This window comes from Aeromonas sp. ASNIH1, assembly GCF_002934285.1.
GTDB classification, from domain to species: Bacteria; Pseudomonadota; Gammaproteobacteria; order Enterobacterales; family Aeromonadaceae; genus Aeromonas; species Aeromonas caviae.
Window position 1 is genome coordinate 4,167,495 of record NZ_CP026228.1, and the last position, 57,215, is coordinate 4,224,709.

Annotated in this window: 49 protein-coding genes, 6 tRNA genes and 2 pseudogenes (1 of these 57 only partly in view); 23 read left to right on the forward strand and 34 right to left on the reverse strand. The window is 62.3% G+C overall.

From position 1 onward, the window contains the following. Positions 1-505, reverse strand: partial view of a tetratricopeptide repeat protein gene (locus C2U37_RS20205; protein WP_041211450.1) — the 5' portion only. 86 nt of this gene lie to the left of the window's left edge; 505 of the gene's 591 nt are visible here — the first part of the coding sequence; it begins with the start codon at positions 503-505; its stop codon lies off the left edge, out of view. Positions 506-679: 174 nt separating this feature from the next. On the opposite strand from C2U37_RS20205, the gene C2U37_RS20210 reads away from it, so the two are divergent. Beyond that, positions 680-1,735, forward strand: a complete 1,056-nt coding sequence (locus C2U37_RS20210) for a PA0069 family radical SAM protein (RefSeq protein ID WP_041211451.1) — start codon at positions 680-682, stop codon at positions 1,733-1,735. 6 nt (positions 1,736-1,741) lie between these two features. On the opposite strand, the gene C2U37_RS24930 is transcribed toward C2U37_RS20210, so the two are convergent. Together C2U37_RS24930 and gyrA are read right to left on the reverse strand one after the other, a co-directional pair. Continuing rightward, on the reverse strand, positions 1,742-1,915 hold the full coding sequence (locus C2U37_RS24930) for a hypothetical protein (protein ID WP_164882096.1): 174 nt from the start codon (positions 1,913-1,915) through the stop codon (positions 1,742-1,744). A gap of 304 nt (positions 1,916-2,219) precedes the next feature. Continuing rightward, positions 2,220-4,967: a DNA topoisomerase (ATP-hydrolyzing) subunit A gene (gyrA, locus tag C2U37_RS20215; RefSeq protein ID WP_041211452.1), complete on the reverse strand. Its 2,748-nt coding sequence runs from the start codon at positions 4,965-4,967 to the stop codon at positions 2,220-2,222. A gap of 199 nt (positions 4,968-5,166) precedes the next feature. Here gyrA and ubiG point away from each other — a divergent pair, with 199 nt between their 5' ends. From ubiG to yfaE, 5 genes are all read left to right on the forward strand, one after another. Continuing rightward, positions 5,167-5,883, forward strand: coding sequence for a bifunctional 2-polyprenyl-6-hydroxyphenol methylase/3-demethylubiquinol 3-O-methyltransferase UbiG (ubiG, locus tag C2U37_RS20220; protein ID WP_162540553.1), 717 nt, complete (start codon positions 5,167-5,169; stop codon positions 5,881-5,883). Next, positions 5,883-6,569: an HAD family hydrolase gene (locus C2U37_RS20225; protein ID WP_029314563.1), complete on the forward strand. Its 687-nt coding sequence runs from the start codon at positions 5,883-5,885 to the stop codon at positions 6,567-6,569. The genes ubiG and C2U37_RS20225 overlap by 1 nt, the downstream gene beginning before the upstream one ends. A gap of 587 nt (positions 6,570-7,156) precedes the next feature. Further along, positions 7,157-9,424 carry a class 1a ribonucleoside-diphosphate reductase subunit alpha gene (gene nrdA, locus C2U37_RS20230; RefSeq protein ID WP_039040757.1) on the forward strand — a complete coding sequence of 756 codons (2,268 nt, stop codon included), beginning with the start codon at positions 7,157-7,159 and terminating at the stop codon, positions 9,422-9,424. Between the two features lie 79 nt (positions 9,425-9,503). Continuing rightward, on the forward strand, positions 9,504-10,637 hold the full coding sequence (gene nrdB, locus C2U37_RS20235; RefSeq protein ID WP_010674816.1) for a class Ia ribonucleoside-diphosphate reductase subunit beta: 1,134 nt from the start codon (positions 9,504-9,506) through the stop codon (positions 10,635-10,637). A gap of 48 nt (positions 10,638-10,685) precedes the next feature. Continuing rightward, a complete protein-coding gene (gene yfaE / locus C2U37_RS20240; RefSeq protein WP_042863899.1) occupies positions 10,686-11,006 on the forward strand; it encodes a class I ribonucleotide reductase maintenance protein YfaE in 321 nt (106 codons plus the stop codon). Between the two features lie 116 nt (positions 11,007-11,122). Here yfaE and mltA read toward each other — a convergent pair whose 3' ends face one another. Then, positions 11,123-12,274 carry a murein transglycosylase A gene (mltA, locus tag C2U37_RS20245; protein ID WP_104452952.1) on the reverse strand — a complete coding sequence of 384 codons (1,152 nt, stop codon included), beginning with the start codon at positions 12,272-12,274 and terminating at the stop codon, positions 11,123-11,125. Positions 12,275-12,424: 150 nt separating this feature from the next. Here mltA and C2U37_RS20250 point away from each other — a divergent pair, with 150 nt between their 5' ends. Then, positions 12,425-12,676 carry a DUF1289 domain-containing protein gene (locus tag C2U37_RS20250; RefSeq protein WP_039040754.1) on the forward strand — a complete coding sequence of 84 codons (252 nt, stop codon included), beginning with the start codon at positions 12,425-12,427 and terminating at the stop codon, positions 12,674-12,676. A gap of 82 nt (positions 12,677-12,758) precedes the next feature. Here the strand turns inward: C2U37_RS20250 and fruA are convergent, their stop codons facing one another. The 3 genes from fruA to fruB are packed head-to-tail and all read right to left on the reverse strand — an operon-like array spanning position 12,759 to position 16,569. Further along, entirely contained in the window at positions 12,759-14,483 is a 1,725-nt protein-coding gene (gene fruA, locus C2U37_RS20255) for a PTS fructose transporter subunit IIBC (protein ID WP_104452953.1), read from the reverse strand. Then, complete coding sequence (gene pfkB, locus C2U37_RS20260) at positions 14,480-15,469, reverse strand: 1-phosphofructokinase (RefSeq protein WP_049636760.1); 990 nt, start codon at positions 15,467-15,469, stop codon at positions 14,480-14,482. The genes fruA and pfkB overlap by 4 nt, the downstream gene beginning before the upstream one ends. Continuing rightward, complete coding sequence (gene fruB, locus C2U37_RS20265; protein ID WP_042017120.1) at positions 15,469-16,569, reverse strand: fused PTS fructose transporter subunit IIA/HPr protein; 1,101 nt, start codon at positions 16,567-16,569, stop codon at positions 15,469-15,471. The genes pfkB and fruB overlap by 1 nt, the downstream gene beginning before the upstream one ends. A 307-nt stretch (positions 16,570-16,876) precedes the next feature. Here fruB and cra point away from each other — a divergent pair, with 307 nt between their 5' ends. From cra to C2U37_RS20285, 4 genes are all read left to right on the forward strand, one after another. Beyond that, positions 16,877-17,863 (forward strand): catabolite repressor/activator, encoded by a 987-nt coding sequence (gene cra / locus C2U37_RS20270; protein ID WP_010674823.1) that lies wholly within the window; start codon positions 16,877-16,879, stop codon positions 17,861-17,863. A 612-nt stretch (positions 17,864-18,475) separates the two neighbouring features. Beyond that, on the forward strand, positions 18,476-19,669 hold the full coding sequence (locus C2U37_RS20275; RefSeq protein ID WP_104452954.1) for an aromatic amino acid transport family protein: 1,194 nt from the start codon (positions 18,476-18,478) through the stop codon (positions 19,667-19,669). Positions 19,670-19,912: 243 nt separating this feature from the next. After that, positions 19,913-20,317 carry an antitoxin Xre-like helix-turn-helix domain-containing protein gene (locus C2U37_RS20280; protein WP_039040750.1) on the forward strand — a complete coding sequence of 135 codons (405 nt, stop codon included), beginning with the start codon at positions 19,913-19,915 and terminating at the stop codon, positions 20,315-20,317. After that, the gene (locus C2U37_RS20285; protein ID WP_104452955.1) at positions 20,317-21,006 is read left to right on the forward strand and encodes an RES family NAD+ phosphorylase; all 690 of its coding nucleotides are present in this window, start codon (positions 20,317-20,319) and stop codon (positions 21,004-21,006) included. Before C2U37_RS20280 ends, C2U37_RS20285 begins: the two co-directional genes overlap by 1 nt. Before the next feature lie 86 nt (positions 21,007-21,092). Here the strand turns inward: C2U37_RS20285 and C2U37_RS20290 are convergent, their stop codons facing one another. Continuing rightward, positions 21,093-22,493: a DEAD/DEAH box helicase gene (locus tag C2U37_RS20290; protein WP_104452956.1), complete on the reverse strand. Its 1,401-nt coding sequence runs from the start codon at positions 22,491-22,493 to the stop codon at positions 21,093-21,095. A 305-nt stretch (positions 22,494-22,798) separates the two neighbouring features. On the opposite strand from C2U37_RS20290, the gene C2U37_RS20295 reads away from it, so the two are divergent. Continuing rightward, a complete protein-coding gene (locus tag C2U37_RS20295) occupies positions 22,799-23,608 on the forward strand; it encodes a substrate-binding periplasmic protein (protein ID WP_069784635.1) in 810 nt (269 codons plus the stop codon). An 87-nt stretch (positions 23,609-23,695) separates the two neighbouring features. Here the strand turns inward: C2U37_RS20295 and aroC are convergent, their stop codons facing one another. Then, positions 23,696-24,784, reverse strand: a complete 1,089-nt coding sequence (aroC, locus tag C2U37_RS20300; protein WP_042017130.1) for a chorismate synthase — start codon at positions 24,782-24,784, stop codon at positions 23,696-23,698. 16 nt (positions 24,785-24,800) lie between these two features. Next, entirely contained in the window at positions 24,801-25,736 is a 936-nt protein-coding gene (gene prmB, locus C2U37_RS20305) for a 50S ribosomal protein L3 N(5)-glutamine methyltransferase (RefSeq protein WP_069784646.1), read from the reverse strand. Positions 25,737-25,801: 65 nt separating this feature from the next. On the opposite strand from prmB, the gene smrB reads away from it, so the two are divergent. Further along, positions 25,802-26,326, forward strand: a complete 525-nt coding sequence (gene smrB / locus C2U37_RS20310) for an endonuclease SmrB (protein ID WP_049636766.1) — start codon at positions 25,802-25,804, stop codon at positions 26,324-26,326. Positions 26,327-26,416: 90 nt separating this feature from the next. Here the strand turns inward: smrB and C2U37_RS20315 are convergent, their stop codons facing one another. The 6 genes and pseudogenes from C2U37_RS20315 to C2U37_RS20340 form a co-directional block, all read right to left on the reverse strand. Continuing rightward, on the reverse strand, positions 26,417-26,827 hold the full coding sequence (locus C2U37_RS20315) for an SRPBCC domain-containing protein (RefSeq protein ID WP_041211466.1): 411 nt from the start codon (positions 26,825-26,827) through the stop codon (positions 26,417-26,419). A 46-nt stretch (positions 26,828-26,873) separates the two neighbouring features. Then, positions 26,874-27,101: a DUF4287 domain-containing protein gene (locus C2U37_RS20320; RefSeq protein ID WP_049636768.1), complete on the reverse strand. Its 228-nt coding sequence runs from the start codon at positions 27,099-27,101 to the stop codon at positions 26,874-26,876. A 29-nt stretch (positions 27,102-27,130) separates the two neighbouring features. Beyond that, positions 27,131-27,529, reverse strand: a complete 399-nt coding sequence (locus C2U37_RS20325) for a GFA family protein (protein WP_041211468.1) — start codon at positions 27,527-27,529, stop codon at positions 27,131-27,133. A gap of 175 nt (positions 27,530-27,704) precedes the next feature. Beyond that, the gene (locus tag C2U37_RS20330) at positions 27,705-28,109 is read right to left on the reverse strand and encodes a VOC family protein (protein WP_232048184.1); all 405 of its coding nucleotides are present in this window, start codon (positions 28,107-28,109) and stop codon (positions 27,705-27,707) included. A 122-nt stretch (positions 28,110-28,231) separates the two neighbouring features. After that, positions 28,232-29,678 (reverse strand): annotated as a pseudogene (locus tag C2U37_RS20335) (chitinase). 195 nt (positions 29,679-29,873) lie between these two features. Beyond that, the gene (locus C2U37_RS20340; RefSeq protein ID WP_104452957.1) at positions 29,874-31,067 is read right to left on the reverse strand and encodes a methyltransferase; all 1,194 of its coding nucleotides are present in this window, start codon (positions 31,065-31,067) and stop codon (positions 29,874-29,876) included. 179 nt (positions 31,068-31,246) lie between these two features. On the opposite strand from C2U37_RS20340, the gene C2U37_RS20345 reads away from it, so the two are divergent. Beyond that, positions 31,247-31,825, forward strand: a complete 579-nt coding sequence (locus C2U37_RS20345) for a PhnA domain-containing protein (protein ID WP_039040739.1) — start codon at positions 31,247-31,249, stop codon at positions 31,823-31,825. Positions 31,826-32,166: 341 nt separating this feature from the next. Here the strand turns inward: C2U37_RS20345 and C2U37_RS20355 are convergent, their stop codons facing one another. Then, positions 32,167-33,192 (reverse strand): Wadjet anti-phage system protein JetD domain-containing protein, encoded by a 1,026-nt coding sequence (locus C2U37_RS20355; protein WP_049636773.1) that lies wholly within the window; start codon positions 33,190-33,192, stop codon positions 32,167-32,169. Between the two features lie 440 nt (positions 33,193-33,632). On the opposite strand from C2U37_RS20355, the pseudogene C2U37_RS20360 reads away from it, so the two are divergent. The 3 genes and pseudogenes from C2U37_RS20360 (at position 33,633) to C2U37_RS20370 (ending at position 35,284) form a co-directional block, all read left to right on the forward strand. Continuing rightward, positions 33,633-34,249 (forward strand): annotated as a pseudogene (locus C2U37_RS20360) (LysE family translocator). Between the two features lie 123 nt (positions 34,250-34,372). Beyond that, the gene (locus C2U37_RS20365; protein ID WP_039040737.1) at positions 34,373-34,576 is read left to right on the forward strand and encodes a hypothetical protein; all 204 of its coding nucleotides are present in this window, start codon (positions 34,373-34,375) and stop codon (positions 34,574-34,576) included. 117 nt (positions 34,577-34,693) lie between these two features. Beyond that, positions 34,694-35,284, forward strand: coding sequence for a hypothetical protein (locus tag C2U37_RS20370; protein WP_104453288.1), 591 nt, complete (start codon positions 34,694-34,696; stop codon positions 35,282-35,284). Between the two features lie 72 nt (positions 35,285-35,356). Here the strand turns inward: C2U37_RS20370 and C2U37_RS20375 are convergent, their stop codons facing one another. The 9 genes from C2U37_RS20375 to cmoM all read right to left on the reverse strand — a co-directional run bounded on the left by C2U37_RS20375 (position 35,357) and on the right by cmoM (position 45,967). Then, positions 35,357-35,848, reverse strand: a complete 492-nt coding sequence (locus C2U37_RS20375) for a SixA phosphatase family protein (protein ID WP_052816250.1) — start codon at positions 35,846-35,848, stop codon at positions 35,357-35,359. Positions 35,849-36,190: 342 nt separating this feature from the next. Beyond that, entirely contained in the window at positions 36,191-36,499 is a 309-nt protein-coding gene (locus tag C2U37_RS20385; protein ID WP_042879252.1) for a putative quinol monooxygenase, read from the reverse strand. Between the two features lie 265 nt (positions 36,500-36,764). Beyond that, positions 36,765-37,250, reverse strand: a complete 486-nt coding sequence (locus C2U37_RS20390; RefSeq protein ID WP_049636016.1) for a GNAT family N-acetyltransferase — start codon at positions 37,248-37,250, stop codon at positions 36,765-36,767. A 16-nt stretch (positions 37,251-37,266) separates the two neighbouring features. Then, the gene (locus C2U37_RS20395) at positions 37,267-37,740 is read right to left on the reverse strand and encodes a cupin domain-containing protein (protein ID WP_052816254.1); all 474 of its coding nucleotides are present in this window, start codon (positions 37,738-37,740) and stop codon (positions 37,267-37,269) included. A 288-nt stretch (positions 37,741-38,028) separates the two neighbouring features. Beyond that, on the reverse strand, positions 38,029-38,415 hold the full coding sequence (locus C2U37_RS20400) for a septal ring lytic transglycosylase RlpA family protein (protein WP_052816256.1): 387 nt from the start codon (positions 38,413-38,415) through the stop codon (positions 38,029-38,031). Between the two features lie 150 nt (positions 38,416-38,565). Continuing rightward, positions 38,566-42,993: a chromosome partition protein MukB gene (gene mukB, locus C2U37_RS20405; protein ID WP_104452958.1), complete on the reverse strand. Its 4,428-nt coding sequence runs from the start codon at positions 42,991-42,993 to the stop codon at positions 38,566-38,568. A 45-nt stretch (positions 42,994-43,038) separates the two neighbouring features. Then, on the reverse strand, positions 43,039-43,776 hold the full coding sequence (gene mukE, locus C2U37_RS20410) for a chromosome partition protein MukE (protein WP_029314572.1): 738 nt from the start codon (positions 43,774-43,776) through the stop codon (positions 43,039-43,041). After that, positions 43,757-45,076: a chromosome partition protein MukF gene (gene mukF, locus C2U37_RS20415; RefSeq protein ID WP_039040724.1), complete on the reverse strand. Its 1,320-nt coding sequence runs from the start codon at positions 45,074-45,076 to the stop codon at positions 43,757-43,759. The genes mukE and mukF overlap by 20 nt, the downstream gene beginning before the upstream one ends. Positions 45,077-45,190: 114 nt before the next feature. Beyond that, positions 45,191-45,967 carry a tRNA uridine 5-oxyacetic acid(34) methyltransferase CmoM gene (gene cmoM, locus C2U37_RS20420; protein ID WP_104452959.1) on the reverse strand — a complete coding sequence of 259 codons (777 nt, stop codon included), beginning with the start codon at positions 45,965-45,967 and terminating at the stop codon, positions 45,191-45,193. A gap of 179 nt (positions 45,968-46,146) precedes the next feature. Between cmoM and C2U37_RS20425 the strand changes: the two genes are divergently transcribed. The 6 genes from C2U37_RS20425 (at position 46,147) to C2U37_RS20455 (ending at position 53,835) form a co-directional block, all read left to right on the forward strand. Further along, complete coding sequence (locus tag C2U37_RS20425; RefSeq protein ID WP_232048262.1) at positions 46,147-46,881, forward strand: ElyC/SanA/YdcF family protein; 735 nt, start codon at positions 46,147-46,149, stop codon at positions 46,879-46,881. A 135-nt stretch (positions 46,882-47,016) separates the two neighbouring features. Next, positions 47,017-47,772: a triose-phosphate isomerase gene (gene tpiA, locus C2U37_RS20430; RefSeq protein WP_104452961.1), complete on the forward strand. Its 756-nt coding sequence runs from the start codon at positions 47,017-47,019 to the stop codon at positions 47,770-47,772. A 143-nt stretch (positions 47,773-47,915) separates the two neighbouring features. Next, positions 47,916-48,887: a 6-phosphofructokinase gene (gene pfkA, locus C2U37_RS20435; RefSeq protein ID WP_010674852.1), complete on the forward strand. Its 972-nt coding sequence runs from the start codon at positions 47,916-47,918 to the stop codon at positions 48,885-48,887. 112 nt (positions 48,888-48,999) lie between these two features. Beyond that, a complete protein-coding gene (locus C2U37_RS20440) occupies positions 49,000-49,962 on the forward strand; it encodes an IS1595 family transposase (protein ID WP_041215707.1) in 963 nt (320 codons plus the stop codon). 63 nt (positions 49,963-50,025) lie between these two features. Continuing rightward, entirely contained in the window at positions 50,026-51,069 is a 1,044-nt protein-coding gene (locus C2U37_RS20445) for an IS110 family transposase (RefSeq protein WP_103859307.1), read from the forward strand. 1,509 nt (positions 51,070-52,578) lie between these two features. Continuing rightward, the gene (locus C2U37_RS20455; protein ID WP_104452963.1) at positions 52,579-53,835 is read left to right on the forward strand and encodes an amidohydrolase; all 1,257 of its coding nucleotides are present in this window, start codon (positions 52,579-52,581) and stop codon (positions 53,833-53,835) included. Between the two features lie 71 nt (positions 53,836-53,906). On the opposite strand, the gene yjjG is transcribed toward C2U37_RS20455, so the two are convergent. The 8 genes from yjjG to C2U37_RS20495 all read right to left on the reverse strand — a co-directional run bounded on the left by yjjG (position 53,907) and on the right by C2U37_RS20495 (position 57,190). After that, complete coding sequence (gene yjjG, locus C2U37_RS20460) at positions 53,907-54,587, reverse strand: pyrimidine 5'-nucleotidase (RefSeq protein WP_010674855.1); 681 nt, start codon at positions 54,585-54,587, stop codon at positions 53,907-53,909. Positions 54,588-54,620: 33 nt separating this feature from the next. Further along, positions 54,621-56,105 carry a M17 family metallopeptidase gene (locus C2U37_RS20465; protein ID WP_104452964.1) on the reverse strand — a complete coding sequence of 495 codons (1,485 nt, stop codon included), beginning with the start codon at positions 56,103-56,105 and terminating at the stop codon, positions 54,621-54,623. Between the two features lie 144 nt (positions 56,106-56,249). Then, positions 56,250-56,326: transfer RNA gene (locus tag C2U37_RS20470), tRNA-Met, on the reverse strand. A 96-nt stretch (positions 56,327-56,422) separates the two neighbouring features. Continuing rightward, a tRNA-Met gene (locus C2U37_RS20475) sits at positions 56,423-56,499 on the reverse strand. Positions 56,500-56,594: 95 nt separating this feature from the next. Continuing rightward, positions 56,595-56,671 (reverse strand) — tRNA-Met (locus C2U37_RS20480). 96 nt (positions 56,672-56,767) lie between these two features. Beyond that, positions 56,768-56,844, reverse strand: a tRNA-Met gene (locus C2U37_RS20485). 96 nt (positions 56,845-56,940) lie between these two features. Then, a tRNA-Met gene (locus C2U37_RS20490) sits at positions 56,941-57,017 on the reverse strand. 96 nt (positions 57,018-57,113) lie between these two features. Continuing rightward, positions 57,114-57,190 (reverse strand) — tRNA-Met (locus C2U37_RS20495). Positions 57,191-57,215: the final 25 nt, after the last annotated feature.

Consider the following 57,215-nt stretch of genomic DNA (forward strand, 5'->3'; position numbering starts at 1 on the left):
GTGCCATCTTGTTGCCCTTTTGCGAGGCCTGATAGAGCCACTGCTTCGCCTCGGCCAGTTCAACCCGCCCGTTGACCCCCATCAGGTGCAGGATGCCCACCTTCAGCATGGCGGGCGCATCACCGTTCCTGGCTGCCAGCTGCATCCAGCGAAACGCCTCGTGCAGATCCCGCTTCACCCCAGCCCCGCGCAGATAGACCTCTCCCAGCCGATACTGGCCGAAAGCGTCCCCCGCCTGCGCAGCCTGACGATAGAGTCGGATGGCGCGATCCATATCCTGCTCACTCCCCTGCCCCACTTCATGGCTCCAACCCATCAGCGCCTGTGCCCGTGGCTGGCCCTGCTCCGCCAGGGGCGCCCAGATCCGGGTCGCCTCATCAAAGTGCCCTGTCCGCCAGGCGCGGTTGGCCGCCGCCAGCTCCTGCTCGGTGGAGAGCGGGATCAGACGCCAGATGACCAGCGCAATGAGGGCGATGAAGAGCCAGCGGGCGGTAGTAGGTTGCATGACATTTTCCGTGATCTGGTTCGCATTTCGTCTATGTAAACGAAATGTAGCAACAGATCAAGCAGGAGATCACCTGGGTTCACCCTCTTTCATGGGGTCGCTCTTTGCGAACTTGCAGTTTGACGGGCTACACAGCAAAATAACTGTATATATAAACAGTTCATTGGTGATGTGATGGCAGGACGAGGCGCGAACCACAATGTCGAGCACCGCTTCAGCGGCCCGCAAATCGAAACCGTTGACGACGGCTGGAGTCAGAGCGACTGGGACGCGGCATTTGCCGCCAGCGCTCCCCGCACCGAGGTGACGGAGATCAGCGCCCGCAGCATCATCAGCTACAACGATTCGCCGGATCTTCCCTTCGGTCGCTCCATCAATCCCTATCAGGGGTGCGAGCATGGCTGCATCTACTGCTATGCCAGACCCAGCCACGCCTACCTTGAGCTCTCCCCCGGGCTGGATTTCGAGAGCAAGCTGTTTGCCAAAATCAATGCTGCCGAGCTGCTGCGACGGGAGTTTGCCAAGCCAGCCTATCAGCCACAAACCATCGTGCTGGGGGCCAATACCGATCCCTATCAACCCATCGAGCACCACTATCGCCTGACTCGCGAACTCCTGACGGTGATGCTGGCTCATCGCCATCCGGTAGGACTCATCACCAAGAGCGCCATGATCCTGCGCGACCTCGATCTGCTGACCGAGCTGGCCCGGGAAGGGTTATGCCAGGTGATGGTGTCGGTCACCACCCTCAATGAGACGCTGAGGCGACAGCTGGAGCCCAGGGCCAGCACGGGGGTTGGGCGGATCAAGGTGATCGAACGACTGGCCAAGGCCGGTGTGCCGGTCGGCGTGCTCGCCGCCCCCATGATCCCCAGGCTCAACGAGCCTGAACTGGAACAGATCATCAAGGCCGCCGTCGACGCCGGGGCGGGCTGTGCGGATTACATCTTGCTGCGATTGCCCCACGAGCTCACCACCCTCTTTTGCGACTGGCTCGATACGCACTATCCCGGCCAGAAAGAGGCGATCCTCAACCAGCTGCGGGCAAGCCGGGGTGGCTCACTCAACAGCGCCACCTTTGGTAGCCGCATGCGAGGTGAAGGACAGTTTGCCGACCTGCTCGCCCAGCGCTTTCGCCTGATCAGCAGGCGACTGCAACTGGGCAAGCGCCATGTAACACTCAATACAGCCGCCTTCATCCGCCCGGGCGAGCAGTTGCGTCTGTTCTGAGCGCCGTCAGCCCCGTGGTCTCGGCGGGCAGCTCCCCGCTGGATGGCGCTGTGCAATCAGCTCCGCAGGCAGGCGGGATGGCTCGTGCGCCACCTCCTCCTCATCCACCCTAAGGCGCGCCTTCTCCTGCCCTCCCCACATCCGGCTCCACCAGATCTCCCACATTACCCAGCTCGTCATAACAGTGCTCCTGGCAAGCGATGCCTGCCTCTGTGGTGGCCTCATTCAACGCAGGCAGCATGGCTGGCCGTCATGACAGGGCCATGACAGCCGAGTGAAGGAATCGTGTTGATGCGATGGGGCCAACCCTGCATATCAGGAAGATGACGCCGTGGCAGGCAGGGCTGCATGCACGGCAGACGGAGTCTGGCAGCAGAAAAGAGGGCGCCAGGGCAAGCACAAGGACGGGGAGAGCCTGCGGTGAGGCGGACAAAAAAAGAGCGACCATCAAGGTCGCTCTTTTGCACCGGACAAAGGGGGACGATTACTCGTCGCCCGCCTCCCCGGTATCGACGGCGCCAGCGTCCGCTGCGGTGTCGGTGCCTTCAGACACCTCCCCTTCAACAGCCAGGGCCTCGGTTTCCTCTTCGTCGCTCTCGGCAACGCGCTGCAGGCCGACCACGGTCTCGTCTTCACCGGTACGGATCAGACGCACACCACCGGTGTTGCGGCCGATGACGCTCACCTCGGACACCCGGGTACGAACCAGGGTACCGCCGTTGGTGATCAGCATGATCTGGTCGGTATCTTCGACCTGGATCGCATCGATCACCTTGCCGTTGCGCTCATCCACCTTGATGGAGATGACGCCCTGGGTACCACGGCTCTTGGTCGGGTACTCGTCCAGCGCAGTACGCTTGCCGTAACCGTTCTCGGTGGCGGTGAGGATGGCACCATCACCACGGGGCACGATGAGGGAGACCACCTTGTCACCGGCGCCCAGCTTGATGCCGCGCACGCCAGCAGCGGTACGACCCATGGGACGTACGCCCTTGAAGGTGCCCTTGCTTTCGGTGCCTTCGCCGTTGTCACTGCCATCATCATCGTTGCCGGCGTCGTCGTCGGTGTCGACTTCGTCAGTGGCATCGGCATCGGCACGACCGCTGCCTTCCGCGAAGCGAACCACCTTGCCCGCATCGGAGAAGAGCATGATCTCGTTGCTGCCATCGGTGATGTCCACCCCGATCAGCTCATCACCCTCTTTGAGGTTGATGGCACGGATACCGGAGGAGAGCGGACGGCTGAAGTCAGACAGGCTGGTCTTCTTCACGGTGCCGTTGGCGGTGGCGAAGAAGACATACTTGTCGGCATCATATTCTTTCACCGGCAGGATGGCGGTGATGCGCTCACCCTCATCCAGCGGCAGCAGGTTGATGATCGGACGACCGCGGGCGCCACGGGACGCTTCCGGCAGCTGATACACCTTGAGCCAGTAGACCTTGCCACGGGTGGAGAAGCACAGAATGGTGTCGTGGGTGTTGGCCACCAGCAGACGCTCCACAAAGTCCTCTTCCTTGATCCGGGTGGCCGACTTTCCACGACCACCGCGGCGCTGGGCCTCGTAGTCGGAGAGCGGCTGATACTTCACATAGCCCTGGTGAGACAAGGTAACGACCACGTCTTCCGGGGTGATCAGATCTTCGATGTTGATCTCGGCACTGGACATGCTGATCTCGGTGCGACGCTCGTCGCCGTACTGCTCGCGCACGGCCAGCAGCTCGTCACGGATCACTTCCATCAGGCGTTCCGGGCTTGCCAGGATGTGCAGCAGCTCGGCGATGAGATCCAGCAGAGATTGGTACTCTTCCAGGATCTTCTCGTGCTCGAGGCCGGTCAGCTTGTGCAGACGCAGGTCAAGGATGGCCTGGGCCTGGATCTCTGTCAGGAAGTACTGCCCTTCACGGATGCCGAACTCGGGCTCCAGCCACTCGGGGCGAGCCGCGTCGTCGCCCGCTTTTTCCAGCATGGCGGCCACGTTGCCGAGCTCCCAGCCCTTGGCTACCAGGGCGGCTTTCGCATCCGCCGGGGTCGCACTGTGGCGAATGAGCTCGATGATGGGGTCGATGTTGGCCAATGCCACCGCCAACCCTTCCAGGATGTGCGCCCGATCCCGCGCCTTGCGCAGCTCGAACACGGTCCGGCGAGTCACCACTTCACGGCGGTGCAGCAGGAAGGCATCCAGGATCTCTTTGAGGTTCATCACCTTGGGCTGGTTGTTGTCCAGCGCCACCATGTTGATGCCGAACGTGGTCTGCATCTGGGTGTGCTTGTAGAGATTGTTCAGCACAATCTCGCCGGACTCGCCGCGCTTGATCTCGATGACGATGCGCATGCCGTCCTTGTCGGACTCATCGCGCAGGGCGCTGATGCCCTCGATTTTCTTCTCTTTGACCAGCTCGGCGATCTTTTCGATCAGGCGAGCCTTGTTCACCTGATAGGGGATCTCGTGGACGATGATGGTCTCGCGACTGGTCTTCTCGTCCACCTCCACTTCAGCCTTGGCCCGCACATAGACGGAGCCGCGACCGGTACGGTACGCCTGCACGATGCCGGAACGGCCGTTGATGATGCCGCCGGTGGGGAAATCCGGGCCGGTGACATGGGTCATCAGCTCGTCAATGGTGAGGTCGCCGTTTTCGATCAGCGCCAGGCAACCGTTGACAATCTCGGTGAGGTTGTGAGGCGGGATGTTGGTCGCCATGCCCACCGCGATACCGGAGGAGCCGTTGACCAGCAAGGTGGGGACCTTGGTGGGCATGACAGCCGGGATCATCTCGGTACCGTCGTAGTTCGGCACCCAGTCCACGGTCTCTTTGTCCAGATCGGCCAGCAGCTCGTGGGAGATGCGCGCCATCCGCACTTCGGTGTAACGCATGGCCGCGGCGTTGTCGCCGTCCACCGAACCGAAGTTGCCCTGACCGTCGACCAGCATGTAGCGCATGGAGAAATCCTGCGCCATCCGGACGATGGTGTCATACACGGCGATGTCGCCATGCGGGTGATATTTACCGATTACGTCACCGACCACACGGGCCGATTTTTTATAGGGCTTGTTCCAGTCGTTCCCCAGCTCGTTCATTGCATACAGAACGCGGCGGTGAACCGGTTTCAAGCCATCACGCACATCCGGCAGAGCTCGTCCTACGATCACGCTCATGGCGTAATCCAGATAGGAACTCTTGAGCTCTTCTTCGATGTTGACCGGCGTGATCTCTCTGGCCAGATCGCTCATAGAAAGCCTTAATCCCTAATTAGTTGTTCTTTGGCTTAAACAGCGCGACATGGTAACACACTGAGCCAAATACATTAAGCCACAAATCCGATGAGCACATCGGGCTGGTGCGACGAGGTCGGTCCGTTATAATGCCCGCCAGGACAATAGATTGCGCGCGCCCAGCCCGCTGCGCGCCTTGCCACAGGATCATCAAAACATGAATAGTGATGCCAATGTCGATCTGACAGAAATCGCCAAATTTGAAGCCATCGCCTCCCGCTGGTGGGACATGGAGGGCGAATTCAAGCCGCTGCATCAAATCAACCCGGTGCGCCTTGACTGGATCACCGACAAGAGCGGCGGCCTGTTTGGCAAGCGCGTGCTCGACATCGGCTGCGGTGGCGGCATCCTCTCCGAGAGCATGGCCCGCCGGGGGGCCAAGGTCACCGGCATCGACATGGGCAAGGAGCCCCTCGGGGTCGCCCGCCTCCATGCCCTCGAGGCGGGCGTGGAACTCGAGTACCGCCAGATCACCGCCGAAGCCCACGCCGATGAGGCGCCGGGCCAGTATGACGTGGTTACCTGCATGGAGATGCTGGAGCACGTGCCGGACCCGGCCTCGGTGCTGCGCGCCATCGCCACCCTGGTACGGCCGGGGGGCAAGGTGTTCGTCTCCACCATCAACCGCAACCCCAAAGCCTATCTGATGATGATCCTCGGGGCCGAGTACCTGTTGAAGATGGTCCCCAAGGGTACCCACGACCACAAGAAGTTCATCACCCCCGCCGAACTGTGTCGCATGGGGGGAGCGGCGGGCCTCCTGGTGCGGGACATGAGCGGCGTTCACTACGCCCCGCTCTCCAACAGCTTCAAGCTCGGCAAGAATGTCGACGTCAACTACATGGTGGCGTTCGAGCGCCCGGAGCAAGGCTGATGAGCACACCTCACCCGATGCCCCTTGGCTGCGTGCTGTTTGATCTGGACGGCACCCTGCTCGACACCGCCCCAGACCTTGGCGCCGCCGTCAATCACGTGCTGATAAGCGAAGGCTTTGCTCCGCTCTCTGACGACATCATCCGCCAGACCACCTCCCACGGGGCCCTCGGGCTGCTCAGGGCCGGTCTTGGTGACGAGCTGCTCGAGGAGCTGGGGGCCACCCGCCTTCGCACCGCCCTGCTCGACTACTACGCCGCCAACCTCTGCGTCGGCACCCGCCCCTATGAAGGCATGGTGGATCTCATCGAGTGGCTCGACGAGAAAAAGCTGCCCTGGGGCATTGTCACCAACAAGCCGGGTTTTCTCACCGAACCGCTCCTGGCAGCCCTGCCTGAACTCGCCAGTTGCGGCGTGACGGTGAGCGCCGACACCTTGCCGGTGCGCAAGCCCGACCCCGCCCCCATGTTCTTTGCCTGCGAGCGGCTCGGCATCGCGGCGAGCCAGTGTCTCTATGTGGGGGATCACGTGCGCGACATCGAGGCTGGCCGCAATGCCGGCATGCGTACCGCGGTGGCTGGCTGGGGTTATCTCAATGATGACGAGGACCCGGCCCTCTGGGGCGCCGACCTTCACTTTGATACCGTGCAGGCCCTGCACCACTGGCTGCGTTACGAACTGAGCTGACACGTTCATTGCCCATGAGCGACAAGGCATCAGGATAGAGGTGGATCTGCGGGGCAACTTTGATGTTGTCCCGATGGCCATGTGGGCATCTGCCCCGACGCGCAGCTCCCCCGCAGCACACCAGAGGGATCCCGGACGATCCCTCTTTTTAAGGGCTTGGCACCCCCCCGAACGGCGCAACAGGACACCTTTTGACCCTGACTGCACAAGGGATGAGCAGGCCGGATTTGCTAGTAAAAACACCCTGCTTTCGCAAGCAAAAAAAGTTATTTTAATTTTCCATCTTCGATCGCCGGACTTGCATTTGACGGATCGGACGGATGAAAACCCGTTCGCTGTGAGCGTCCACTAACTCCCGTCCCGACACCCACAATTTATCCACAGCTAATGCGTTATCCACAGATTGCATTACCGCATCGACCTCACTATCTTGTAGTTCGCATTAAAAATAACACTACATCTTGTGATTCATCGCACAATCCCTACCCAGTTTCCCTCGACAGACGGAGCCGGGTTGCGCCATTGTGCGATGGCTTTTCGGGAATCAACCGATACCGGCAGGTATCAATGAAAGGGGTCATCAGCCAATGAACTTGTTTGTGACGAAGCGTAACGGACACAAAGAACCCATCGATCTGGATAAAATTCACCGTGTGCTCGACTGGGCTGCAGAGAAGCTCGACAACGTGTCGGTCTCCCAGGTGGAGCTCAAGTCCCACATCCAGTTCTATGACGGTATCCGTACCGCCGACATCCACGAGACCATCATCAAGGCTGCTGCTGACCTCATCTCCGAGCAAAGCCCGGACTACCAGTACATGGCTGCCCGTCTGGCCATCTTCCACCTGCGCAAGAAGGCCTACGGCCAGTTCGAGCCGCCCCACCTGTATCAGCACGTCGCCAGACTGGTGGACATGGGCAAGTACGACAAGCACCTGCTGGAAGACTACACCCAGGCGGAATTTGAGGAGCTGAACGGCTACCTCGATCACTGGCGCGACATGGACTTCTCCTACGCGGCGGTCAAGCAACTCGAAGGCAAATACCTGGTACAGAACCGCGTCACCGGCGAGATCTACGAGAGCCCGCAGTTCCTCTACATCCTGGTAGCGGCCTGCCTCTTCTCCAAGTATCCGAAAGATACCCGTCTGGACTACATCAAGCGCTTCTATGATGCGGTCTCGACCTTCAAGATCTCCCTGCCGACCCCGATCATGAGCGGCGTGCGCACCCCGACCCGCCAGTTCAGCTCCTGCGTGCTGATCGAGTGTGACGACAGCCTGGATTCCATCAATGCCACCGCCAGCGCCATCGTGCGTTACGTTTCCCAGCGCGCCGGCATCGGCATCAACGCCGGTCGCATCCGTGGTCTGGGCAGCCCCATCCGTGGCGGCGAAGCCTTCCACACCGGCTGCATCCCCTTCTACAAATACTTCCAGACTGCAGTGAAGTGCTGCTCCCAGGGCGGCGTGCGCGGCGGCGCGGCCACCCTCTTCTACCCTCTGTGGCACACCGAGGTGGAGAGCCTGCTGGTACTGAAGAACAACCGCGGCGTGGAAGAGAACCGGGTCCGTCACATGGACTACGGCGTGCAGATCAACAAGCTGATGTACCAGCGCCTCATCAAGGGCGGCGATATCACCTTGTTCTCCCCGTCCGATGCACCTGGCCTCTATGACGCCTTCTTCGCGGACCAGGACAAGTTTGAAGAGCTCTACGTCAAGTACGAGCAGGATCCGGCCATTCGCAAGAAGACCCTGAAGGCGGTGGATCTCTTCTCCCTGATGATGCAGGAGCGCGCCGGTACCGGTCGCATCTACATCCAGAACGTGGATCACTGCAACACCCACAGCCCGTTCGACCCCTCCGTGGCACCGGTTCGCCAGTCCAACCTCTGCCTCGAGATTGCGCTGCCCACCAAGCCGCTCAACAACGTGGATGACGAGGACGGCGAGATTGCCCTGTGCACTCTCTCCGCCTTTAACCTGGGCGCCATCGAGAAGCTGGAAGATCTGGAAGAGATGGCCGAGCTGGCCGTGCGCGCTCTGGACGCCCTGCTCGACTATCAGGACTACCCGCTCAAGGCCGCCAAGAAGGGCAGCATGAACCGCCGCACCCTGGGGATCGGCGTCATCAACTACGCCTACTACCTGGCGAAAAACGGTGCCCGCTACTCCGACGGTTCCGGTCTGGCCCTGACCCACCGCACCTTCGAGGCGATCCAGTACTACCTGCTGAAAGCCTCCGTGCAACTGGCCCGCGAGTTCGGCCCCTGCCCGGCCTTCAACGAGACCACCTATGCCCAGGGTATCCTGCCCATCGATACCTATAAAAAGGATCTGGACACCCTGTGCAATGAACCCCTGCACCTGGACTGGGAAACCTTGCGCGAAGAGATCAAGACCGTGGGTCTGCGCAACTCCACCCTGACCGCCCTGATGCCGAGCGAGACCTCCAGCCAAATCTCCAACGCCACCAACGGCATCGAGCCGCCCCGCGGCCTGGTGTCGGTGAAAGCCTCCAAGGACGGCATCCTCAAGCAGGTGGTGCCGGAGTACCACCGCCTGAAGGATCAGTACGAACTGCTGTGGAAACAGCCGAGCGTCGACGGTTACCTGCAGCTGGTCGGCATCATGCAGAAGTTCGTGGATCAAGCGATCTCCGCCAACACCAACTACGACCCGGCCCGCTTCGAAGGCAACAAGGTGCCGATGAAGCAGTTGCTCAAAGACTTGCTGACCGCCTACAAATACGGTCTCAAGACCCTCTACTATCACAACACCCGTGATGGTGCCGACGACACCCAGACCGATCTGCAAGATGACGGCTGCGCTGGCGGGGCTTGCAAGATCTAACCGCGAAACGCACTGATAAACCGGGCGGGAGCATCAAGCTCCCGCCCTCCTGTTTTCCCTATTTCACGGCATTCGAACCATGGCTTACTCTACTTTTTGCCAGACCCAAAACGATCAGCTCAAGGAGCCGATGTTCTTCGGCCAGTCGGTCAACGTGGCCCGTTATGATCAGCAAAAGCACGACATCTTCGAGCGGCTGATCGAGAAGCAGCTCTCCTTCTTCTGGCGCCCGGAAGAGGTGGACGTCTCCCACGACCGCATCGACTTCCAGGCTCTGCCGCCCCACGAGCAGCACATCTTCATCTCCAACCTGAAGTACCAGACCCTGCTGGATTCCATTCAGGGCCGCAGCCCCAACGTGGCCCTGCTGCCCCTGGTTTCCATCCCGGAGCTGGAGACCTGGATCGAGACCTGGGCCTTCTCCGAGACCATCCACTCTCGCTCCTACACCCACATCATCCGCAACATCGTCAACAACCCGGGCCAGGTGTTCGACGACATCGTGACCAACGAGCAGATCTTGAAGCGCGCAGGCTCCATCAGCCACTTCTATGACGATCTCATCGAGGCCACCTCCGTCTATCACCTGCACGGTGAGGGGACCCACCGGATCGGGGATCGCGAAGTCACCATCAGCCTGCGGGAGCTCAAGAAGAAGCTCTACCTGTGCCTGATGAGCGTCAATGCCCTCGAAGCAATCCGCTTCTACGTGAGCTTCGCCTGCTCCTTCGCCTTCGCCGAGCGCGAGCTGATGGAGGGCAATGCCAAGATCATCAAGATGATCGCCCGTGACGAAGCGCTGCACCTGACCGGCACCCAGCACATGCTGAACCTGATGCGCAGCGGCAACGACGACCCCGACATGGCGGAGATCGCCGTCGAGTGCGAGCAGGCCTGCTTCGAGCTGTTCAAGGAAGCAGCCCTGCAGGAGAAGGAGTGGGCCGAGTACCTGTTCCAGGACGGCTCCATGATCGGCCTGAACAAGGACATCCTCTGCCAGTACGTGGAATACATCACCAACCTGCGCATGGCGGCCGTCGGCCTGCAACCGGCCTTTGCCGGCACCAAGCAGAACCCCATCCCCTGGATCAACACCTGGCTCTCCTCCGACAACGTGCAGGTGGCGCCCCAGGAAGTGGAAGTAAGCTCCTATCTGGTGGGTCAGATCGACAGTGAAGTGCACGCCGACGATCTGGGTGACTTCGAGCTGTGATGCAAGGCGACCTCTGCTGGCAGACCATGATGCGGGAGAGAGACGTCCGTGAGTGACGCCACCGCCACCCTGAACGCCCCCCTGCATACCGCCACCACGGCGCCGGAGGGGCAAGCCCCCCAGGTACAGACCCTGGACGGTGTGCTGCACCCCCATCCCGGCGAAAGCGTGCTGGAGACCCTGGAGCGCCACGGTCATCATGTGGAGTTCCAGTGCCGCAGCGGCTATTGCGGCGCCTGCCGTACCCCGCTGCTGGCGGGCAAGGTGCACTACGCCGCCGTCCCGCTCGCCTTTGTCTCCCAGGGGGAGTGCCTCCCCTGCTGCTGCCAGCCGGTGGGCGCCATCAAGCTCGATATCCGAAAGGGCTGACGGCCCTTGTCGCCAGATCTGCCCCGCAAACAAAAAGCCGCCGGATTGCTCCGGCGGCTTTTTTCATGGGAATGTCCCGTCTCTTGAGGGAAATGAGGGGCCATGACCCTCTTGCGTTACAACCAGGGGGCGGCAGTCGGCCCGTGGTGCAGACCCAGCTTCCAGACCCGGCCAAAGTGCTTGTAATGACCGGCCGCGACACCGGCTTTCTCCCCCATGCCGTGGTAGAGATCGAGGTGGCCCTTCTTCACCGCGCCCCCCACATCCAGCGCAATCAGCAGGCGCAGCTGGTGCTTGCCGGTCCAGTTGCCTGCTTTGTCCAGCAGCGGTACTTCCGCGAGGATGGGGGTGCCCATCGGCAGCAGGGTCTTGTCGGCAGCCACCGCCGCCATGGGCAAGAGCGGAATGCCGGCGGCCCCCACCACGTCATTGGTGGGACGGCGCTCGAAGAAGACATAGGAGGGGTTCTGCTCCACCAGCTCCTTCACGCTCTCTTCCGGCTGACGATTGGCCCACTCCTTGATGGCCTTCATGGACATCTGCTCCTTGGGCACTTCGCCACGGTCGATGAGCACCCGGCCAATGCTGACATAGCCGTGGCCGTTCTTGCCGCTGTAACCAAGGTACTGCAACCGGTCGTCATCGCCGTAGTGAACGAAGCCGGAACCCTGCACGTCCATCAGGAAGTTGTCGATGAGGGACTTGCTGTAGCCCAGCTCCAGCCCCCGGTTGGCCAGCGCCCCCCGGTGGATCTCGGCCCGGCTCGGGCAGCGACCGCCGCAGTTGGGCATGGCATAGATGGGATACTTGTACTGGGCGTCCGGGCGATGGCGCACCTCCAGCACCGGCGAGTAGTAACCGGTGAAGAGCACGTTGCCCATGCGGTCGGCACCGCCAAGCTGCGCCAGGCTGATGCCGTACTGGGTGATATGGGCGGGATTGCCCCCATTGGCGACCCAGCGTGAGAGCTGACGGTAGAGCTCCCCATAGCGGTTCGCCATGCGGCCGGAGCGTTCCATCACCATCCGGCTCTGGGGACCGAACTTGCTGTAATCGGCGCGGGCGCGGCTGTTGACCCGCTCTACCCGCACCAGATCCCCCGGCAGGGCACCATCCAGATACTGCTTGCCCAGATTCACAGGGATCTCGCAGTTCAGAAAACATCCGGATTCCGCCTTCTTCTGGGGCACCTTGACCGGTTCAGGGTTGCCCGCACAACCGGCCAGCCCCACCACGGCGGCGGCCAACCAGTACGCATGTCTATTCATATGTCCTCATATAACACCGAGTGTCTTGCACGGCGGGGAAGATGCCAAAATTGCCCGGGGAAAGCAAACGCCTTCACGCCCCCGACGACGGATTTCTCCTGCCGTGATCTTCTGGGTTATAACAAGGTGACAAGGTGTGAGAGGTCATGGATGGAACAGCTCGAAATCTTCCCGCTCCAGAGCCCCTGTGTCGGGGTCTGCGAACTGAACAACAAGGGGTATTGCAAGGGATGCCTGCGAAGTCGCGAGGAGCGTTTCAACTGGCTTGCCATGACCCCTGCCCAGCAGCAGGAGGTGATGCGCCTGTGCCGCAGCCGCAAGGCCAGGGTCGAGGCCGCCCGCCGCAAGGCGCAGGCCGCAGAGGCGGCCGATCCGCCGCCCCCGCCGGGCTGGGATTTTTAAATCCCACGTTGCCCCTCCCCTCAACAAGAAAGGCGGCCCCAGGGCCGCCTTGTCATTAAGAGTGTGTCACGCCGTGACGTCCTCAGGCGGTCGCCAGCTTGGCCTGCTCCTCGCCACGCTTGAGCATGGCGTAGGCCACCCCGGTCACCAGAGAACCGGCGGCGATCGCCAGGATGTACATCATCACATGGCTGATGGCGTTCGGGATGAAGAGCACGAACAGACCACCGTGGGGTGCCACCAGCTCGCAGCCGAACAGCATGGAGAGCGCACCGGTCAGGGCGCCGCCCACCATGCAGGCCGGGATGACGCGCATGGGATCCTTGGCGGCAAACGGGATGGCCCCCTCGGAGATGAAACACAGACCCAGCACGAAGGAGGCCTTGCCCGCTTCCTGCTCCGCCTTGATGAACTTTCTGCTGGCCAGGAAGGTCGCGATCCCCATCCCCAGTGCAGGCACCATGCCGGCGGCCATGACCGCTGCCATGGGGGCATAGGTCTTGGAGGCGAGCAGGCCGACACCGAAGGCATAAGCCGCCTTGTTGACCGGGCCCCCCATGTCGAAGCACATCATGGCGCCGATGATGACACCCAGCAGCACGGCGTTGGCAGAGCCCATGTTGTTGAGGAACTCGGTCATGGCGTTCATGATGCCCGCCACCGGGCCACCCACCACGTAGATCATCACCAGACCGGTGAACAGGCTGGCAAAGAGCGGAATGATGAGGATGGGCTTGAGGGCTTCCAGGGTGACCGGCAGGCGCACCTTGTCGCTCAGGAACTTGGCGCTGTAACCGGCGAGGAAGCCGCCGACGATGCCGCCAAGGAAACCGGCGCCGAGCGAGCTTGCCAGCATACCGGCGATCATGCCGGGCGCCAGACCCGGACGGTCGGCGATGGAGTAGGCGATGTAGCCTGCCAGCACCGGGATCATCAGGGCGAAGGCGGAGCCGCCACCTATCTTCATCAGGGCCGCGGCCAGCGTCCCCTCTTCCTTGAACGCTTCAATGCCGAAGATGAAGGAGAGCGCGATGATAAGGCCCCCCGCCACCACCATGGGCAGCATGAAGGAGACACCGGTCAGCAGGTGCTTGTAGGGGCCCGCCTTTTCCTCTTTCTTGACCGCAGCCGCGCCGCTGTGGCGATAGACCTTCGCCTCGGTCCAGGCCTTGTCGAGCTCGGCCCGGGTTTTCTTCAGGGCAGCCCCCGTGCTGGTGCGATAGACCGGCTTGCCGTCAAAGCGCGCCATGTCCACCTCGATGTCAGTGGCGAGGAACACCAGATCGGCGGCGGCAATCTCGTCCGCCGTCAAGGCATTCTGGGCACCGACCGAGCCCTGGGTTTCGACGCGGATCTGGTGACCCAGCTGCTTGGCCATGGTCTCCAGGGCCTCGGCCGACATGAAGGTGTGGGCCACCCCGGTCGGGCAGGCCGTCACCGCCACGATGCGCTTGGCACCGCTGGCCGGTTTGGCAACGGCAGGTGCCGCCTCATGGCGATAGACGCTGGCACCGCTTCGCGCGGCGTCCAGCAGGGCAGCGGGATCCTGGAGCGCTAGATCCATGTCGCCCCGATAGAGCGACTTGCCGTCATAGGCGGCCAGATCCACCGGTGCGCTGGCAACGACCAGCACCAGGTCGGCGGCGGCAATCTGCTCTTTCGAGGGAACCTGACGGGGCTGCACGCTGGACTCGACGTCGAGGGTGAGCTCCCAGCCAGCCAGTTTGGCCTGCTGTTCTATCCGTTTTGCAGCGAGAAAGCTGGTGGCAATGCCCGCCGGGCAAGCCGTAACCAGAATTGCTTTCATTGGGCATCTCCTGAGTTAGCCATCAAATGGGGTTGGGGTTGAGTCGGTGCCAGATCATCCAGACGCTGTACGCGCACCTGCTCGAGTAACGGTTTGAGCACATTGATATCGTTGAAGCCGACCGCGACCTGGCTCACCGCCAGTGCCGAGACGGCGGTGGCCAGACGCAGGGTCTGCTCCGGCGTCCAGTCCAGGCTCATGCCATGGACCAGGCCCGCCACCAGGGAGTCGCCGGCACCCACGGTGCTGACCACCTCCATGCGCGGCGGAATCGCCTGCCAGGTGGCATCCGGTGCAAACCAGATGAGGCCGTCGGCACCATTGGAGATCACCACGTTGGGGATCCCGCTTGCCTGCAGCGCGCGGGCGCACTCGGCCTGCTCGCTCAGGGTCTTCACGGGACGACCGGCCCACTGGCTCAGCTCTTCCAGGTTGGGTTTGACCAGGGTCGGCGCCGCCTTGATCCCTTCGCTCAACGCCGCGCCGCTGCAATCGAAGATCACCTGCTTGCCCTTGGCCTTGAGCAGGCGGATCAGATGGCCACAGTAATCGGGGGACACCCCTTTGGGCAGGCTGCCCGCCAGCACGAACCAGTCGGTGTGGGGAGCCAGTCGCTCCAGCGCCGCTTCCAGGGCGCTGACATCGCCTTCCTGCACGGCGAGTCCCGGCAGATTGAGATCGGTCACCCGGCCGGATTGTTCGGAGATCTTGACGTTGATCCGGGTGTCGCCCGCCACGCGCACGAAGTGATCGGCAAGGGCACGTTCCTCGAACAGGGAGACGAAGCTCTGCTGGTTGCCCTCACCGAGCCAGCCGGTCAGGCCTACGTCACGGCCGAGATCTTTCAAGACCATGGCGACGTTGATCCCCTTGCCCGCGGCGCGCAAGTTGGCCTCGCTCACCAGATTGACCTCGCCAGGGTGCATGGCCTCCAGACGGGTGGTGAGATCGAGCGCGGGGTTGAGGGTGATGGTGACGATGTCCATCAGTGCGCCCCCTCGCCCAAGCCGGCGGCAATGGCTTCGCCAATGCCCTTGAGGGCTGCTTCGGCATCCGCTCCTTCGGCGCGAAACGCCAGACGATGACCGCACTTGACCCCAAGCCCGATCACCTTCATCAGGCTCTTGGCAGAGACGGCTTCACCGCTGCCATCGAGGTTGGCGACGCGGATGTCGGATTCATACTCCTTGGCCACCTTGACCAGCATGGCGCCCGGACGGGCGTGCAGACCGTGAGGGTTGATGATGGTGAAGGTCTCGGAAAGCCCGCTCGCCGGACCCGCCTGCAACATGGCAAGACCGTCGCTGCCAGAGAGGGTGGCCAGCTGGCCGGCTGCGGCCAGCTTGGCCAGATTCTCGAGTTGCGGCAAATGGCCGCTATCTGCGGCACACAGCAGCAGCAGGGCGCTGACCGGCAATTCACCGACGTTCAGCGGGGTGCTCGGGGTGGCCAGCACCCAACCGGTCTGGGCCGCTTGCGCACGGGCCAGCCAGATGCCCTCCCCCAGGTGAACAGGCTGACTGGCCAGGAGGGCGCTCACCATGGCTGCGTCTCCCCAGCCTGCGGATTTGGCGCGGGCCGCAGCCCCCAGCAGCAACTGGTCCTGGTCGTCGGCCGGGAAGTCCGCCAGGGTCAGGTATTGCACCTCTTTGGCGCCAGTCGCGCCAGTCAGGATATTGATGATGGTCTCTTCGTCGGTCGCCCCCTTGAGCTGGGCTGCGGCCTGCTCGTCACCCAGCACGTGGGTGAGCTGGCGCAAGATCCCCAGGTGCTCGTCGGACTTGGCGGCGATGCCGATGGCGACGTAGGCAATCTGCCCCTCGTCCCACTCGATTCCGTGGGGGAACTGGGCCACCATGACGCCGGTGCTCTTCACCAGATGACGGGTGTCCGTGGTGCCGTGGGGAATGGCGATACCGCTGCCAAGATAGGTGGCGTGCTGCGCTTCCCGCGCCAGCATGCCGTCCACGTAACCTGCTTCAACCAGACCGGCGTCGGTCAGTTTGCTTGCCAGCAGGGCGATGGCGTCCGCCTTGGTCGTCACCGATTGTCCCAGCAGGATTTGCTGTCGCGCCAACTTCAACATAGAGATTCTCCATCAGGTCCGGCTTCACCTCGCGGCGTACCGGCTCAACTCAACTCGATTTTCGGGTAACTTGCCTGCTGACAATAGACGGTGATCTCTCGCTTTGGTGAGCCGGAACCCATTTCCAAGTGCAGATAATCATCCGTTACTGACAAGCTGAATCGTTTCACTTACACTCAGACTGAATCGTTTCAGCGTATTGTTCAAGATCCCGCAGAAAGTACGTTTCAATGATATGATCCCGCGCACACTTTTCGGTGCCCCAACCAGGAACCGGCGCGGGCCTTGCAACTCAAACAGAGCCAACATGATGAAACTGGATGAAATCGCCGCGCTGGCCGGTGTCTCTCGCACCACCGCCAGCTATGTGATCAATGGCAAGGCCGATCAATACCGCATCAGCCAGGCAACCCGCGACAAGGTGATGGCCGTGGTCCATGCCCACAACTATCAGCCGGACAGCCGCGCCGCTTCCCTGCGCGGCGGCCAGACCCGCACCCTCGGCTTCATCCTGCCCGACCTCGAAAACGCCAGTTACGCCAAGCTCGCCAAGCGCCTGGAGCAAGGGGCCCGCACCCAGGGATATCAGTTGCTCATCGTCTGCTCGGAGGACGATCCGGACACCGAAAAGGAGCTGGCCCGGATGCTGGTGAGCCGCCATGTGGACGCGCTCCTGGTGGCAAGCTGTCTCCCCCCGGCGGATCCCTTCTACCTGGAGCAGCAGTCCAGGGGCGTGCAGATCCTCGCCATCGACCGTGCCATGGCCACCGAGCACTTCGTCACCGTGGCGAGTGAAAACCAGAAGGCGAGCCTGGACCTCACCGCCTCCCTGCTCACCCCGGCCATCGGTCATATCGCCTTGATCACTGCACTGCCGGAACTGACGATCAGTCAGGAGCGAAAAGCGGGCTTCGAACAGGCGATTGCCAGTCACAGTGCGACCCGCCACCTGTGTGAAGGGGCCCACTTCTCGCGCACCGAAGGGTATCGCCTGATCAAGACGCTCCATCAGCAGCTCGGCCAACTGCCCGAGGCGCTGATCACCACCTCCTACATCCTGATGGAGGGGGTGCTCGACTACCTGCTGGAGCAGGAGGCCGACATGAGCCAGCTCGCCATGGCTACCTTCGGGGATGACCGCCTGCTCGATTTCCTCCCCTTTGGCATCAACTCCCTGCCCCAGCAGCACGACGCCCTGGCAAGCCAGGCCCTGACGCTGGCCCTCAAGGCGGTCAATGGCGACTACCAGAGCGGCCTGCACTATGTGAGCCGTACCCTCAAACGCCGCCGCTGACCCGGCAACGACGCACCACCCCGGGGGCGGCCCGCAGTGCCAGCCCCTGAGCCTCCTCCCCCACACCTGCTTGTGTTCTCCCCTGTTGTCTCAGCTTTTGCCCTTCGCCTTCTGGCTTTGAGGTGATCTGCCGGGCGGCAACCCCGCGCCAGGTCACGTTTATCGGCGCCTCGGCTCGCTATAAGTGAAAATGATGGCTTTTGGGAGTATGACCCGATGTTTGCTTATATCGGGCCAGTCGCACCACCAGGGCCCCGTGTTACCCTCTGCAAGCCCTGTTGCCGCCAACGCGGGAGCTCTCGATGTCGACCCGCGACGCAGCCTGACGGGCAGCCTCCCCCTGAGGGGGCGTTTTTTCGGCGCATGGCGCAATGTGTCACTTTTTATTGCCACCCTTCGGCTTGCTACAGCACAAAATCCGCTTTTAAGGGGTTGTTTCCGCCATTTCAATCCGCTAACTTGGCAACCAATTTTTACAACTGACAGATTTCAGGTACAGATGTATCCACACCGATATTGCTAGCCTCCGGCTTTTCCCCGGAGGCGTCTCCCGACACAGCCAACTGGCTCTCTCTTGTTTGCAACAGCGCCCCTCACTTTCGGATGGATGACATGAATACCAAGACCCTGGGTTGTACCCTGTTGATTGCCGGCACCACCATAGGCGCCGGCATGCTGGCCCTGCCGCTGGCCTCCTCGTCCCTGGGCGGCCCCGCCACCCTGATGCTGATGATCGGCCTCTGGGCCCTGATGGCCTTCACCGCCATGCTGCAGGTGGAAGCCAGCCTCAGCACCGGCAAGTGGTACCTGCACCAGCTGGCGGATCACCTGCTCGGCCCCTGGGGCAAGGGCATCGCCTCCTTCTGCATCCTGATGCTGTTCTACGCCCTGGCCTCCGCCTACATCAGCGGCGGCAGCAGCCTGCTGGCCCAGGCACTGGCCGATGCCGGCCTGCCCCTCGGCCAGGAGCAGGCGGCCTGGGTCTTTACCCTGCTGTTTGGCGGCATGGTGTGCGTCGGCACCAGGGAGGTGGATTACCTCAACCGCCTGATGTTCACCGTGAAGCTGGTGATCATGGTGGCGGTGCTGGCGCTGCTGCTGCCCCGCGCCCAGGGGCAGCACCTGCTCTCCATGCCCCTCGGGGAAGGCTTGCTGCTGGCGGGCCTGCCGGTCATCTTCACCTCCTTCGGCTTCCACGGCTCCATCCCGAGTGTCATGCTCTACCTCGGGGACAACCCCAGGCAGTTGCGCCGGGTCTTCGTGTGGGGCTCCGCCTTGCCGCTCGTGCTCTACGTGCTGTGGCAGGTCGCCATCCTGGGGCTGCTGGGCCAGCAATCCCTGATCCAGACCGGCGGCGCCCTGGACAGCCTGCTGGCCAACGTCGGCGGCCTGGTGAGCTGGCCCGCCTTCAACCAGGCGATGCATCTGTTTGCGGATCTCGCGCTCGCCACCTCCTTCCTCGGGGTGACCCTGGGACTGTTCGACTTCATGGCCAAGGTGACCCGTCGCAAGGACAACTGGCAGGGCCGCACCCAGACCGGTCTCATCACCTTCGTGCCGCCCCTGCTGTTCGCCCTCTACTTCCCGCAAGGCTTCATCATGGCGCTGGGTTACGCCGCCATTGCGCTGGCGGTGCTGGCGGTGCTGCTACCGGTGGCCCTGGTGTGGCAGAGCCGCAAGCAGGCCGAGGCGCATCACTACCGCGCCCCGGGCGGCGTGCTGGCCCTGGGCCTTGCCGGCGCCATGGGGGTACTGATCGTCGGGGTGCAGATAAGCGTCAGCATGGGATTGCTGCCCGCCCTCTGATTTCCCCGACCCGACAAGCAGAAACGCCGCAAAGAGACACGCCCCGCCAACCCAGTTGGCGGGGCGTTTCATTGGCACGGGCTCACTTGGCCGACTCGCGCCCCTCCTCGCGAAGCCCATCCAATAATAAACATTTGAGTGCAACCATGTATAGATGTGTACATGACTGCGCCCCTGTCCTACACTGCTTAGCAGACAACCCATGATCCCGTGCCCGTCTGGCACGCCAACCCGGGAGGCAACATGGCCGCCACCGCATCTCTTCCCCGGCAACAGCCCGCCGTCGATCCCAGCAAGGCCCTGCCCGTGGTGTTTCGCATCCTGGACAAATGGCAGTGCAGCACGGATGAACAGCTCAGGCTGCTTGGCATTACCTCCCGCTCCACCCTGAACAAGTACAAGGAGGCCAGCGGCGGCATTCGGCTGAGCGCCGATCTCCAGGAGCGGATGAGCTATCTACTCAACATCCACAAGAGCCTGCGGCTGCTGTTCAGCCTGGATGAGAGCATCTATGGCTGGGTGCGCAAGCCCAACAGCCACCCCTTCTTCGCCGGGCGCAGCGCGATGGAGGTCATGCAGGGTGGGCGGGTGGCAGATCTTTACGAAGTGGCCACCCGGCTGCACGCCTGGCGCGGGGAGATGGCCTGATGTCCTCCCCGCCCTTGCGCACCTTCCACAATGCCTGCGCCTATCGCATCATTCCGAGCCGCTTTCCCCCCATCTGCCTCTATGAAGACGTCGCTACCGCCGATGAGCTGGAGGCGGTCTGGGCCGTCGAGGCCCTGACCAACGACAGGCTGAGGGAAGAGGCGGGCGAGCTGATGCGGGTGCCCAGGGAAGACTGGCTGGTGGGGCTGCCCGGCGGCAGCTATGTGATGGCCGCCTTCACCCACCTCAATCCCGAGGGTGGCCGGTTCACCACGGGGGACTTTGGCGGCTACTATTGTGCCCCCTCCCTCGACACCGGCATCAAGGAGACGGTCTACCACAGGGAGCGGATCTTCGGGTACACCCGGGAGCCAGCCCAGAAGGTGCAGATGCGGGTGATCCAGGCTCAGTTCAGCGCCAGCCTCATCGACATCACGGGCCCGGCGTATCTGCCAGGCCCCCTCTATCACGCCACCGATTACGGCCCCGCCCAGGCCTTCGCCCGGGAGCAGAAGGTCGCCGGGGCGGACGGCATCCACTACCGCTCGGTGCGCCACCCCGGTCACGACTGTCACGTGCTCTATCGCCCCCGTCTGGTCAGCCGGGTGGACCACGCCCGTCATCTGGAGTACCACTGGAGCGGCGAGGCCATCACCCATGTGCTGGAGATCCGCCTCTACGGTGAATAGCGTCTACCAGGACAAAAAAAGCCCCGCCAGATTGGCGGGGCTTTTTGTATCAACCGAACAGTGGGGGAGCCTGGCTCCCTGGCCGCTTACTGGTTGTGGCTGGCGCGACGGGGACGACGGGCCTGGGCCGGTTTGGCGGCGCCGCCTTCCGGACGCTGACCGCCCTGGGGCTTGGGCTTGCCACCGTTGCCGGAGCGATTACCACCGCCATTGCCACCGTTGGCAGAACGACCGGCACCCTGACGCTGGCCCTGACCTTGCGGACGCGGCGCACGGCGCTGCTCGCTCGGATCGCGCGGCTCTTTGCGAAGCGGCGCGCCGATACCACGGGCGATGTTGTCGAGGGTCTCGCGGGAGGCTTCAAAACCGGCCACCTGCTCGCACGGAATGTTCTGCTTGGTCAGACGCTCGATGGCCTTGATGAGCTTGCCTTCATCGGCCGCTACCAGGGAGATGGCGTGACCGGCAGCGCCGGCACGACCGGTACGGCCGATACGGTGCACGTAATCTTCCGCCACGTTCGGCAGCTCGAAGTTGACCACCTGCGGCAGTTTGTCGATGTCCAGACCACGGGCGGCGATGTCGGTCGCCACCAGCACCTTGACGCTGCCATCCTTGAAACCGGCCAGGGCACGGGTACGGGCACCCTGGCTCTTGTTGCCGTGGATGGCGGCGGCGCTGACGCCGTTCTTGTCGAGGGTCTCGGCAACGCGGTTGGCCATGTGCTTGGTACGGGTGAACACCAGCACCTGCTGCCAGTCGTTGCTGGTGACCAGGTGACTCAGCAGGGCAATCTTGTTGGCCTTGTCACAGGGGTGTACCAGCTGCTCGATGCGCTCGGCGGTGCTGTTGCGCGGGGTCACTTCGATCACCGCCGGGTTGTCCAGCAGACCGGTGGCCAGCTCGCGAATTTCGTCGGCGAAGGTGGCGGAGAAGAGCAGGTTCTGGCGCTTCTTCGGCAGCAGGGCCAGGATGCGGCGGATGTCGCGGATAAAGCCCATGTCGAGCATGCGGTCCGCTTCGTCCAGTACCAGGATCTCCACTTCGTCGAACTTGACGGCGTTCTGGTTGTAGAGATCCATCAGGCGGCCCGGGCAGGCCACCAGCACGTCCAGACCACGGCGGGTCGCCATCATCTGGGGGTTGATGCTCACGCCGCCAAATACCACGTGGCTGCGGATCGGCAGGTGCTTGCCGTAGTTGCGCACGCTCTCGCCCACCTGGGCGGCCAGCTCGCGGGTCGGGGTCAGCACCAGGGCGCGGATGCGGTTCGGGGAGACCTTGCGCTTGCTTTCAATCAGACGTTGCAGCATCGGCAGGGTGAAACCTGCGGTCTTGCCGGTCCCGGTCTGGGCGGCGGCCATCAGATCACGGCCAGCCAGTACCGCCGGGATCGCTTGTTGCTGAATGGGAGACGGGGTGTCGTAGCCTTGCTCGGCAACGGCACGCAACAAGGGTTCGGCCAGACCGAGGGAAGTAAAACTCATAGTTACCTGCTAGGGATAGGGGCGCCAAAGATCGTGGTGGGGCTCCTCTGCTGAGCCGATGCCATCTCACAGGATCCGGGCCTATAGAGAAAACAACGATTTCCCCGGGGAGCAGAGCAAAGGGGAAAGAATAGAGGCGCAGTCTAACGGAGTTGGCGCACTTAGACGAGGAAAATGTGATGCGCCTCCCAGCACGGCTGGAAATAGGGACGAAGGCAGGACAAAATGGCCCGAATCGCCGTATGTATCAATGCCCCTGCGCAGCCTGCCGGGGACGGCGCGATACACGGAACAGGAGGTTTTGATTGAAACGGAAGTTCACCCCCACCGCCCGGCGCATGCTGGGCCTCGTCCTGCCCCTGCTCTTCGCCCAGCCCCTCGCCGCCAGGGAGACCCTGTCGGTGGCCTGGAGCCACTGGCCCCCTTTCAGTCAAATCGCTGCCGACGGCACCCTCGGCGGACTGGACGTGACCCTGACCCGCCAGATCCTGGGCAAGGCAGGCGTGGAGCCCGCCTTTCGCAACCTCCCCTGGGCCCGGGCCCTCTACCTCATGGAGCGCCAGCAGCTGGACGTGGCCATGGGCGCCCTGAAAACCCCCGAGCGGGAGCGGTTCGCCCGCTTCTCCGCCCCCTATCGGCGCGCCAGCTTCGTGCTGCTGAGCCAGCGCCCGCAGGCCGGGGAGCCCGACGGCTGGCAAGGGCTCACAGAGCTGGCAACCCTCTGCCAGGCCAAGGGGCTTCGACTTGGCAAGCTGCGGGGTACCCGCCCCCTGCCGATGAACGAGGAGTGCCCTGCCCTCGGGCAGGCGAGTGAATACAACAGCGATGACAGGCTGCTCACCCTCTTGCTGGCGCACCGCCTCGACGGCGTCATCATGGAGTGGCAATACGCCCGCTACCAGCTCGGGGCGAGCAATGCCATCCAGTGTCAGGTGCTCTTGCACCAGCAGCCGGTGCGCCTGATGTTTGCCAAAAAGGCCGTGAACGATGAGGCGCTCGCCCGCATCGATGCCGCCATCGCCACCCTGCCCTCACCGGATCCCGCCTTTGCGCCGCCCCGCTGCCGCCTGGACGCAACCCGGCACCCATCGCTCTCGACGCCATCGGCCCCCTGAGGCAGGCGCCGGCAAAAAACCATGAAAAAGGCGACCCTGGGGTCGCCTTGTGGTATCTGGTGATCACTCACCTGGCCCGCAGCGTGATCAGCGCAGCTGCGGGGTCTGGGTGTGCACGCCCTGGTTCTGGGCGCGGTGGCGCAGCAGGTGATCCATCAGCACCAGGGCCAGCATGGCCTCGGCGATGGGCACGGCACGGATGCCGACGCAGGGGTCGTGACGCCCCTTGGTGATCATCTCGGTGGCCTCACCGCTGGTGGTGATGGTCTTGCCCGGCACCGTGATGCTGGAGGTAGGCTTGAGGGCCATGCTCACCACGATCTCCTGACCCGACGAAATGCCCCCCAGGATGCCCCCCGCATGATTGCTGGCAAAGCCGGTCGGAGTCATCTCGTCCCGGTGCTCCGAGCCTTTTTGCTCCACCACCGCGAAGCCGTCACCGATCTCCACCCCTTTCACCGCGTTGATGCCCATCATGGCGTGGGCGATGTCGGCGTCGAGGCGGTCGAACACCGGCTCCCCTAGGCCTACCGGCACGTTGCGCGCCACGACGCACACCTTGGCCCCCACGCTGTTTCCCTCTTTCTTGAGGGCACGCATGTATTCATCCAGCGCCTCCAGCTTGCCCGCATCGGGGAAGAAGAAGGGGTTCTGCTCGATCTGGCTCTCGTCGAACCCTTCCGCCTTGATGGGGCCGAGCTGGGAGAGAAAACCCACGATCTCGATGCCGTGCACCTGTTTCAGGTACTTCTTGGCGATGGCGCCCGCCGCGACCCGCATGGCGGTCTCGCGGGCCGAGGAGCGGCCGCCGCCACGGTAGTCACGCTGGCCGTACTTCTGGTGATAGGTGTAGTCGGCGTGGCCGGGTCGGAACAGATCCTTGATCTCGGAGTAGTCCTTGGAGCGCTGATCGGTGTTCTCGATGAGCAGCCCGATGGAGGTGCCCGTGGTCTTGCCCTCGAACACCCCGGAGAGGATCTTCACCTCGTCCGCCTCGCGGCGCTGAGTGGTGTAGCGGGACGTACCGGGCTTGCGCCTGTCCAGATCCCCCTGCAAATCGTCTTCGCTTATCTCCAGCCCCGGCGGGCAGCCGTCGACCACGGCGCCCAGCGCCAGACCGTGGCTCTCGCCGAAAGTGGTGACCCGAAAGAGTTGGCCGAAACTGTTCCCTGCCATGAATGCTCCTTGCTGCTTAGTTCTTGTAAATGGCGAAATGGGCCTGGTACTGCTCGAGCTCTGCGCGGGTCATCACAAAGACGCCGTGGCCGCCGTTTTCGAACTCGACCCAGGTGAAGGGCACCTCGGGGAACTGGGCTTCCAGGTGGATCATGCTGTTGCCCACCTCGACCACCAGCACGCCATCCTCTTTCAGGAAGTCGGCGGCATTGGCCAGCAGACGTTTGGTGAGCTTGAGGCCGTCGGAGCCCGACGCCAGGGCCAGCTCCGGCTCGTGGCGAAACTCCTCCGGCAGATCCGACATGTCCTCGGAGTCCACGTAGGGCGGGTTGGAGACGATGAGATCGTACTTGTCACCGGCCGGCAGATCCCGGAACAGATCGGAGCGAATGGGGATAACCTGCTGCTCCAGCCCGTGATCGTTGATGTTGCGCTCGGCCACGTTGAGGGCATCGACGCTGATGTCGATGGCATCCACTTCCGCATGGGGGAACTCGTGGGCCATGATGATGGCGATGCAGCCGGAGCCGGTACACAGGTCCATGATCCGGGTCGGTTCGTCTTTCAGGAAGGGGGCGAAGCGGTTGGCCACCAGCTCGGCGATGGGGGAGCGCGGAATGAGCACCCGTTCGTCCACGTAGAATTCCCAGCCCGCATACCAGGCCTTGTTGGTCAGGTAAGGCGCCGGAATGCGCTCCTGCACGCGGCGGATGATGAGCTCGGCGATGCGGTGGCGCTCGCTGGTGGTCAGGCGGGAGTGGCGCATGCCCGGATCCACGTCCGGCGGCAGATGTAACGCGGGCAGCACCAGTTGCACGGCCTCATCCCAGGCGTTGTCGGTACCATGTCCGTAGAAGATCCCGGCGTCGTTGAAACGACTCATGGCCCAGCGCAACATGTCCTGGATGGTGTGCATTTCGGCAACCACCTCATCGATAAATATCTTGTCCAAATCCACCTCCAAGTCGAGTAATATCCGGCCCGAGAATTTTATACAGCGAGCAAGACGAGTACCTGATGAAAAATACGCCCTCACTCACAGACGAGGAAAGCCTGTTGTTTCGTGATGCTGTCAAAGGTACCCGGAAAATTAAGCAAGATACCATAAGGGCCTCCTCAAGCCCGGTCAAGCAGAAACGCGAAGTGCGCGAGAGCCGCGAAAAGCTTGGGGTTGACCACTTTTTCAGCGACGAGTACCAGCCCCATCTCGAGGCGGACGGGCCGACCCGTTACGTGCGCGACGACGTGTCAAAATTCGAGCTGAAAAAGCTCAAGCGCGGCAGCTACCCGCCGGAGATTTATCTGGATCTGCACGGCATGAACCAGCACCAGGCCAAGCAGGAGCTGGCGGCCCTGCTCACCCTGTGCCGAAAAGAGAACATCCACGTCGCTTCGGTGATGCACGGCATCGGCAAGCACATCCTCAAGCAGCGCATCCCGAGCTGGCTGGCCCAGCACCCCGCTGTGCGCGCCTTTCACCAGGCGCCGCGGGAGTGGGGGGGCGAGAGCGCCATCCTGGTGCTGCTGGACATCGAGGAGTGACCCCCTTCCCCACCCCGCCTTGCCCCGGGCGAACGCCATAAAAAAACCACCGCCAGCTTGCGGTGGTTTTTTTATGGCGCCCCACAGGGGTCAGCTGGCGGCTTCCATATGTCGCTTGAAGTTATCCAGGATGCTCTGCCACCCCGCCCGCTGCTGTTCGCCGCTGTGCAGGGACTCGGCATCGAACCGCTCCTCCACCCGGGTGCCCCCCTGCTCTGCCACGAACCGCACGCTCACCTCGCGGCCATCGTCCATGACGTAGCCGAGCCCCGTCGGCGCTGTGACCTCGGTGAAGGTCCCCTCGAAATCAAACCCCGTGCTGCCATCCCGCGCCGCCATGTGGTGGCAAAAACGCCCACCCACCCGCAGATCCACCCGGCTTTGGGGGCAGTGCCACTGCGGGGAGGCGGCGTTCCATGCCATGATGCTGGCGGGGGTGTTCCAGCCCTGCCACACATCGGCAATCGGCCTGGCAACCCAGACGCTGACGCTTATCTTCATCTCTCTGATCCTCTGGCTTTCCTGCACGTTTTGCACTGTGGCACTGTCATGCCACGCCGGGCGCATCGGGCTGCGCCAAAAAGTGGGCCACCAGGGCATTGGCATGGCCGTGGCCCATGGCGTGTTCGTCCTTGAGCCAGGCCACCAGGGCCATGTGTTTGCGCTCCTCCCGCCCTGCCAGCAGGGTCAGCCAGTGGGCGATGGGCTGGCCGTATTTCTGCTCGATGGCAGGAAAGTAGGAGGCAGGCCCCTTCACCTTCGGTTGTTCATCCATGATGGCTTCTCCTCGGGGTGAGTACAGGCTCAGGGTTTGGGGGCGAACTGCTCGAACACCTGCTGTCCGGTCAGGGTCGGGGTGTCGTTCTTGAGGGCATAGAAGTCGGGCTTCTCGTCGATGAAGATCTGCCCGGTGAGCTCGAACCCCTGATCCTGAAACAGGCCGGCGGAGAGGATGTACTCGTCCGTCGGCAACAGATGGTAGAAAAGATGGGTGCCGCAGGTGGGGCAGAATCCGCGCTCCGCCCACTCCGACGAGCGGTAGGCCACCGGGGCCATCCCGGTGAACCGCACGCCCTTGCCCCCGTGCACCGCGAACATGGGCCCCCCTGACCAGCGCCGGCACATGGCGCAGTGACACAGGTTGACCTCCTTGTGATCGCCGCTCGACACGGTGATCCCGCCACACAGACAATGTCCTTCCATGATGCCTCCTGAGAGTTGGGGCGACAGACCGGGCGAACGGGTGCTCGCCTTCTTGCCGCACCAGATGAAGTAGCACGGGATCCGGGGGGCGACAACTGACCATACCGGGGCCTTACCGCGAGGCTGAGGCTCCCGGAGCGGGAAAATCCCCCTCTTTATTCATCGTATGAATGACTCAACACACCCCATGCACCGGATAAATAATGGTCAGGTTCCCTCCTGCAAGGCGATGCGATTCCCCTCGCAATCCCGACACTCCGCCACCCGGAGGCTCTCCCCGACCCCCGACCCGGGTGACGGGATAGAGACAGGCCCCGCCCGATGCCAGTGCCCGGGCCATGGCCCCCTCGATGTCAGCCACCCGCAGATAGATCCGGGTGCCATCCAGGCTCGGCACATAGCTCTCCCCCTTCGCCAGGGCGCCGGAGCAGCCCGCCGTGCCACTTTCCAGGGGAAAGAGCGCCATCTCGTTGCCATCGATCTGCACCCGCTCCAGCACCGTCTCGAAGACCCCCTCATAGAAGCGAATGGCTCTCTCCAGATCCTGTACCGGAATTTCAAAATGAATGGCGATGTTCATGGTCATCCTCCCTCGGTGTGAACCCGCAGGCTATCAGCGCCAAAAGAGGCGCAACAAGCCAGCGCGGCGATCAACAAGGGAGGCGCGCGGCCTCCCCGGGGTGCTTGCGCTTGTACTGACTCTCAGGTCACCGGTGCCCAGGGGTCGCCCTTGCCCGGCTCGTTGCCCTGGGTCCACCACTTGGCCTGATAGATGATCCCCTTGTGGCTCACCTTGTTGCCCGCGGTGTAGACCTTGCCTGCCTCCCAGGCCGGTACCCCGTCCACCAGTGGCGTGCCGGGGTCGACCGGGGCCGGATCCAGCGTGGCCACCACCCGTACCTTGGGCCAGCTGGCGTGGGAGCCGTAGAAGTTGGTCACGCACTTCTCGTAATCCCCCGGCACCAGGGCCGAATAGGCGGTCTGGTACCCCACCAGATCACACTCGAAGGAGTAGCCGCCGGGTCTGTCCGGGTAGTATTTCCAGTTGCCGTCCCAGTTGGTGTAGAGCACGTCGGTGGCGCCGTTGAGGTTGAGGCTGCCATAGGGGATCTGCTGCCAGCAGGTGTTCTTCTCGTCCGCCAGCAGCGGGATCCCGTAGTGGGCCGCAAGCCCCTCCCAGTAGCGGATGCGGTTGACCGGCTGGCCCTTGTTCTTGTTCTGCTCGCCGCACCTCGATGCCACCGTTGATGATGTTGATGGTGGTGCCAAAGCCGTAGCCGATGCCCGCCGCCAGCTCACGCTGGGAGGGCACCCAGGTCCGGTCGATGACGTGCAGCATGGCGGGTTTGGGAGCCTGGGGCGTCAGGAAGAACCAGATGGCGGAGGCGAGGTTGAGCCAGGAGTCCGCCACCAGCCCGGGGTTGTTGAGGAGCACGGTGGCGTCGCCGTCGAACATGGCCTCGGAGAAGGCGCCGTAGTTGAAGTGGTAGGAGAGCTGCTTGGCGCCGCGACCGAAATAGCCCTGACCGGTGCTGCAGGGCCAGCGCCGGTTCTGCCAGTCACTCTGGCCACACCCCGTGGTGTAGCCGGTCTGCCCCTCAGACCAGCCCATCTCCCGCACGTGCACCAGGGCCTGTTGCCACTCCTCCAGCCCCAAGGGGTTGTCGGAGACATTCTCCTTGGCGATGTGGCCGCCGGTCTCCTGGGCAAAGTGGGCGAAGGCGGTGATGATGGACTTCTTGCAGATGGCGTCCGCATTGCGCCCGTCCGTGTAGTCGCCGCAGAAGGCGGGGAACTTGCCCACCGCCCGCAGGAAGCGCTCGTAGGTGTACTCCGGGGCGGCCATCTGGGTCAGGAACTCCCAGTCCGATTCGGTGAAGACCCGCTCGACCCGCTTGACGTTGTCCGGGTTGCCGGGGGCGCGGGCCACGATGGCCTCCACCACCGTGTTGGGCCGGGTGGCCAGGGCGTGGGACCAGATCCCGTACATGGGGTTGGCGGTCTTGGCCTGGGCCGCACTGGCGAGATCCGCCGCCGCCATCACATAGCCGCCGCTGTTCTGGGGATCGGGCTGGATTGTCATGGCGCTCTAGCCGGGCAGCGCCCAGACGAGGGCAACCAGGCAGGCGGTACGCGTGAGCATGAACATGGGTAACCATCCTTGTCTTGAAAATGTCAGGGCGAGCATAGGCATCCTGGCAACTAAATTCACGACAAGAATTAAGAATTTGGCGAAATTGTGAGCCATACCCTCCTGCACTCAGATGGCGCTCGTTTGCAGGGGGATCCAGCCCCGGCCCAGGTCTTGTTGGCACAACCACCCGCACCGGACCAGGGGCCTGGCTCAGATCCCCCCTGCGCGCACCGCCCGGATCAGCAGATTGCGCGGGGTCATGGGTTTGGGGCAGAAGGTGCCCACCTCCACCCGGTAGCCCTGCTCCTCAAGGAAAAGGGCGCGATCGAGCAGCAGCCAGATTTCCAGGGGACGGCGAAACAGGTGGCGCACCAGCTCCATGCGGGCGACGTCGCCAAAGCGCCGCTCCCCCTGTGCCAGCAAGGCGGCGTAGTCGAGCCCCGCGGGCAAGCCCATCCCCTTGCATTCGGCGGCCCAGTGGCAGAAATCCTCGAAGTCCCCGGTCAGCAGGCTCTTTTGCAGGTTGGGCACCGGCAGGTACTCATCCACCCCGCGCACCTGGCGCTGCAGGCAGTCAAAGGCGAGGCGCCACACCACCTCCCGCTCCCGCAACCTGGCGATGCGGGCGCCGCCGGTCACCGTCTCCTGCAGCGGCAGCTTCAGGTCGCTCTTGCCAAGGCGCAGGGCACTGGCCCTGGCGGCCCGGGAGAGGGGCGCATAGTGCTCTCCCCTGATGAGGTGGTAGCAACACGGGGAGAGGGTCACCCCCTGGGCGCCCCCCTCGGCCACCCGCGTCAGCAGATGGGTGTGCAGATCGCCGCAGGCATGGAGCGCCATGGCGTGATGGTGCGGGGCGATGAGGGCCCCGGACTCGGCGGCAAAGGCATCCGCCTCCACGAACCGCATATTGGCGCCGTCGCGCGCGGCGAGCCGCCGCCCCTCTTCGCAGAGCGCCCCCTGCCACTCCAGGCTCAGGATCTCGGCGCCACGGTGCAGCGACACCAGGCGCCCCAGATGCCCCTTGCCGGCGCACCACTCCAGATAGGGACCTTGGTGGGGGGGCAGACAGCCGGTGAAGGCCTCTATCTGCCCCTGCTTGCGTCCCGGCATGTACATCGCCATGGCCCTGGCGCACTGGACGGGCTCTGGGGCGAAAGGGGCAAGCTCGCCGAGAGCCTGCAACTCGGCCCCCGCCGGGATCCAGGGGGCGAGCAGGGTGCAGAGCGCATCCATGTCCCCGTCGAGGTGCGCTATCTCGTCAAGGGTCAGGGCTGCCAGGCACTTCGCAAGGGCTGGCGCCTCGCGGGCAAAGGCGATCCCCAGGTGGTGATAGGGCTGGTATTGCCACCAGCGTCGCTCGGCAGTGAGCAAGCAGTCCAGTTGTCGAAAACGGTGGGCCAGCACGGTGAACCTGTCCTTTGGCGCAAAAAGGGAGGCTCATTCTAGCGATCTGCCGTCAAAAAGCACTCGCCTGTGCGCCTCTGGTAGCCTGACAAAAAGCAGGGATTTGTGCTATATTCCGCCCCCTCATTCGCGCAGCCCGCCACGGCGAGCCGCTTTACCCCTATAAACGGAACCCAATCATGACCATCAATGCCATCCTGCAAGCCCGTGCAAATGCCAAATGCGAGCTGTGTGGCGCAGAACATGCGCTGACTGCCTTCCCGGTGCCGCACTCCCCCGCCAGCGACGACGACCACAGCGTGGCCCTCTGCGCCACCTGCCGCGGCCAGCTGGAGCAGCCGGACACCACGGAGGTGAACCACTGGCGCTGCCTGGGTGACAGCATGTGGAGCCAGGTGCCGGCGGTGCAGGTGATGGCCTGGCGCCAGTTGAAGGCCCTCGTCGCCCGGGGCGAGCTCTGGGCCCAGGACATGCTGGACATGATGTACATGGAAGACGAGGTCAAGGCCTGGGCAGACGCCGGCGTGACCAGCGACGATGACGACAGCGTGCCGACCGTCGACTCCAATGGCGCCGTGCTGGTGGAAGGGGACTCCGTCACCCTGATCAAGGATCTGGACGTCAAGGGCGCGGGCTTCACCGCCAAGCGCGGCACCCTGGTCAAGGGCATTCGCCTGACCAACAACCCGCTGCACATCGAGGGCAAGGTCAACGGCATGCAGATCGTGCTGGTGGCCGCCTACCTGAAGAAGGCCTGATACCGCCCCTTCAAGCCAGAAGCGCCCCCAGGGGCGCTTTTTTGTTGCCTCTGTTTCCTGCCGTTCGGGTGGCACTCGCGGGAAACTGGACTATCCTGCAAACCAGTTCCGCGGTATGCCCCTCCCCTGACTGTCAGTGCGCCAACGGAGAGGGCCTTCCCGGCACGCATGGAAAGACCCCGGGCACCCTGATCCCCATGGCGCCCACGAGACAAGGAGCCGCCCCATGGCCAGCAAGAAAGAGATCAAGAAGAAGATCGCCGCCCGCCAGGCGAAAATCGCCAAGCACGAAAGCAAGATCAAAAAGCTGAAAAAAGCCCTGAAATAGGGGCTGACAACCATTAAAACCGCCTGATGGCGGTTTTTTCATTACTGCGTTGGCCGCAAGGCGCGTCGAGTGGCCATGACTGCCAACCTCCGGCTAGCACCAATACTTCCTGTTCCAACCACAATCCCCTTTCGATCAGATATATAAGGACCTCTTCCAGTTGCTTGCCATGCTCACTCACCACGGGGACCTCCTCCCATGGGATCTTGCCTCTGCTGATCGGTTGCCCCTCCAGACGGCGGATCAGAGTGCGGGCATAGTGATGAACATAGGCCATCAAGGTGTCGGGTAGCCAAAGAGCCAACGGACGACGAAGGGCATGGGCCAGCTCGTTAGCGATATCCAATCCGCGCTGATCCAGATCGCCAAAATGGGCCCAGGGTACGGCAGCCGGCAACAGCGGGAATACCTGACGTGCCAACTTGGTATTGCGGCCAGGCACATAGAGCAACAACTCCCCCACTTGCAGCGGGTAATCCACGAAAGCTCCCTTGTTCTCCACCGTGACCAGTTGCCGCCCCTGCCACTCAATGCCATGTAACTTACTCAAGCAGCGCTCCGGTAAGACCAGCTCTCCCAATAGTGCCAGTTGCGCCCTCATGTCGTGGCGCAGTCCGTCCTGGTCGATGAGTGACAGCGGGCTCAGCGTGCGAAGTCGAATCACTTCATCCTGTGTCAGCGTGATGTCGATAGCATCATTATCTGGATCTATCCCGCTCTTGCTGTCCCCATGCCAGAGGGCATGAAAACTGGCCTGGTTTAGATGTGCGGGCAGGTCCACCCCGAGAGCCCGTATCGTGTCACGCCTGTCCGGCATCACTGGTGCAACCTGTGCCAGCTGTGCTGCGAGATAATTCCTTCCAGCATCGGTCAACACATGACGAGCCCCTCGTCCCACTGGCTTGACTCCACCCACAGCCTGCAGGAGATCTCTCAACTCGCGGCCATGCTTGCTATCGAGTGAATATCCCTGGTTATTAGTGTCTGCCAGCAAGCGGGCACAGAGATCCTGCACTCGACGCTCATCAAAAAGTGACATCCTCCCCCCTCATTCATTGCGGTTCCATATGGCCAAGTAGAGGGGATCTTTCTGTCCACAACAGTGATCTTTCTCGCACCAAAGAAAGAGCGCTTCAAGGAACCCTGCAAGTCGACAAGCTCGAGGCAGGACGAGCAGCGCTTACGATTGGCGATCCATCGATATCGGTGAAATCAGTATGCTGCGACGCCATTGGTTAGCCGGTGAGAAAAAAGACAGCTTATCTGCGGTTTTAACACATCATAAAAAACTGCCTTAATGCGATTTTTTTATACACATCCTTGCCTATTGCATTTCCAGCCGCAGACCATGCTGCACCGGATTGCCCTCCCCTGAATCCTCTTCGGGGCCGGGAGAGACGCCGCTGGACGACTCGTCAAAGAGGCTGGCATCATGCCTGCTTTGACGCCAAGGATGTGCTCATGAACCCCAATACCTGGATGCTGTTTGCGCTGGCCTATCTGCTGGCGACACTGACCCCTGGCCCCAATGTGCTGCTGGTGGTCAAGAACGGTCTGCAACACGGCTGGCGCGCCGCCCTTGTCAGCATCCTCGGCAACCTGGGGTGCCAGGCCATCCTCATCGGTCTGGTCGCCATGGGGGTGGGCCCCTGCTGCAAACCCTGCCTCCCCTCTTTGTCGCCCTCAAGCTGGCGGGGGGTGGCTACTTGGTGTATCTGGGCTACAAGGCGCTGCGCGCGGCCAATACCGGTGCCCAAGGGCTCTCTCCCTCCACCGCTCGGGGACGCACCAGAACCACCCTCTCCTTGTTGCGAGAAGCCTTTCTGGTCTCCGCCAGCAACCCCAAGACCATCGTCTTCCTCTGCGCTCTGCTGCCCCAGTTCCTCGATCACCAGAGTCCGCTGACGCTGCAGTTCATCACCATGTACCTGACCATCTGCGCCATCGTCAGCCTGGTGCATCTGTGCTATGTCGCCCTGGCTAGGCGCGCCGGTCGCTACTTCAAGCCAGGTCGCGGCGAGCGCCTCGTTGGCCGCATCACCGGCGGACTCTTCATCACCCTGGGCGGCGCCATCCTGCTCAGTGGTCGTCCCTGATCCCTGTGCCTCACCGTTGCTGACATTATCTGCACCATCGGCGCCGCTTGGGCGCCGCGGATCCCGGCCACCGCGGCTAGAGTTGTAGGCGTGTCTGTATATGAGCCTGCGGTGGAGCGCCATATGTATTCCTACACCCTCACCTTCCGGGAGGAGGCCGACAAGCTGACGGCCCCCGAACACGAGATCCGCTTGCAAAGCCCGGCACAGGCCGGTGATTTCATCATTCTCTCCGATGGCAGTCGCCATCAGGTGATGTTCGTCACCCACCGCGCCCACTACAGCAGCCTCTACCTCGACAAGGGGGTCCGCATCCCCCAGAGCTGATACAGGCATCGTCTTTCGCTCCTGCTATGGTGAGAGAGGGCTGCAGCTCGCCAACGCAAGCCCCTTGCCGCCCAGGGAGCGGCAAGCCCGAATGACCCATTGCCAGAGGTATTGATCATGTTCAGACAGACCGCGCTCATCCTGACCCTCACCCTGTTGGGCAGCGCCCAGGTTCACGCCATCAACCACAAATACGCCGAACAGCTGGAACGCTCCGGCTGCACCCAGGTGACCGAAGCCCAGGGCTGCGATATTCACAAGAGCAAGGCGGAAAACGCCAAGGCAGGATTTGGCACCGCCGCCCCGGCCGCCGACGGCGGATTGAACATGAGCTATGAGCAGAAGCTGGAGCGCTCAGGCTGTACCCAGGTGAGCGAGCTCAGCGGCTGTGACATCAACAAGAGCAAGGCCGAGAACGCCGCCGCCGGATTTGGCGCCGCCCCCGCAGCGGCCAGCGCCAGCCCCTACGCCGGCAACGGGGTCGCCACCTTCCCCGAGACGGGCGCCACGGTCGCGAACATCCGCATCGATGACAAGGATCAGGTGTGGGTCAACGACAAGCAGGTCAGTACCAGGAAATCCGACGGCGCCCTGGTGTTCAAGGAGGGCATGGTCATCTACACCATCCAGGGGGATCGCCGCCTCAAGGGAGAAGATGGCTGGGTCGACAACGATGCGGGCACCAAGGGGCCCATCGCGGCCAAATGACCCCGTCACCATCACGACAAGGGGAGCCGCGGCTCCCCTTGTCGTTTCTGCATGCCTGCAACCGACGCCCCCCTACCTCTTCTTCGGGAAGTCCAGCACGGCCACCACCGGCGAGCAGGACGGGAGCGCCGACCAGGAGGGGGCGTCGAAGATGAAGCGGGCGACGGCACAGGTCGGCATGCGAGTGATACCGGAGGAAAAGCCATGAGCCAGGTCGGTGAAGGCAGGATCATGACCCACCAGCAGTACGCAGGCGAGATCATCTGAAAGCGCCCCCACCACCCCGAGAAGGGTCCCGGCATCGCTCTCGTAGAGGCCCTCGTCGATGACGATGCGGTCCGGGGAATAACCCAGCTCCCCGGCAAGCAGCCGGGCGGTCGTCAGGGCCCGGCAGGCGGGGCTCGAGAGGATGAGATCGGGCTTCACCCCAAGGTGCGCCAGACGAGCCCCCATCAGGGGCGCATCGCGCAGCCCGCGCGCAGCCAGCGGACGAGCGCGGTCAGACAAAGACGCGTCTTCCCAGCTCGACTTGCCATGGCGTACCAGGATCAGGGTTCTTCTCATGACGCACTCCCTGGTTGATCAGGGCCACAGGCGGCCCCTCAGACAGCCCCCCGTTTGCCAGCATGAAGGGGCAGGAGCACCATGGTCAGCAGCACACCTTCTACCCCCCAGCCTACCTGTTCCCAGTGTACTGTCTCCCCGGTCAGCATGCCGGTGAGCAGCACAGTGGCGCAGATGAGGGTCCAGCCGGTCAGGTGGAGGAAGGACTCCCCCGGTAGCAGCGCTTGATCAGGATGGGGTTCAGGGCCATGGCCACACAGCCGAGCAGGTAGATGCGATTGCCGGGAGCGAGGCTGAAGGCAAAAAGCCCGATGAGGGGACCATCGGGCTCTGCGGCAAGGATCAGGGGCTCACTTCTTCCATGAAGACAAGCCGAAGGGGTTCGGCCAGCAGTTCGTCCGCCTGGCGAGCGAAAGCCTGGAAATACGCGGTCTCACAGTGGGCATCCAGGGCGGCCTGACTCACGAAGGCTTCCCGCATGTAGAAGGTGCCGGGTTCATCCTTCAACTCGAACAGCACGTAATCGAGGTTGCCCGGCTCCTGGCGAGTGGGGTCAATCAAGGTAAGCAGGGCATCGCGAAGGCGCTCTCCCATGCCGTCACGGGCCTTGAGCACTGCGATCGATACCAGTTTGTCTGTCTCTTTTTTCATCCAGTTTTCTCCGTTGTACATCGTCAACACGCCAGAGAGTGCAACCTGGACAGCGATTTATACTGCCGGATGCTCCCCCATCAGACGTTGCCCAGTGTAGGCAGGACGGTGGGGGCCATATAGGGGGGCAGAATGAACACTGTGTTCAACGGGGTGGATAACCACGCCGTGCACGGAGGAACAAACGAGCGGGAGGGATCATGGCGCAAAGGGTGGCAACGGGACCCGCCAGGAGGCGGCACGGCTTGCGGCCCCCTGGTCCAGGCTAAGGGCCTGCAGACCAGCGCTCAACGTCAAGGCAATAGGTGGTGAAAGGGTGTTCGCCCAGGCGCGTTTTCCTCACCCAGATGGCCCGTCTGGCGAGGGACAGATAAGGCGGGCGGGTATCCAGCAAGTGAAAGAGTATCGTCCGATGGCCAAGCTCCCTCGCCCACCCCATCATCTCGTTGAAAATCGCCACGCCGCTTCCCCAGCCGGCCTTGGCGAGCACGATGGCAAGCTCCACCCCCTCGTCATCGGGCTGGATACCGCACCACCCCGCCAGGGTGCCGTCGAGGAAGATGGCGCGCACGCGGCAACCTGGCCGGGCGTCGACTCCCAGCTTGTACGCCATCCAGTCGCGCACCCCGGCCACATCGAAAAGCGGGTGAGGGATCAGGTGCTTTCGCAGCGTCTCGTCGTTGAGCAGCGGCAGAAAATCCTCTGCCCTGACAGCAGAAAAGGGGCTGAACACCATGGAGGTCTCTCTCATTGCCCGAAGAGGCACCCTAGTAGGGGGTGCCATCCTTGTGTCTGGCTGACCAGGCGCCATCGGCACCCTGTACCAGGGCCAGATCGTCGTCGGGATAGTCGACGGTGTCCCCTGGCAGCCTGTCCCCCACCTCGAGATAGACGGCGTCCACCTCACCGTGGTTGAGCAACTGGTGGGCCAGGCCGCTGCCCCCCTTGAAGCCGATGCACTCCCCCGGCGACATCCGGTACTCCTCCTCCCCGTGGCGCAGGGTGGGATTGCCCGAGAGCACATAGACGAACTCGTCCTGCAGGCCGTGATGGTGCTTGAGCGCCGAGATGGCCCCCGGTGCCAGGGTCGTCAGGTTGACCCCGAAATTGGCAAGGCCGAAATGATCCCCCAGCCTGCGCCGGGTGCGGTGCTTGACCAGGGAGGCAAAGGGCTCCGGATAGAGGGACTTTGCCTTGTGCTCGGGGATGGCCGTTGCCTGAATGGCACGCTTGTCAGCCATGTTCTGATCCTCCCAGTGAATGACGTCTCTCTTTATAGCCTGCGCCTTAGCGGCGAAACATGGGCAGGGGGTTGAAAGGGTGTCTCACACACCATGCCATGCCCGGTTGCCGCCAGATGGCAAAGACACCCTGTTTTTCGTTTGGCTATCTTAATGGCACACCGGAAAATGGGAAGTCGCGTTGGCGACCTCACCAATGGAATGAAGAAGATGGCCCGCGATCACCGGGAAATGCCCTCTTCCAGCGGCCCGGGTATGGAGGGGCACCGGCACATGCAGACCCGGTGACTAGAGCACCTCAATCCTGACCTTGATAAGCCCGGATCGGGGATTGCCGATGGCGCTGAACGCCGCCCTGGAGAGATCGATGATGCGCCCGCGGGGGAAATTGCCCCTGTCGTTGACCCGCACCACCACGCTCTTGTCGTTGGCGAGGTTGGTGACCCTCACCAGGGCGCCAAAGGGCAGTGTCATGTGGGCGGCGGTGTTGGCGTGGCGCTGGTAAGGCTCCCCGCTGGCGGTGCGCTTGTTGTGGTAGCGATCGGCGTAATAGGAGGCAAGCCCCGTCTGGGTATAGCCTCGCCAGTTGCCCGCACTGCCTGCATCAGGGTGGCTGCTGCAGGCGGCCAGCAGCAGGCACAGAGAGGCCAGCAGCCCTTTTTGTCGCGTCGTCATGCGTTGCTTCCTCGATGGGACAGAGCGACCAGCATCGCCAGTCAGGCTTCCGTTAACAGGGGCCTACTCTCTCACATTTCCCATGGAAAACGGGAGGCCCAAGCCTCCCGTTTTGCGTATCGCTCCGTCAGCCCCTGTCAGGGGAAGATGTCAGGCGATGAGCTTGTCGTCGGCGAAGCCAAAGCCGCGCAGCCCCACTACATGCACATGCTCGTGCTTGCCCTGCACCTTGCGGATGAGCTTGTAGGTGGTGCCCTTCTCGGGGCTGATGTTCTCCGGCGCCGCGATGAGGAGCTGCATGTCCTGCCGCTCGCACAGCTCGAACAGGGTGGCGATGGATTTGCCATCAAGCCGTGCCGCTTCGTCCAGGAACAACAGGCGGCAGGGAGCGATGTCCTTGCCGCGCAGACGGCGGGACTCCTCCTCCCAGCTGATGAGCACCATCAAGAGGATGGCCTGACCGGTGCCGATCGCCTCGCCGGTGGAGAGGGCGCCGCTCTCGGCCCGCAGCCAGCCGTCAGCACCGCGCTGCACCTCGATCTCCAGCTCCAGGTAGTTGCGATAGTCGAGCAGCACGTCCCCCATCACCTGATAGTTGCGCTCCCCCTGCTCCACCTGCGGGTTGAGACGCTGGAAGAGCTTGGCCATGGCCTCGGAGAAGCTGAGCTCCTTGTCGGCGAAAAGATCGTTGTGCATGGCGCTCTGATCGGCGAGTGCGGTCAGGAGGCGAGTGTGGGCCTCGCGGATATTGACGTTGAGACGCACCCCGCGCACCAGACCGAAGGCGATGTTCTGCAGGCCCTGGTTCAATACCCGGATGCGGTTCTGCTCCCGGCGGATGATGTTGGTGATCTTGGCCGCCACCTCGTGGGAGGAGAGGGACAGATGGGTTTCCCGCTGCTTGAGCTCGTCGGCGAGGCGCGCCAGCTCGATCTCCATCTCCTCGATGGCTTCCACCGGATCGTCCGAGCGGATGATGTCGTTGCGGATGCGATCTTTCAGGTAACGGTAGACCTGCACATAGAAGGCGACCTTCTGCTCGGTGCTGCGGTTGCCTTCCGACAGACGCAGCGCATCGCGCAGGGCCTCGTCGTGGGCCACCGCCACCCGCAGGGCGCCGAGGGCCTTGTCCGACATGGAGCGCAGCTCGTCGCTGTCGAGGTACGCCAGCTCGCGCTTGTTCAGACGCTTCTCGACGTCGGTCTCCCGTGCCAGACGCACCACCCGCGACCAGCTCGCCTTGTGACCCACCAGGGATTTGCGGGCGCTGTAGTAATCCTTGCCTTCGAGCTTGAGACGACCGCCAAGGGACTCGATTTCGCGCTTGCACACCTGCAACTGGGCCTCGGCGCTGGTGCGGCGGGTCCGGGTGCGGATAAGCAGCTCTTCAATCTCTTTCTTGTGGGCACGGGCCTTCTCTTCCATGTCATCCGACAGGGTCAGCCCCATGGCCGCCAGCTCCTGCTCGAACTCCGCCAGGGTCTGCCCCTTGGCCGAGGCGCTGGAATCGAGCGCCGTGCGCAGTTGCAGCGCCTCGGTGTGGCGCTGGGTGATCTGCTTGTGCTGCTCACCGGCGGTGCGGGCGGCAAGCTCTGCCGCCTTGAGCTTCTCTTTGAGTCGCTCGCTCATCTCGGAGGCCTTGCCCAGCAGATCTTGCGCATCCTGATAGGCAAAGTGCGGCAAACGGGCCACCAGCTGATCGAGGGCGTAGCAACGGCGCTTCTGCTCGGCCAGCAGGTCGCTCACCTCGTCAAAGGCCGCCTGCAGGGCCGCCAGATCCTGGGGATCCTGGCGCAGCACCTGCACCATGGTTTCCAGTTTTTCCAGCGCCTTGCCGTGCCTGGCGATAAAGGCTTCGGCTGTTTTAAGGGCCTCCACATCGGCGTGAGCCGCCTCGAGGCGGGCCGCCAGGTCTGCCTCGGCAAACAGGTGGGCAAAGGGCAGCATCCCCTGCACCAGCTGGATATGGCGGGTCAGCTGGGCGGCGGCGGCTTTGGCATCACTCAGCTGCTTGTCGCACTCGGCGATGGTTTCTTGCAGCTTGCGCTGCTCGTGCTGCTTGGCCTGCACCTCGGCTTCGGGGTCCGGGCGGAAGGCGATATCCAGATGCTGGCCGATAAAGTCGCGGAAGTGGCCGTAGAGACGGTGGTACTTCTGCTGCTCGAAGGCGGCCTTGGCGTAGCCCTCGATGAGGTTTTCCCGCTCAAGATCGAGCTGCTCGATCCGTTTTTCCCGGGCGGCGCGGCCAAACAGCGGCAGCTCGGGGTAGCGGGAGAAGCGCACCTGACGTTTGCTGGTGCGCACCAGCACGGCGTCCCCCAGCTCATCAGCTTCCACCAGATCCTCGTCAAAGGAGTCGGGGTTGCCCTGGATGAGGTAGATATCTTCCGGGCAATCTTCCAGCTTTTTCAGCCGCTCGATGGCGCCTTCGAGGTCGAGCACCACCAGGGCGCTGCGAGCCGGGCCGTAGAGCGCGGAGTAGTAAGGGGCATCATCGATGGAGATGTCGTCATAGACGTCCGAGAGCAGCACGCCCCCCACCTGCTCGGCGATGCGGGCAAGACGCGGATCCGCCTCGCCGGCACCCAGCTGCAGGTTGCGAATTTGCATCTCCAGCGCCTGTTTCTGGCCCTGAATGCGGTTGCTCTCCTGCTCGAACTCCCGCTCCTTGTCGAGCACGCTCTGCATGCCGGAAGAGAGTTCTTCGGCGGTGGCCAAGGCCAAGCCACTCTGCTCGCGCAGTTGCTCGAGTTTTTCAAAGGATTTGAGCCAGCGCGGGGCCAGCTTGGTCAGCTCCGCGATATCGCGACCCAGCTGAGTACCCTGATGCTCGAGGCTGGCGCGGCGCTGATTGGCCTCTGCCTGCTGCTCGGAGAGCTCCTCCTGGCGGGTGCGCTGGGCTTCGAGGAAGATCTCCAGCTCGTCCTGGCTAGCAATGTGCTGACCAGACGCCTGGGCCAGCTCGTCTCGCAGCCGCAAGAGCGTCTTCTGGCTTTCGCTCTCTTTCTCGAGGCGAGCCAGCGCGGCGCGCAGACCCTGCCCCTGGGCAATGCGGGCCTTGTCTTCGATGTGGCGCTTGAGCAGCGCCTGCGCGGTGGGCCAGGCAGCCTCGCGCACTGTCTCGGGTGCGATGCTGAGCAGCAGCGTCAGCGCCGCTTCGTGTTCGGCCACCGCCGCCTTGGCCAGCGCCAGCTGCTGCTCGGCCCCCAGCACCCGGCTGGTGAGGCTCTGCTCGGCTGCGCGGAACTGGTGCAGGGTGTCGCTCGCCTGCGCAGGCTCGAGCCCCGGCAGTTCGCACTGCTCGCGGGCGTTTTCCAGGGCCTGCACCGCCTGACGGTACTGGATGGCGCGGGTCTGCTGGATATCGAGCGCCTGCTGGTAGTCGGCCAGCTGGGTCTTGAGGCTGTCCACCTCTGCCTGGGCCAGCTCCTTGCGCTCCTCCACTTCCAGCAACTGGCCGTGGATCTCTTCCACCACCGCCTGCTGCTGCTCGAGCTTGTCGTTGAGCTCCGCCAGATCGGCGCGATAGAGGGCAATCTTCTTTTGCAGGGCCACGGCCGCCATCACCTTGGCCAGGTGCTCGGCGGCGGACTCCAGCTCGTCGGTCAGGAGCTTCTCGCGGTTGGTGAGCTGATCCACCTCGTCCGCCAGATAGATGGCGCGCTGCTTCTCCTCGGCCAGCAGACGGCGTTTGCCGGCGAGCTCAGAGCGTGCCTTGAGGGCCAGCTCGGAGAGACGGCTCTTCTCGGCGGCGCCCCGCACATACTCCGCGGCCACATAGTGGGTGGTCTCGGTGATCAGGTTCTTGAAGAGATCCCGCTGACCTTGGGTCTCCTTGATGGCTTCCAGGGTGCGGCGGTTCTCGTAGATGGCCGCCTCCATGTCCTGGAACGCCTTGCGTACCCCGGAGTTCTCCGGCAGCAGGTATTCACGCAAGGAGCGGCTGATGGAAGACGAGATACCGCCGTAGAGGGAAGCTTCGATCAGGCGATAGAACTTGCCGCGATCCTTTTGATCCCGCAGTTTCTTCGGGGTGATGCCGAACTCGAACATGAAGTTGTGATAATCGGTCACCGTATTGAACTTGGCGACCTTGATGGCGCCGAGCTCCGCTGCCGCCCCCTTCAGATCAGCGAAGGCACGTACCCGACCCTTGCCGTCGTCGAGCTTCTCCAGCAGCAGATCCGTGGGCGCCAGGTGTTCGGGCACATCCACCAGGGCGAACGGAGTGATGTTGACCTTGTTGTCACGGTTGGCCACCTGTTCGAGGTGCACACCGACCCAGATCCGCTGCTCGCGGCTGTTCATCACTTCCAGCAGCGAATAGCAGTGGCCACGCTGCAGCTTGCCGTAGAGCCCCTTGTCGCGGGACGCGCTGGAGGAGCCCGCCTCCGTGGTGTTACGGAAATGGAGCAGTGACTGGTCGGGAATGAGGGCCGCGATAAAGGCCGCCATGGTGGTGGACTTGCCCGCGCCGTTACCGCCGGACAGGGTCGTGACCAGCTGGTCGAGATCGAAGGTGCGGGCAAAGAAGCCGTTCCAGTTGACCATGGTCAGGGATTTGAATTTGCCTCTCACGCCACACTCTCCATCAAACCGGCAGACACCATCAGTGCCGGCACATTAACGTTGCAGATCATCTTCCACCTCCAGCTCCAGCTGCTCTTCGTCCAGATCCTCTTCGATATCCTCGAACAGGGAATCGCTGCTCGGCATCTCGTCGTCGTGGAAAATGGCCTCCCCTTCCTGGATCATCCGCAGTTGCACCGCGCGGGGATCCTCGTCGGAGCGCACATCGGCGGCGAAGCGGAACACGGACTCGTTGACCCGGAATTTGTCGCTGTTGCCAAGGGGGGTGATCATCCCGAGGCGCTTGAGGCGACGCATGGAGGTGCGGATTTTCTCGAGGAGCTTCTTCTTGTCCAGATCCGTGCCGCCGGAGCGGCTGTTGACCATGCGCAGCAGTTGCTTCTCGTCCGCCAGACTCAGCACCTCTTCTTGCAGCTCTCCCATGGCGAACACCCCTTCAGAGGCGAGCCTGTCCGGGCTCAGGAACAGGTAGCAGAGCACCTTGCCCACCAGCATATCGAGCTCAGATAACACTGTTGTACCGATGTCGGCGCTCGGGCGCGGACGCAGGTAGAAGAAGCCTTCCGGCGCCTTGATGAGTTCCACCTGATAGCGGCCGTAGAAGATCTCCAGCTCCTGGTGGTACTCCACCAGGGCAGAGTGCTGCTCGAATTCGTCGGCACTGATGTGGCGACCGGAGCGCAGGGCGGTGTCGATGCGCGGAAACAAGGGGTTGGCGATGGCCTCTGCGAGGCGCAGGGGCAAGGGGAATTCAGTATTGATCGATGACATAGGCCTGAACCTTGGATCCAGCTTGGTTGATGGGTTTCCATGCGGGTTGGCGGTGGTGCTCGCGCTCACCGCTGGCATGGCCGAGACGCACGGCCTGATCGATCAGGAGGCGCGCCACGTCGAAGTGGGCATGGGCCGGGTAGTCCAGCAGGTATTCCCGCAGCACGTCGGCAAGATCCAGCCGATCTCCCTGCTCCGGATAGCGGGCCAGGTAGCGCTCGATGCGCTCCGCCAGCTCCTGGTTGATGTCCACCATCTCTACGTACTCCATCTCGAGGGGCACCTCGCCGGTCACCTCCTCGTCGTGGATGGCGATGGTTTCATCCCGCAGCTCCAGCAAACGGGGCTCTTCGGCCACCCGCAACAACCAGCTGTGCTGCTCGAAGTTGCGGATGGATTCCCGCAGCCGCTGGCTGAAGGCGCGGTTCTTGTCCATGTCGATGGCGTTGCGGATGAACTTGTGGACGTGCCTGTCATAACGGGACCAGAGCTCGATGCACTGCTGGCCCCAGGCGGTGATGACATCCAGACGCCCCTGCAGGGCGTGGGTCAGCTCCTCGACGTGGAACAGATCATCGCGCCCCTGGGCCGCTTCCTGAATGTTGAGCAGCCCCGCCTGCAGGCGGTGGCCGGCGGCGTCCAGGGTGTCCTGCAACTCGCGCAGGGTCTGGCCGGTCTCGTGCAGGAGCTTCTCGCAGCTGTGGATGGCATCGACCCAGTTCTGGGTCAGCAGGGCCGCGATCTCGCTCTTGACCTGGTTTTGCTGCTCGTCCATGGCGCGCTGGGTGAGATCGATGCGCCCGAGCGTCTCTTCCAGGGAGAAGGAGAGACGCGGCAGCACCTCGGCGTCCCACTGCTCCCGGGTGTTGGTCTCGAGCGCCGCCTTGCGGGCGGTGTCGAGCTCGGCCGCCAGGTGCTCGAGCAGGATGGAGAGCTTGATGGAGTCCACCTGGCGCTGATCCATGAAGAAATCGACGATGCTCATGCCAAGGCGCGACAGGCGGTAGAGGCTCTCCCCCGCCACCATGTCGGTGGTGAAACGCGACAGCAGTTGCTGACGAATGAGATCGTTGATGGCGTTGTTGGCGCGACCGGTGAGGGTCTCGTCCATCTGGCCGAAGGCACTGCTGACATAGCCAAAGGCATCGTGCAGCGCGGCCTCCGAGAGATCAGACTCGTCCTCGGAGAGCGTCTTGATCGCTATCAGAAAGGCCAGCCTGTCGGTGGGGAGGTTCAGCGCCAACCCCTCCTGTCTGACCCATCCCACCGTCTCTGGCAGGGTACGGGATGTACTCATCATGACGTTATCATCTCGTTGTTATAGTCGGCAGGTCTTTGCCTGCCGTGGTGATATAGGCCGGGGTCGGTGGCGCCCCGGCGGCTGGATCCCGCATCGTATTCACGCCGGTGGGGCTCAACCGGCCGGTTTCTGGGCCATCACATGGATGTAGCGCCCCAGGGAAACAAAGGGCTCCTGGCGGCAATATTGCTGCTCCATGGCCAGCAGGTCCTCGAACTTCTCGACCTGATCCTGCTTGTGGCGCATGTAGTCGTGGATGACACGCACCCCGGTCTTGCCGATGATCCGCAATCCCCCCCGGCCTATCCAGTCATAGACCTGCTCCGGCAACTGGGGATTGGTGGGTGTCAGGGCGGTCTGGCGTTTCTTGCGAAGGCCCAGGCGCACATAGTCAAAATTGCCCACCACCAGGCTCTGGAACAGGAGGCCGTGACGATTGTAAAAAAGCAGCGACAGTATGCCCCCTGCCTTGACGAAAGGGAACAGACCCAGCAAGGTCTGGCGCGGCTCGGCGAGCCACTCCAGTACCGCGTGACAGAGCACCAGATCGAAGGTGCCGGTCACCTGGTGCTTGAGATCCTGAATGGGGCAATGGATGAGACGAATTCTGTCTTCCAAGCCCTTCTGGGCGATCTGCTCCCGGGCCAGATCCAGCATTTCTGCCGACAAATCGCACAGCTCCACCTGATGGCCCATGGCCGCCAGTTTCTGGGCGAAGTAGCCAAAGCCGCCGCCGGCATCCAGGATGCGCAGCGGCCGGCTGCCCAGGCGCGCCAGGCAGGCTTCGATGTCACTCCAGACAATGGTGGTGCGAATGCGCCCCTTGGTGGAGTCGTAAATGTTGCGAGCGAACTTGTCCGCGCGCCCGTCAAAACTCTGATCTTGCTTCAAGACACACTCATCTTCGACCGCCCCGCCATGAGGGCCGCAGGAGGAACCACACAGGATTGGGCCACAGGAAAAAAGAGGGGTATTCTGTCACATCCCGAATTTGCTGAAAACTCAAGGACGTGTCTGTCGTGTTCGAGCTCAACTTCTTTGTCATCAAGAAATGGCTGGGCCATCTGCTGATGCCGCTCCCCTTCTCTCTCTCCTTGTTGGTGCTGGCGCTCGTGCTGCTCTGGTTCACCCGCTTTCAAAAAAGCGGCAGGCTGCTGGCGACCCTCTCCTTGGGGATCATCGCCCTGATGGGGACGCGGCCGGTGAGCTACGAACTGGCCCGCAGCCTGGAGCAGACCTATCCCCCCTTCGAGGTGAGCCAGCATCCTGACATCCAGGCCATCGTCGTGCTGGGCAACGGTCATGTGAGCGATCCGGCCATCCCAGAGCGCGCCTGGCAAAACAACATCTCCCTGGCGCGCACCCTGGAAGGGGTTCGCCTGGCTCTGGCCTATCCAGAGGCCGAGCTGGTTTTCTCCGGCGCCGTGGCCGGGGATCCCCTGTCGAACGCCGAGGTCAACGCCCGCATGGCGGCCAGCCTTGGCATCCCGCGCGCGCGCATGACGTTGTTTGAAAACAACAAAGACACCCATGACGAGGCGGTCAGCATCGCCGCCCACCTCAACGGCAAACGGGTGGCGCTGGTGAGTTCGGCCACCCACCTGCCCCGGGCCATGGCTCTCTATCGCAGTCAGGGACTCGATGCGGTGCCGGCTCCCACCGATTACACCGCCAAGCAGAGTCAGGAGCCGCAACCCCTCTACAGCTACCTCCCCAAGGGGCGTTATCTGATGTATTCCGAGGCTGCCATTCATGAGTGGATTGGGGTATGGTGGGCCCGTTTGCGTGGGCAGGTCACCGAGTGAGCAATCGCGCCTTGCATTCCTGATTTGGATCAGGAAAGCGAAAAAAAATTACGTCATTTGCCGCCGGGTCAGCTATCTTGGGCTCGGTTCAATTCATATAATGTTGCGCAATCAAATGCCTAGGAGATATAGAAGATGAGACAGCACCTGGTAATGGGTAACTGGAAACTGAACGGCACCAAGGCTTCTGTAGAAGCCCTGATCAAAGGACTGACCCCGGCCGCTGCCGCTCATCCTTCCGTGCAAGTGGCCGTCTGCCCGCCGGTTATCTTTTTGGGTCTGGTTGAACAGCTGACCGCTGGCAGCAAGATCGCCTACGGTGCCCAGAACGCCGACGTTCACGAGTCCGGCGCCTTCACCGGCGAAAACGCCCCCTCCATGCTCAAAGCCTTCGGCTGCACCTACTCCCTGGTCGGCCACAGCGAGCGTCGTACCCTGCACGCAGAGACCGACGACGTGGTGGCTGCCAAGTACGAAGCCATCCAGAAGGGCGGCCTGATCCCCGTGCTGTGCATCGGTGAAACCCTGGCCCAGTTCGAAGCCGGTACCACCAACCAGGTGGTCGAGACCCAGCTCAAGGCCGTGATCGATCGCTGCGGCATCACCTCCTTCGAGAACGCCGTCATCGCTTACGAGCCGGTATGGGCCATCGGCACCGGCAAGACCGCCACCCCGGAGATCGCACAATCCGTGCATGCTCACATCCGTCAATACCTGGCCGGTTTTGATGCAGCCGTGGCTGCCAAGGTACAGATCCTGTACGGCGGCTCCGTGACTGGCGCCACCGCTGCCGACCTGTTCGGCCAGCCGGACATCGACGGTGGCCTGGTGGGTGGCGCGTCCCTGAAAGTGGACGACTTCTCCCAGATCATCGCTGGCGCAGCCAAGTAAGCGCCAAGCAAAGAGGGGCCCCGCCCCTCTTTGCATATCGCTTTCCTATGGACCCTCTCGCCATAGGAAAGCCGATATAGTAAAAGCGGCCAGCCGTATTATTCAGAATCTTGATTTTCGACAACTCAGATCCAGAGGCACTCATGACCAAACAAATCAAACGTATTGGTGTTTTGACCAGTGGTGGTGACGCACCGGGTATGAACGCAGCCATCCGCGCCGTGGTGCGCGCCGGTCTGCATCATGGCCTGGAAGTTTACGGCATCTATGATGGCTACCTCGGTCTGCACCAGGACCGTATCGTCAAGCTCGAGCGTCACAGCGTCTCCGACGTCGTGAACCGTGGCGGTACTTTCCTGGGCTCCGCCCGTTTCCCCGCCTTCAAGGATCCGAAAGTCCGTGCCGAAGCGGTCGAAAACCTGAAGAAACACGGCATCGACGCCCTGGTGGTCATCGGCGGTGACGGCTCCTACATGGGTGCCAAGAAGCTGACCGAAGAGGGCTTCCCCTGTATCGGCCTGCCGGGCACCATCGACAACGACATCGCCGGTACCGACTTCACCATCGGCTTTGACACCGCCCTGAACGTGGTCGTGGACGCCATTGACCGCCTGCGCGACACCTGCAGCTCCCACCACCGCATCTCCGTGGTCGAGATCATGGGCCGCCACTGCGGCGATCTGGCCATGTCTGCCGCCGTTGCCGGTGGTGCCGAATACGTGATCGTGCCGGAAGTGGCCTTCGACAAGGAGAAGCTGCTGCAACAGATCAAGGAAGGGGAAGCCAAGGGCAAGAAGCACGCCATCATCACCATCTGCGAGCACGTCACCGACGTCAACGCCCTGGCAAAAGACATCGAGGCCATGACCGGCCGCGAAACCCGCGCCACCATCCTGGGTCACATCCAGCGTGGCGGTTCTCCCACTGCCCGTGACCGTATCATGTCCAGCCGCATGGGTGCCTTCGCCGTCGAGCAACTGCTGGCGGGCCAGGGTGGCCGCTGCGTCGGCATTCAGGGCAACGAGATGGTGCACCACGACATCATCGACTGCATCGAGAACCTGAAGCGCCCGTTCAACCAGGAGCTGTACGATCTCTCCACCACCCTGTTCTAAGGGCTGTTGTCTGACAAAAAACCCTCCTCTGGAGGGTTTTTTTATGGCGCTGTCCCAATTATGTGTTGGAAGGCTAATCTGGAAGTAGGTCATCACCGCGAGGACCTTCATCATGGATACGCCAGCCTTCCAACACCTGTTGTCCCTCTTTCCATTACTTACTCTGCGTCAGCGCCGTGTCGCTCAGCATGAGCTAGCCGCTCCACACCCGATTACGTCCCTCCATGCCCAGTTACCCACATGCTGCGGCTGTCCCCACTGCCAGGCGGATGCCACCCAGCTGGCCCCCTGGGGCTGGAGCCGTGGGCTGCGTCGTTACCGTTGTAAGCAGTGTCGGCGAACCAGCTCCCTCCTCACCAAGACGCCTTTGGCCAGATTACGTAAGGCTGAGCATTGGGAGGACTACGCCCAGGCTCTCATCGACGGGCTCACTGTCCGCCAGGCCGCCGTCCGCTGCGGTGTTTGCAAGAACACCGCCTTCTTGTGGCGTCACCGCTTCCTGAAGGCGATGGCAAACCACCAGGCAACACGGGAAGAAGGCATTGTGGAAGTGGATGAAACCTTCTTCCTCGAATCGTTCAAGGGGCAGCGAGGGTTGCCTCGTCCGGCAAGACATCGTGGCGGGAAAGGGCGTACCCGGGGGACCGGGCGGGATTACATCCCGGTGATGGTGGTGCAGGACAGGGCGGGCCATCAAGCCGACTTTCAGCTGGAAAGGCTGGATGCGCAGACGGTGAAAGCGGTGTTGCAGCCACTCATCGCGCCCGATGCAGTGCTCTGCAGTGATGGTGCAGGGGTGTATGCCAGTTTCAGCCAAGCGCGGGGCATAACACATCAGGTGGTGTACAACCGTCGAGGTGAGCGAGTCATTGGGGCATACCACATCCAGCATGTGAACGGATATCACCGGCGGTTGAAGGAGTGGATGGAACGATTCCATGGAGTCGCAACCCACTACCTGAGGAATTATCTGGGCTGGCGCAGGATGCTGGAACGTTACGGCAGGGAGGTAAATACCAAGATGTGTTTGCATGAGGCGCTAGGGCACCCGATGCAACACGTAATTGGGACATAGCCTAATGGGATGGTCTGCTCCATCCACCCCGCTATGCTGTAGCCAACATCAAGGAGGCTCATCATGACTCAAGCGCAGATTTACATTTACGGGATCGATTTAGGCAAAAATTGGTTTCACCTGGTGGCGATGGATCGCATGGGGCATGTATTGGCCAAGCAAAAGCTCACTCGCTCACAACTGAAACAGTTCATTAGCACGACCCCACCCTGTCGGGTCGCCTTCGAGGCATGTCCTGGTTCGCAATACTGGGGGCGCCTGTTTCAACAGGCGGGGTTCGAACCCAAGATTATCCCTGCCCAATTTGTGAAGCCCTACCTCAAATCAAACAAGAATGACTTCAACGATGCTACCGCCATTGCCGAGGCTGGTAGCAGAGGCACTATGCGCTGTGTCCCGTTGAAATCTCATGAGCAACTGGCATTGCAGGCGACTCATCGCGTCCGTCAGCGTTTCATCGTCGAACGTACCGCCACTGTCAATCAGATGCGAGCGTTGCTGCTGGAATATGGGCTCACCGTGCCAGTCGGCAGAAAAGTCTTCGAGCGCTCTCTGCCGACGATCCTTGAAGATGCCGAGAATGGCTTGCCTGACTTTATCCGCGCCCTGGTATTACGCCTGAGAGAACGGTGGCAACAGCTGGATATTCAGATTGATGACATGAGCCTCATGCTCGGACAAGCCTCAAGCGCATCAGGTTTGTGCCAAAAAATCAGTACCGTCCCCGGCATTGGACCGATTGTCTCAACCGCGTTGATTGCCGCGATTGGCAATGGCTCACAATTCAAGAAAGCCCGCGACCTGTCAGCCTGGTTGGGGTTGGTCCCCAGGCAATATTCAACGGGTGGCAAATCTTCGCTCGGCGGGATCAGTAAGCGTGGCAATAGCTATTTAAGGCAAATGGTTATTCAGGGCGCCAAAGCGCTAAAAATTCACATGAAGCGTGACAAATCATCGTTAGGCGAATGGGTCGCTAGGCTGGAGGCCGGCCATCACCATCATGTGGTCCTTATCGCCTTGGCCAACAAGATAATGCGAATTTGCTGGAAAGTACTGACATCCGGCAGGGATTACCAACCCTATCCCAACGCAAGCGCAGCCGTTTAACAGATATAACTCATACCCGGTTTTGCGAGCCAAAAACAGATGACAGAAGCGTTCACCCCACGACGTTGCAGCCTGGCTAAAAAAGCAGTCTCTCATGACTGGTAGCTTTATTAGGACGACGACGTGCGGATCCCATCAAGGCCAGAGCCGGAAAACGGCTCACAGATAGGCCGGATACATTGACGCAAACGACTTCTGGAAATCAGTTCAAGCTTGCAGATAAGGAGCAGACCATACATTTTTTATGCGGGCTCCTCACCCCCTCCTCCCCCTGCGGGGGCCCGACTATCCACTGGCCACTGTCGCCATCTCTTACCCCTTGCCCGGCGGCCCTGAGCCTCTGACCCCACGACCTTCTCCTTTACTTCTTTCCCCCGCTTTTCTGCTTGCTCACCTTGTTCGCGACGGGTCTGGATAAAGGCCTTGGTACCGCAGAGCCACGGCCCTGCGCCAGGCCTCCCCTGCCCTTCATCCCATCACACTGGCGCCATATAGCCACCCGGGTGGGCCGACGATCTCTCCCGCTTCCCCTGCGCGCGGGCCCAGTGGCTCGTCCCCCCAAGAAAACAGCGAAAAACGGGGCTTCCGGCCACCCAAGGCCCCATGAAGATCGCCCCCCCATTTTCCCGCCTTCCCCCCTTTCCTTCCATGCTCCTTTGACGGCCCTTTTGTCGTTTTTTCGTACTCTTTTTGCTCCCATCCTGTTTGGGATGAGCAGAAAATTGAGACTTCATCGGATAACCCTGGCTGGCAACAGCCTTGCAGACTGAGGTTAGGGCACAAGTCGTGAGAAAACATGACATGGGATGACAAAACCTGGCTATCGGCCACCAACTTCCCTATGACGACATCAATTGGCACATCCCGCAGGCCATTTTGCTGCCGAAAAATGGAAATCACCACAAAGACCCCAATCGAAACCATCAAGAAGAGAGTCATAAAAACAACATAACTCAATGAATTTAAAGACTTTATATGCCTCCACTTTCACTAGCATCACCATAAAACCCTTCTCAGGACAAAAAACGCCCTTAAACTTGGGAAAATGCGACCATATTTCACCACCAAACCATTTTTGCCTCATAATTACATTTTTCGTTGTTTTATCGTTCTGTTGTGGTATCTTGGTTCCATCATGAGCCAACCAAGGGAGATAAAATCATGAAAGAGTTCGTAGTTACCGCCGTTTTCACCGTGTTTTTCACTCTGGTTGCCGTCTCCATGCCGTCGCTGGCACAGCTCTAAGTCGGTCAATCAGCCTTCTGCCACCTCTGCACCAGAGGGGTGGTTCAAAAAACAGACTGCAACATGGGTTTTTGACGCGCTCTGGCAAAGGATGATGCCAAGCCATCATTGAGTGCGATCTGCGCACACAAAACGACCTCGTCGACATCCATGCCATCTTTCAAGGGGAGCCCGGGCTCCCCTTGTCGCATCTCCCCCTGCGGGATTTACTCTTGTCCCCCTGCCCGTCACAATGGCCGCTGGATTTGCCACGCAGGAACCACCATGACTCAGGATGCCTTGCGCCACTGGCGCCGCGACCTTCATCGTCACCCCGAAGCCGCCTGGTGTGAATTTCGCACCACCACCCTCATCGCCCAACACCTCAGTGAACTCGGTTTCTCCATCATGCTGGGGGATCAACTGCTCGCCAGCACCCTCATCATGGGACGGGAAATAGACGTCGAGGCCCAGAAGGCCCGTGCCCTGCACCAGGGGGCGCATCCGGAGTGGCTGACGCGGATCGACGCACTCACCGGCGTGATGGGACTCTGGGAGAGCGGGCGCCCCGGCCCCACCCTGGCGTTTCGCTTCGATATCGATGCGGTGGAGGTCGAAGAGAGCCAGGAGGCGTCACACCTGCCCGGCCAGGGAGGCTGGCACTCCGCCAACCCGGGCTGGATGCACGCCTGTGCCCACGATGGCCACACCGCCATCGGGCTGGTGCTGGCCGAGCGGATCGCGGCCCTCGCCGATCGCCTCACTGGCCGCATCAAGCTCTTCTTCCAGCCGGCTGAAGAGGGCTGCCGAGGCGGCAAGGCGCTGGCGGCAGGGGGGCAGCTCGACGACGTGGACGCCCTGCTGGCACTGCACATCGGCATTCACGCGAGCAGTGGTGAGCTGGTGGTCAACCCCACCGAGTTTCTCTGTTCAACCAAATTCGACGTGGAGTTCATGGGGCAAGCCGCCCATGCGGGGCTCGAGCCCAACGCGGGCCACAATGCCCTGGCGGCGGCCTGCATGGCCACCACCGCCATGCTCGGCATTCCCCGCCATCGGGACGGCATGACCCGCATCAACGTGGGGCAGCTCAACGGCGGCAGTGGACGCAACGTCATCCCGGGCCATGCCCGCCTGATGGGGGAGACCCGTGGCGCGACGCCGGCCCTCAACGACTACATGTTCAATCAGGTGCAGCAGATTGTGGAGGGGGCGGCCCTGATGCAGGGCGCGACCTACCACATCCGCAAACAGGGGGAAGCGATCGGCATCGAGAACAGCCCAGCCCTCATCGAGGAAATCGTGCCTCTCGCAGAGGGGATCTCCCTTGATACCATCCACACCCGCCGCTTCGGGGCCAGCGAGGATGCCGGTTTCCTCATCGAGCGGGTACAGCAGCACGGCGGCGAAGCCGCCTATCTCATCCTGGGAGCCAACCTCGCGGCCCCCCACCATCATCCGGAGTTCGACTTCGACGAAGCCGTGCTGGCCCCCGGAGTGGCCTTGCTGGAGGCCTGGCTGCTCGCCCGCCTCGGCCGCTAGCAGACGCCGGATGCAAACAAGGCAGCCCATGGGCTGCCTTGTTTTTTTACACCCTTGCGGGCATAGAGGACCTACTCTCCCAGCACGATCGCACAGAGATGGGCGAAGTGGTGGATCTCGTGGGTCGCCTCGCACGGGCCTGTCTCCCGTCCCGGGTTGTACCAGCAGGTGGCAAGCCCCTGGGCGGCGGCACCGGCGATGTCGGTCTTGGGATTGTCCCCCACCATCAACACCCGCGCCGGGCTCGGCTGACCCATCTGCGCCAGGGCATGCTGGAAGATGGCCGCCGCCGGCTTGGTCACTTGCACCTCGTCAGAGATAACGAGAGGCTCAAACCAGCTGTTCCAGCCCAGTTTGTCGAGGCGCCCGCGCTGGGGCAGGCTGAAGCCGTTGGTGATGATCCCCATTCTGACCTTGCTCTTCAGGGCCTGCAGGGTCTCCTCCACCCCCTCCAGCGGCACGCTCAGGGCGATGATCTGCTGCAGGAAGGTCTCGTTCATCGCCATGGGCGCCACGTTGACCTGCTCGGCAAAGAGCGAAAAACGGGTCTGCTGCAGGTGGGTGGCGTCAATCTCCCCTGAGTTGTACTGCTGCCAGAGCCGCTGGTTGAGGGCATGGTACTCCGCCATCTTGGGGGGAGTCGGCGCCACGCCGTAGATCTGCAGGGTCCGCTCCAGCGCCCTGGCGACCGGAAAATCGAGCAGGGTTTCGTCCAGATCGAACAGCACCCAGTCATAGCTTGCTTGTTTCACGCTTGTCCTTATTGATTGTGCTTGGCCACGTTGTCATGCGTCGGGCGCACCCATCCCCAGAGGGCTGTCGAGCAGGGTCAGGGTCAGCCTGACACCAAAGCCGGTTACCTCGCTGCCCACCACGCCATTGCCCCCCTTGTTGCGAAAACCACTCAGGTCGAGGTGCAACCAGGGAAGCTCGGCGGGCACGAAGCGCGTGAGAAAACGGGCGGCATCGATGTGATCCGGGGAGGCGCCCGGCGCGCACTGTAACAGATCGGCCCACTCGCTATCGAGGTTGTCATCGTAATCCTCGTCCAGGGGGAAGGGCCAGACTCGCTCCCCGCTCTGCTGTCCCAGCGCGATCAGAGTGGTGAGCCACTCGGGGCGGTTGGTGAAGGCGCCGCTGTAACGGCTGCCGAGCGCCCGTTTGCAGGCGCCGGTCAGGGTGGCATAGTCGATCAGCAAGTCGGGTTTGTCCCCGGCCGCCAGGGTCAGGGCATCCGCCAGCACCATGCGACCCTCGGCGTCGGTGTCCACCACTTCGATGGTGGTGCCGTTGAGGGCGGTCACCACCTCACCGGGCCGGAAGGCCTGCGGGCCGATGTGGTTCTCGGCGATGGCGAGCCAGCAGTGCACCTCAACGGGGAGTTTCGCCCGGCTGATGGCCAACAACGTGCCAAGGGCCACCGCGCTGCCCCCCATGTCCAAGTGCATGCCATACATGCTGCCACCGACTTTCAGGTTGTAGCCACCGGAGTCGTGGCAGATCCCCTTGCCCACCAGCGCAACGCGGCGCACCGGGTTGGCCGGACAGTAACTGAGCCTGACGATGGCGGCCTGACCGTCCGCCGAACCACGGGCCACCGCCAGGAAGGCGCCAGCCCCCTTCTGTGCCAGGGTCGTCTCATCAAACTCCTGCCACTGCCACCCCTCCTGCTGCGCCAGCTCCCGGGCATAGGCCCGGTAATGACGGGCATTGAGCTCGGACGCTGGCAGCACCGCCAGGTGGCGAGCCAGACCATTGCCTTCGGTTTCTGCGCTCAGGCGGGCCATGTCCAGTTCGCAAGGGGGGGAAAGTTGCAACTGCTGATAACCCGGTCTTGTCGCCTCACTCCGTTTCTGGGTCGGCAGGGTCACATCGGCGGCGAGCAGGCAGGCGAGCACCACCCTTGCCAGTTGGGCGCGATGCTCATCGTCAAAGCCCTCCAGATGGAGCGCCAGGTGCGTCGCCTTGAGGCCCGCCAGCGAGCCCACCCAGCTGCGCACCTGCTTGTAGAGCCGATGATCCAGGACCGGGCGGGCATCCATGAAGATCACCCGTTGCAGCCCCTGACTGTCGTCGAGGGAATAGGGGGCCTTCTGACCCAGGGCTATCTGGGTTGCCACGGCGGCAAAGGGAGGCGTCGCCAGCAGGGTATCGCGCGCTGAGTCGGCAATGAGCAGGAGTTTGACGGCAGCCGGCCCTGCCATTACTTCGGCGAGGGAGGTGCTCTGCATCGTGATTTGGGGAGAAGAATAGCTAAAAGGGGTCATCACAGGGTGCGGCCTCATCCATGAACAGAAAGCAGGATGATACCGAACAAATGGCGAGAGGGATCGGAAAAACACACATTATTGTGTGCAAGCAACAGATGCTGGAGGGGATCAGAGAGGTAATGCAGAAGAAAATCAGTCAGAAGTTGGTTGCGGGGGCCGGATTTGAACCGACGACCTTCGGGTTATGAGCCCGACGAGCTACCGAGCTGCTCCACCCCGCGTCCGAATTGTATTGCCACCACAAAAAGCAGAGCAGTTGCTTCTTGCTGTCTTCGTTTCCACCGCAGGCGCTAGCGCTTGCCATGAACACAAATAGTTGGTTGCGGGGGCCGGATTTGAACCGACGACCTTCGGGTTATGAGCCCGACGAGCTACCGAGCTGCTCCACCCCGCGTCCGAATTGTATTGCCACCACAAAAAGCAGAGCAGTTGCTTCTTGCTGTCTTCGTCTCCACCGCAGCGCTAGCGCTTGCCATGAACACAAATAGTTGGTTGCGGGGGCCGGATTTGAACCGACGACCTTCGGGTTATGAGCCCGACGAGCTACCGAGCTGCTCCACCCCGCGTCCGAATTGTATTGCCACCACAAAAAGCAGAGCAGTTGCTTCTTGCTGTCTTCGTCTCCACCGCAGCGCTATGCGCTTGCCATGGACACAAATAGTTGGTTGCGGGGGCCGGATTTGAACCGACGACCTTCGGGTTATGAGCCCGACGAGCTACCGAGCTGCTCCACCCCGCGTCCGAATTGTATTGCCACCACAAAAAGCAGAGCAGTTGCTTCTTGCTGTCTTCGTCTCCACCGCAGCGCTATGCACTTGCCATGGACACAAATGGTTGGTTGCGGGGGCCGGATTTGAACCGACGACCTTCGGGTTATGAGCCCGACGAGCTACCGAGCTGCTCCACCCCGCGTCCGAATTGTATTGCCACCACAAAAAGCAGAGCAGTTGCTTCTTGCTGTCTTCGTCTCCACCGCAGCGCTATGCGCTTGCCATGGACACAAATAGTTGGTTGCGGGGGCCGGATTTGAACCGACGACCTTCGGGTTATGAGCCCGACGAGCTACCGAGCTGCTCCACCCCGCGTCCGAATTGTATTGCCACCACAAAA

Coding starts and splice junctions, on each gene's coding strand:
- C2U37_RS20375 (WP_052816250.1), bottom strand. CDS start 35,848: ATGAGAAGAACCCTGATCCTGGTACGCCATGGCAAGTCGAGCTGGGAA.
- C2U37_RS20395 (WP_052816254.1), bottom strand. CDS start 37,740: ATGGCTGACAAGCGTGCCATTCAGGCAACGGCCATCCCCGAGCACAAG.
- mukF (WP_039040724.1), bottom strand. CDS start 45,076: ATGATGAGTACATCCCGTACCCTGCCAGAGACGGTGGGATGGGTCAGA.
- C2U37_RS20365 (WP_039040737.1), top strand. CDS start 34,373: ATGTATTCCTACACCCTCACCTTCCGGGAGGAGGCCGACAAGCTGACG.
- C2U37_RS20425 (WP_232048262.1), top strand. CDS start 46,147: ATGCCGCTCCCCTTCTCTCTCTCCTTGTTGGTGCTGGCGCTCGTGCTG.
- mukE (WP_029314572.1), bottom strand. CDS start 43,776: ATGTCATCGATCAATACTGAATTCCCCTTGCCCCTGCGCCTCGCAGAG.
- aroC (WP_042017130.1), bottom strand. CDS start 24,784: ATGGCAGGGAACAGTTTCGGCCAACTCTTTCGGGTCACCACTTTCGGC.
- C2U37_RS20320 (WP_049636768.1), bottom strand. CDS start 27,101: ATGGATGAACAACCGAAGGTGAAGGGGCCTGCCTCCTACTTTCCTGCC.
- C2U37_RS20455 (WP_104452963.1), top strand. CDS start 52,579: ATGACTCAGGATGCCTTGCGCCACTGGCGCCGCGACCTTCATCGTCAC.
- mltA (WP_104452952.1), bottom strand. CDS start 12,274: ATGAATAGACATGCGTACTGGTTGGCCGCCGCCGTGGTGGGGCTGGCC.
- pfkA (WP_010674852.1), top strand. CDS start 47,916: ATGACCAAACAAATCAAACGTATTGGTGTTTTGACCAGTGGTGGTGAC.
- C2U37_RS20315 (WP_041211466.1), bottom strand. CDS start 26,827: ATGAAGATAAGCGTCAGCGTCTGGGTTGCCAGGCCGATTGCCGATGTG.
- pfkB (WP_049636760.1), bottom strand. CDS start 15,469: ATGGACATCGTCACCATCACCCTCAACCCCGCGCTCGATCTCACCACC.
- C2U37_RS20210 (WP_041211451.1), top strand. CDS start 680: ATGGCAGGACGAGGCGCGAACCACAATGTCGAGCACCGCTTCAGCGGC.
- C2U37_RS20345 (WP_039040739.1), top strand. CDS start 31,247: ATGACCATCAATGCCATCCTGCAAGCCCGTGCAAATGCCAAATGCGAG.
- fruB (WP_042017120.1), bottom strand. CDS start 16,569: ATGTTGAAGTTGGCGCGACAGCAAATCCTGCTGGGACAATCGGTGACG.
- nrdA (WP_039040757.1), top strand. CDS start 7,157: ATGAACTTGTTTGTGACGAAGCGTAACGGACACAAAGAACCCATCGAT.
- C2U37_RS20370 (WP_104453288.1), top strand. CDS start 34,694: ATGTTCAGACAGACCGCGCTCATCCTGACCCTCACCCTGTTGGGCAGC.
- nrdB (WP_010674816.1), top strand. CDS start 9,504: ATGGCTTACTCTACTTTTTGCCAGACCCAAAACGATCAGCTCAAGGAG.
- smrB (WP_049636766.1), top strand. CDS start 25,802: ATGAAAAATACGCCCTCACTCACAGACGAGGAAAGCCTGTTGTTTCGT.
- C2U37_RS20385 (WP_042879252.1), bottom strand. CDS start 36,499: ATGAAAAAAGAGACAGACAAACTGGTATCGATCGCAGTGCTCAAGGCC.
- C2U37_RS20325 (WP_041211468.1), bottom strand. CDS start 27,529: ATGGAAGGACATTGTCTGTGTGGCGGGATCACCGTGTCGAGCGGCGAT.
- C2U37_RS24930 (WP_164882096.1), bottom strand. CDS start 1,915: ATGACGAGCTGGGTAATGTGGGAGATCTGGTGGAGCCGGATGTGGGGA.
- C2U37_RS20445 (WP_103859307.1), top strand. CDS start 50,026: ATGACTCAAGCGCAGATTTACATTTACGGGATCGATTTAGGCAAAAAT.
- cra (WP_010674823.1), top strand. CDS start 16,877: ATGATGAAACTGGATGAAATCGCCGCGCTGGCCGGTGTCTCTCGCACC.
- C2U37_RS20390 (WP_049636016.1), bottom strand. CDS start 37,250: ATGAGAGAGACCTCCATGGTGTTCAGCCCCTTTTCTGCTGTCAGGGCA.
- C2U37_RS20275 (WP_104452954.1), top strand. CDS start 18,476: ATGAATACCAAGACCCTGGGTTGTACCCTGTTGATTGCCGGCACCACC.
- C2U37_RS20400 (WP_052816256.1), bottom strand. CDS start 38,415: ATGACGACGCGACAAAAAGGGCTGCTGGCCTCTCTGTGCCTGCTGCTG.
- C2U37_RS20330 (WP_232048184.1), bottom strand. CDS start 28,109: ATGAACATCGCCATTCATTTTGAAATTCCGGTACAGGATCTGGAGAGA.
- tpiA (WP_104452961.1), top strand. CDS start 47,017: ATGAGACAGCACCTGGTAATGGGTAACTGGAAACTGAACGGCACCAAG.
- fruA (WP_104452953.1), bottom strand. CDS start 14,483: ATGAAAGCAATTCTGGTTACGGCTTGCCCGGCGGGCATTGCCACCAGC.
- C2U37_RS20440 (WP_041215707.1), top strand. CDS start 49,000: ATGGATACGCCAGCCTTCCAACACCTGTTGTCCCTCTTTCCATTACTT.
- ubiG (WP_162540553.1), top strand. CDS start 5,167: ATGAATAGTGATGCCAATGTCGATCTGACAGAAATCGCCAAATTTGAA.
- gyrA (WP_041211452.1), bottom strand. CDS start 4,967: ATGAGCGATCTGGCCAGAGAGATCACGCCGGTCAACATCGAAGAAGAG.
- C2U37_RS20285 (WP_104452955.1), top strand. CDS start 20,317: ATGTCCTCCCCGCCCTTGCGCACCTTCCACAATGCCTGCGCCTATCGC.
- C2U37_RS20355 (WP_049636773.1), bottom strand. CDS start 33,192: ATGTCACTTTTTGATGAGCGTCGAGTGCAGGATCTCTGTGCCCGCTTG.
- C2U37_RS20280 (WP_039040750.1), top strand. CDS start 19,913: ATGGCCGCCACCGCATCTCTTCCCCGGCAACAGCCCGCCGTCGATCCC.
- C2U37_RS20250 (WP_039040754.1), top strand. CDS start 12,425: ATGGAACAGCTCGAAATCTTCCCGCTCCAGAGCCCCTGTGTCGGGGTC.
- C2U37_RS20290 (WP_104452956.1), bottom strand. CDS start 22,493: ATGAGTTTTACTTCCCTCGGTCTGGCCGAACCCTTGTTGCGTGCCGTT.
- C2U37_RS20225 (WP_029314563.1), top strand. CDS start 5,883: ATGAGCACACCTCACCCGATGCCCCTTGGCTGCGTGCTGTTTGATCTG.